This is a genomic window from Streptomyces lunalinharesii (genome assembly GCF_039532155.1).
Classification (GTDB): domain Bacteria; phylum Actinomycetota; class Actinomycetes; order Streptomycetales; family Streptomycetaceae; genus Streptomyces; species Streptomyces lunalinharesii.
In genome coordinates, this window is the sequence record NZ_BAAARK010000003.1 from 171,826 (window position 1) to 229,496 (window position 57,671).

At 72.7% G+C, this 57,671-nt stretch carries 47 protein-coding genes and 1 pseudogene (2 of these 48 only partly in view); 37 read left to right on the forward strand and 11 right to left on the reverse strand.

Translation table 11 applies throughout. From position 1 onward, the window contains the following. The 5 genes from ABD385_RS06715 to ABD385_RS06735 form a co-directional block, all read left to right on the forward strand. Window positions 1-944 carry the 3' portion of an ABC transporter substrate-binding protein gene (locus ABD385_RS06715; protein ID WP_344574065.1) on the forward strand. It extends 805 nt beyond the left edge of the window, so 944 of the gene's 1,749 nt are visible here — the last part of the coding sequence; the start codon falls outside the window, past its left edge; it ends in the stop codon at window positions 942-944. A 78-nt stretch (window positions 945-1,022) separates the two neighbouring features. Beyond that, entirely contained in the window at window positions 1,023-2,033 is a 1,011-nt protein-coding gene (locus tag ABD385_RS06720; RefSeq protein ID WP_344574067.1) for an ABC transporter permease, read from the forward strand. Window positions 2,034-2,356: 323 nt separating this feature from the next. Next, window positions 2,357-3,376: an ABC transporter ATP-binding protein gene (locus ABD385_RS06725; protein ID WP_344574293.1), complete on the forward strand. Its 1,020-nt coding sequence runs from the start codon at window positions 2,357-2,359 to the stop codon at window positions 3,374-3,376. Further along, window positions 3,373-4,548, forward strand: a complete 1,176-nt coding sequence (locus ABD385_RS06730) for an ABC transporter ATP-binding protein (RefSeq protein WP_344574068.1) — start codon at window positions 3,373-3,375, stop codon at window positions 4,546-4,548. Before ABD385_RS06725 ends, ABD385_RS06730 begins: the two co-directional genes overlap by 4 nt. 99 nt (window positions 4,549-4,647) lie before the next feature. Beyond that, window positions 4,648-6,057 carry a M1 family metallopeptidase gene (locus ABD385_RS06735; RefSeq protein WP_344574070.1) on the forward strand — a complete coding sequence of 470 codons (1,410 nt, stop codon included), beginning with the start codon at window positions 4,648-4,650 and terminating at the stop codon, window positions 6,055-6,057. Window positions 6,058-6,061: 4 nt separating this feature from the next. On the opposite strand, the gene ABD385_RS06740 is transcribed toward ABD385_RS06735, so the two are convergent. Next, window positions 6,062-6,694 carry a trimeric intracellular cation channel family protein gene (locus tag ABD385_RS06740; protein WP_344574071.1) on the reverse strand — a complete coding sequence of 211 codons (633 nt, stop codon included), beginning with the start codon at window positions 6,692-6,694 and terminating at the stop codon, window positions 6,062-6,064. A 117-nt stretch (window positions 6,695-6,811) separates the two neighbouring features. Between ABD385_RS06740 and ABD385_RS06745 the strand changes: the two genes are divergently transcribed. Further along, window positions 6,812-7,660 carry a thioesterase family protein gene (locus ABD385_RS06745; protein ID WP_344574072.1) on the forward strand — a complete coding sequence of 283 codons (849 nt, stop codon included), beginning with the start codon at window positions 6,812-6,814 and terminating at the stop codon, window positions 7,658-7,660. Window positions 7,661-7,681: 21 nt separating this feature from the next. Here ABD385_RS06745 and ABD385_RS06750 read toward each other — a convergent pair. Further along, window positions 7,682-8,008, reverse strand: a pseudogene (locus ABD385_RS06750) (alpha/beta fold hydrolase); the annotation flags it as partial. Window positions 8,009-8,246: 238 nt separating this feature from the next. On the opposite strand from ABD385_RS06750, the gene ABD385_RS06755 reads away from it, so the two are divergent. After that, window positions 8,247-9,416 (forward strand): cysteine desulfurase family protein, encoded by a 1,170-nt coding sequence (locus tag ABD385_RS06755; RefSeq protein ID WP_344574073.1) that lies wholly within the window; start codon window positions 8,247-8,249, stop codon window positions 9,414-9,416. Between the two features lie 21 nt (window positions 9,417-9,437). Here the strand turns inward: ABD385_RS06755 and ABD385_RS06760 are convergent, their stop codons facing one another. Next, complete coding sequence (locus ABD385_RS06760) at window positions 9,438-10,193, reverse strand: N-acetylmuramoyl-L-alanine amidase (protein WP_425585358.1); 756 nt, start codon at window positions 10,191-10,193, stop codon at window positions 9,438-9,440. Between the two features lie 138 nt (window positions 10,194-10,331). Between ABD385_RS06760 and mnmA the strand changes: the two genes are divergently transcribed. The 15 genes from mnmA (at window position 10,332) to ABD385_RS06835 (ending at window position 28,427) form a co-directional block, all read left to right on the forward strand. Next, window positions 10,332-11,480, forward strand: coding sequence for a tRNA 2-thiouridine(34) synthase MnmA (gene mnmA / locus ABD385_RS06765; protein WP_344574074.1), 1,149 nt, complete (start codon window positions 10,332-10,334; stop codon window positions 11,478-11,480). 184 nt (window positions 11,481-11,664) lie between these two features. After that, complete coding sequence (locus tag ABD385_RS06770; RefSeq protein ID WP_344574075.1) at window positions 11,665-12,396, forward strand: VC0807 family protein; 732 nt, start codon at window positions 11,665-11,667, stop codon at window positions 12,394-12,396. 189 nt (window positions 12,397-12,585) lie between these two features. Then, window positions 12,586-13,962: an NADP-specific glutamate dehydrogenase gene (gdhA, locus tag ABD385_RS06775; RefSeq protein WP_344574076.1), complete on the forward strand. Its 1,377-nt coding sequence runs from the start codon at window positions 12,586-12,588 to the stop codon at window positions 13,960-13,962. Window positions 13,963-14,063: 101 nt separating this feature from the next. After that, window positions 14,064-14,606 (forward strand): LOG family protein, encoded by a 543-nt coding sequence (locus ABD385_RS06780; RefSeq protein ID WP_344574077.1) that lies wholly within the window; start codon window positions 14,064-14,066, stop codon window positions 14,604-14,606. Window positions 14,607-14,642: 36 nt separating this feature from the next. After that, window positions 14,643-15,332, forward strand: coding sequence for an SDR family oxidoreductase (locus ABD385_RS06785; protein ID WP_344574078.1), 690 nt, complete (start codon window positions 14,643-14,645; stop codon window positions 15,330-15,332). Between the two features lie 90 nt (window positions 15,333-15,422). Further along, window positions 15,423-15,881 (forward strand): MarR family winged helix-turn-helix transcriptional regulator, encoded by a 459-nt coding sequence (locus ABD385_RS06790; protein WP_344574079.1) that lies wholly within the window; start codon window positions 15,423-15,425, stop codon window positions 15,879-15,881. A 124-nt stretch (window positions 15,882-16,005) separates the two neighbouring features. Then, window positions 16,006-17,406 carry an MFS transporter gene (locus ABD385_RS06795; protein ID WP_344574080.1) on the forward strand — a complete coding sequence of 467 codons (1,401 nt, stop codon included), beginning with the start codon at window positions 16,006-16,008 and terminating at the stop codon, window positions 17,404-17,406. A gap of 93 nt (window positions 17,407-17,499) precedes the next feature. Beyond that, window positions 17,500-18,513 (forward strand): methionine synthase, encoded by a 1,014-nt coding sequence (locus ABD385_RS06800; protein WP_344574082.1) that lies wholly within the window; start codon window positions 17,500-17,502, stop codon window positions 18,511-18,513. Window positions 18,514-18,543: 30 nt separating this feature from the next. Further along, window positions 18,544-20,760: an NAD-dependent DNA ligase LigA gene (gene ligA, locus ABD385_RS06805; protein ID WP_344574084.1), complete on the forward strand. Its 2,217-nt coding sequence runs from the start codon at window positions 18,544-18,546 to the stop codon at window positions 20,758-20,760. Between the two features lie 156 nt (window positions 20,761-20,916). Then, window positions 20,917-23,025, forward strand: coding sequence for a putative bifunctional diguanylate cyclase/phosphodiesterase (locus tag ABD385_RS06810; RefSeq protein WP_344574086.1), 2,109 nt, complete (start codon window positions 20,917-20,919; stop codon window positions 23,023-23,025). A 702-nt stretch (window positions 23,026-23,727) separates the two neighbouring features. After that, the gene (gene gatC / locus ABD385_RS06815; protein WP_016573597.1) at window positions 23,728-24,024 is read left to right on the forward strand and encodes an Asp-tRNA(Asn)/Glu-tRNA(Gln) amidotransferase subunit GatC; all 297 of its coding nucleotides are present in this window, start codon (window positions 23,728-23,730) and stop codon (window positions 24,022-24,024) included. Window positions 24,025-24,029: 5 nt separating this feature from the next. Beyond that, on the forward strand, window positions 24,030-25,523 hold the full coding sequence (gene gatA, locus ABD385_RS06820) for an Asp-tRNA(Asn)/Glu-tRNA(Gln) amidotransferase subunit GatA (protein WP_425585359.1): 1,494 nt from the start codon (window positions 24,030-24,032) through the stop codon (window positions 25,521-25,523). A gap of 34 nt (window positions 25,524-25,557) precedes the next feature. Next, window positions 25,558-25,800, forward strand: coding sequence for a hypothetical protein (locus ABD385_RS06825; protein WP_344574089.1), 243 nt, complete (start codon window positions 25,558-25,560; stop codon window positions 25,798-25,800). Window positions 25,801-25,831: 31 nt separating this feature from the next. Continuing rightward, window positions 25,832-27,340 (forward strand): Asp-tRNA(Asn)/Glu-tRNA(Gln) amidotransferase subunit GatB, encoded by a 1,509-nt coding sequence (gene gatB / locus ABD385_RS06830; RefSeq protein WP_344574090.1) that lies wholly within the window; start codon window positions 25,832-25,834, stop codon window positions 27,338-27,340. Between the two features lie 181 nt (window positions 27,341-27,521). Continuing rightward, on the forward strand, window positions 27,522-28,427 hold the full coding sequence (locus ABD385_RS06835; RefSeq protein ID WP_344574091.1) for a TIGR03620 family F420-dependent LLM class oxidoreductase: 906 nt from the start codon (window positions 27,522-27,524) through the stop codon (window positions 28,425-28,427). Between the two features lie 52 nt (window positions 28,428-28,479). On the opposite strand, the gene ABD385_RS06840 is transcribed toward ABD385_RS06835, so the two are convergent. The 3 genes from ABD385_RS06840 to ABD385_RS06850 are packed head-to-tail and all read right to left on the reverse strand — an operon-like array spanning window position 28,480 to window position 30,100. Beyond that, window positions 28,480-29,484 carry an aldo/keto reductase gene (locus ABD385_RS06840; protein ID WP_344574093.1) on the reverse strand — a complete coding sequence of 335 codons (1,005 nt, stop codon included), beginning with the start codon at window positions 29,482-29,484 and terminating at the stop codon, window positions 28,480-28,482. Further along, on the reverse strand, window positions 29,481-29,663 hold the full coding sequence (locus ABD385_RS06845; protein WP_344574094.1) for a DUF397 domain-containing protein: 183 nt from the start codon (window positions 29,661-29,663) through the stop codon (window positions 29,481-29,483). Before ABD385_RS06845 ends, ABD385_RS06840 begins: the two co-directional genes overlap by 4 nt. Then, window positions 29,660-30,100: a Scr1 family TA system antitoxin-like transcriptional regulator gene (locus ABD385_RS06850; protein ID WP_344574095.1), complete on the reverse strand. Its 441-nt coding sequence runs from the start codon at window positions 30,098-30,100 to the stop codon at window positions 29,660-29,662. The genes ABD385_RS06845 and ABD385_RS06850 overlap by 4 nt, the downstream gene beginning before the upstream one ends. 47 nt (window positions 30,101-30,147) lie before the next feature. On the opposite strand from ABD385_RS06850, the gene ABD385_RS06855 reads away from it, so the two are divergent. From ABD385_RS06855 to ABD385_RS06885, 7 genes are all read left to right on the forward strand, one after another. Further along, window positions 30,148-30,429: a hypothetical protein gene (locus ABD385_RS06855; RefSeq protein WP_344574097.1), complete on the forward strand. Its 282-nt coding sequence runs from the start codon at window positions 30,148-30,150 to the stop codon at window positions 30,427-30,429. Between the two features lie 230 nt (window positions 30,430-30,659). Next, a complete protein-coding gene (locus ABD385_RS06860) occupies window positions 30,660-30,941 on the forward strand; it encodes a peptidylprolyl isomerase (protein ID WP_344574099.1) in 282 nt (93 codons plus the stop codon). Between the two features lie 539 nt (window positions 30,942-31,480). Next, a complete protein-coding gene (locus ABD385_RS06865; RefSeq protein ID WP_344574100.1) occupies window positions 31,481-33,598 on the forward strand; it encodes a phosphocholine-specific phospholipase C in 2,118 nt (705 codons plus the stop codon). A 349-nt stretch (window positions 33,599-33,947) separates the two neighbouring features. After that, on the forward strand, window positions 33,948-36,143 hold the full coding sequence (locus ABD385_RS06870; RefSeq protein ID WP_344574101.1) for an MMPL family transporter: 2,196 nt from the start codon (window positions 33,948-33,950) through the stop codon (window positions 36,141-36,143). Window positions 36,144-36,233: 90 nt separating this feature from the next. Next, window positions 36,234-36,926, forward strand: a complete 693-nt coding sequence (locus ABD385_RS06875) for a hypothetical protein (protein WP_344574102.1) — start codon at window positions 36,234-36,236, stop codon at window positions 36,924-36,926. Between the two features lie 254 nt (window positions 36,927-37,180). After that, window positions 37,181-37,369, forward strand: a complete 189-nt coding sequence (locus ABD385_RS06880) for a hypothetical protein (protein ID WP_344574104.1) — start codon at window positions 37,181-37,183, stop codon at window positions 37,367-37,369. 101 nt (window positions 37,370-37,470) lie between these two features. Next, on the forward strand, window positions 37,471-40,572 hold the full coding sequence (locus tag ABD385_RS06885; RefSeq protein WP_344574295.1) for a helix-turn-helix transcriptional regulator: 3,102 nt from the start codon (window positions 37,471-37,473) through the stop codon (window positions 40,570-40,572). A 14-nt stretch (window positions 40,573-40,586) separates the two neighbouring features. Here the strand turns inward: ABD385_RS06885 and ABD385_RS06890 are convergent, their stop codons facing one another. From ABD385_RS06890 to ABD385_RS06900, 3 genes are all read right to left on the reverse strand, one after another. Next, window positions 40,587-40,781 carry a DUF6191 domain-containing protein gene (locus tag ABD385_RS06890; RefSeq protein ID WP_344574105.1) on the reverse strand — a complete coding sequence of 65 codons (195 nt, stop codon included), beginning with the start codon at window positions 40,779-40,781 and terminating at the stop codon, window positions 40,587-40,589. A gap of 76 nt (window positions 40,782-40,857) precedes the next feature. Next, a complete protein-coding gene (locus ABD385_RS06895) occupies window positions 40,858-42,033 on the reverse strand; it encodes a PQQ-dependent sugar dehydrogenase (RefSeq protein ID WP_344574107.1) in 1,176 nt (391 codons plus the stop codon). A gap of 353 nt (window positions 42,034-42,386) precedes the next feature. After that, on the reverse strand, window positions 42,387-43,427 hold the full coding sequence (locus ABD385_RS06900) for an aldo/keto reductase (RefSeq protein WP_344574108.1): 1,041 nt from the start codon (window positions 43,425-43,427) through the stop codon (window positions 42,387-42,389). 89 nt (window positions 43,428-43,516) lie between these two features. On the opposite strand from ABD385_RS06900, the gene ABD385_RS06905 reads away from it, so the two are divergent. From ABD385_RS06905 to ABD385_RS06935, 7 genes are all read left to right on the forward strand, one after another. Further along, complete coding sequence (locus ABD385_RS06905) at window positions 43,517-44,509, forward strand: 2-hydroxyacid dehydrogenase (protein ID WP_344574109.1); 993 nt, start codon at window positions 43,517-43,519, stop codon at window positions 44,507-44,509. A gap of 274 nt (window positions 44,510-44,783) precedes the next feature. Beyond that, a complete protein-coding gene (locus ABD385_RS06910) occupies window positions 44,784-47,678 on the forward strand; it encodes a putative bifunctional diguanylate cyclase/phosphodiesterase (protein ID WP_425585360.1) in 2,895 nt (964 codons plus the stop codon). Between the two features lie 233 nt (window positions 47,679-47,911). Further along, window positions 47,912-49,768 (forward strand): acetolactate synthase large subunit, encoded by a 1,857-nt coding sequence (locus ABD385_RS06915; RefSeq protein ID WP_344574110.1) that lies wholly within the window; start codon window positions 47,912-47,914, stop codon window positions 49,766-49,768. A gap of 41 nt (window positions 49,769-49,809) precedes the next feature. After that, on the forward strand, window positions 49,810-50,334 hold the full coding sequence (gene ilvN / locus ABD385_RS06920) for an acetolactate synthase small subunit (protein ID WP_344574111.1): 525 nt from the start codon (window positions 49,810-49,812) through the stop codon (window positions 50,332-50,334). Window positions 50,335-50,436: 102 nt separating this feature from the next. Next, the gene (gene ilvC / locus ABD385_RS06925; protein ID WP_344574112.1) at window positions 50,437-51,435 is read left to right on the forward strand and encodes a ketol-acid reductoisomerase; all 999 of its coding nucleotides are present in this window, start codon (window positions 50,437-50,439) and stop codon (window positions 51,433-51,435) included. A 296-nt stretch (window positions 51,436-51,731) separates the two neighbouring features. Next, entirely contained in the window at window positions 51,732-53,354 is a 1,623-nt protein-coding gene (serA, locus tag ABD385_RS06930) for a phosphoglycerate dehydrogenase (RefSeq protein ID WP_344574113.1), read from the forward strand. A gap of 301 nt (window positions 53,355-53,655) precedes the next feature. Next, the gene (locus ABD385_RS06935; protein WP_344574114.1) at window positions 53,656-54,384 is read left to right on the forward strand and encodes a PRC-barrel domain-containing protein; all 729 of its coding nucleotides are present in this window, start codon (window positions 53,656-53,658) and stop codon (window positions 54,382-54,384) included. A gap of 43 nt (window positions 54,385-54,427) precedes the next feature. Here ABD385_RS06935 and ABD385_RS06940 read toward each other — a convergent pair whose 3' ends face one another. Then, entirely contained in the window at window positions 54,428-56,161 is a 1,734-nt protein-coding gene (locus tag ABD385_RS06940; RefSeq protein WP_344574115.1) for a TIGR03767 family metallophosphoesterase, read from the reverse strand. A 357-nt stretch (window positions 56,162-56,518) separates the two neighbouring features. Here ABD385_RS06940 and ABD385_RS06945 point away from each other — a divergent pair, with 357 nt between their 5' ends. Then, entirely contained in the window at window positions 56,519-56,680 is a 162-nt protein-coding gene (locus ABD385_RS06945) for a hypothetical protein (RefSeq protein ID WP_344574116.1), read from the forward strand. A gap of 18 nt (window positions 56,681-56,698) precedes the next feature. On the opposite strand, the gene ABD385_RS06950 is transcribed toward ABD385_RS06945, so the two are convergent. Then, on the reverse strand, window positions 56,699-57,671 hold the 3' portion of the coding sequence (locus ABD385_RS06950) for a helix-turn-helix domain-containing protein (RefSeq protein ID WP_344574117.1). The gene runs 329 nt beyond the window's last position; only the last 973 of its 1,302 coding nucleotides appear in the window; its start codon lies beyond the right edge, outside the window; its stop codon occupies window positions 56,699-56,701.

A 57,671-nucleotide genomic window follows, 5' to 3' on the forward strand; every position in this document is an offset into this window, starting at 1 on the left:
AGATCGTCCTCAACCTGAAGGTCGCCCAGTCGACCATCGACAAGGACCTGCAGTCCGGCAACACCATGGTGGACATGGCCGGCCGCGGCGTCGACGGTCAGACCCAGGCCCAGCTGCTGACCGACCCCACGCAGAAGTCCCACACCGACAACGCGCTCGGCCAGCGCCTGGTCTACACGGCGATCAACACCAAGGTGGCGCCGTTCAACAACGTCGAGTGCCGCAAGGCCGTCGAGTACGCCATCGACAAGAAGTCCGTGCAGACCGCGCTCGGCGGCCCGATCCGCGGTGACATCGCCTCCACGGTCCTGCCGACGGACATCGCCGGCTACCAGAAGTTCGACCTGTACCCGCAGAAGTACGACGGCGACAACCTGGACCTGACCGAGGCCAAGGCGCACTGGAAGAAGTGCGGCGCCGGCAACGTCAACACCACGATCCTGGCCCGCAACGACCGTCAGGACGAGATCGACGCGGCCACCTCGGTGATCGGCTCGCTGAAGAAGATCGGCATCAACGCCAAGATCCAGTCCTACCCGACCAGCAAGTACTTCTCGGACTACGCCGGTGTGCCGGAGTTCGACAAGTCCAACAACGTCGGTCTGATGATGATGCAGTGGGGCGCCGACTTCCCGACCGGCTACGGCTACCTCCAGCAGATCCTGAACGGCAAGGCGATCAGCCAGTCCGGCAACTCCAACCTGTCCCAGCTGGACGACCCGGAGATCAACAAGCTGCTCGACGGCGCCATCGCCAACACCGACCAGGCCGCCCGCGAGAAGGCGTACGGGGACATCGACCGGAAGGCGATGGAGCAGGCGGCGATCGTCCCGCTGACCTACTTCAAGGTCCTGATGTACCGCTCGCCCAAGGCCACCAACCTGGTGTCCACCTCGGCCTTCAGCGGTGAGTACGACTACCTCAACATCGGCGTCAAGAAGTAGCAGCCCTGGAAGGCAGGTGAAGGCATTGGTGTCCGCGGGCCGGTCGCTCCCGGCCCGCGGCACCGGCGCCGCATCCCCGTGTTCTCGTACATCATCCGCAGGTTGATCAGCGCAGTGATCCTGCTGCTGATCGTCAGCGCGGTCACTTTCGGCATCTTCTTCCTGCTGCCGAAACTGGCCGGGCAGAGCACCGACCAGCTTGCCCAGCAGTACATCGGTAAGGCCCCCACGCCCGCGGACATCGCCGCGGTCAAGCAGAACCTCGGCCTGGACAAGCCCGTGTACGAGCAGTACTGGGACTTCCTCAAGGGCATCTTCGTCGGCGTCGACTACAAGTTCGGGCCCGAGGCGGCCCGGTGCCACGTGCCGTGCTTCGGGTACTCCTTCAAGACCCACCTGGAGGTCTGGCCGGAGATCCAGTCCCGGCTCCCGGTGACCCTGTCGCTGGCCGCCGGCGCCGCGGTGCTGTGGGTCGTCTCCGGCGTCGCCACCGGCGTGCTCTCCGCGCTCCGCCCCGGTTCGATCTTCGACCGGATGGCGATGGGCGTGGCCCTGGCCGGCGTCTCCCTCCCGATGTTCTTCACCGGTGCGCTGGCCCTGGCCCTGTTCACCTACCAGTGGCCGATCTTCGAACGCAGCGATTACGTCCCGCTGTTGGACGATCCGTTCGGCTGGGCCCGGACCCTGGTCCTGCCCTGGGTGACCCTGGCCTTCCTCTACTCCGCGCTCTACGCCCGGCTCACCCGGGCCGGCATGCTGGAGACGCTGAGCGAGGACTACATCCGCACGGCCCGCGCCAAGGGCCTGCGGGAGCGCCGGGTGGTCGTCCGGCACGGCCTGCGGGCCGCGCTCACCCCGATCATCACCGTCTTCGGCATGGACCTGGGCCTGCTGCTCGGTGGCGCGCTCATCACCGAACAGGTCTTCTCGCTGAAGGGCGTCGGCGCCTTCGCGGTGGACTCCATCAACGCCAACGACCTGCCGAACATCCTCGGCGTCACCCTGCTCGCCGCGTTCTTCATCGTCATGTGCAACCTGGTGGTGGACGTTCTGTACGCCGCCGTCGACCCGCGGGTGAGGCTCTCGTGACCGACTCTTCCGAGGACAAGACCACGGCGACCGGGCAGCCCGCCGCCGACGGGACCGCGCCGGCCGGGCCGGCCGCCGCCAAGTCCGAAGCGCCCGAGGTCGATACGGCCGAGGCCGAGGCGCCCGAGGCGCCCAAGGCCGATGCTGCTGCAACCGAAGCCTCCGAGGCCGAGGCCGAAGCCGCCACGGCAGATGCGACCCCGGTCGAGGCCGCGCCCGAGACCGAAGCCGAGCCCGAGGCCCAGCCGAAGGCCGAGGCCGGGCCCAAGGCCACCGCCGAGCCCGTCGCCGAGTCCGCGGCCACCCCGTCCGCCTTCCTCGAAGTGCGGGACCTGAAGGTGCACTTCGCCACCGACGACGGGCTGGTGAAGTCCGTCGACGGGCTGACCTTCCGTCTGGAGAAGGGCAAGACGCTCGGCATCGTCGGCGAGTCCGGCTCCGGCAAGTCGGTGACCTCACTGGCGATCATGGGCCTGCACCGGGCCTCCCGCCAGCAGCGCAACAAGGTCCGGATGTCCGGCGAGATCTGGCTCGACGGCAAGGAACTCGTCTCGGCCGAGCCCGACGAGGTGCGCCGGCTGCGCGGCCGTCAGATGGCCATGATCTTCCAGGACCCGCTCTCCGCGCTGCACCCCTTCTACACGGTCGGCAGCCAGATCGTGGAGGCGTACCGGGTCCACCACCAGGTCAACAAGAAGACCGCGCGCAAGCGGGCCGTGGAGATGCTCGACCGGGTCGGCATCCCGCAGCCCGACAAGCGGGTGGACGACCACCCGCACCAGTTCTCCGGCGGCATGCGCCAGCGCGCCATGATCGCGATGGCGCTGGTCAACAACCCCGAGCTGCTGATCGCGGACGAGCCGACCACCGCACTGGACGTCACCGTCCAGGCGCAGATCCTGGACCTGATCCGCGATCTGCAGAAGGAGTTCGGCTCGGCGGTCATCATCATCACCCACGACCTCGGGGTGGTCGCCGAACTCGCCGACGACCTGCTGGTGATGTACGGCGGGCGGTGCGTGGAACGGGGCCCCTCGGACAAGGTGTTCGCCACCCCGCAGCACCCCTACACCTGGGGCCTGCTCGGCTCCATGCCGCGGATCGACCGTGACCAGACCGACCGGCTGATCCCGGTCAAGGGCTCGCCGCCCAGCCTGATCAACGTGCCGTCCGGCTGTGCCTTCAACCCCCGTTGCCCGTACGCGGACGTCCCCAAGGACAACGTCACCCGCACGGTGCGCCCCGAACTGCAGCAGGTCGACGGCCGGCACCACTCGGCCTGCCACCTGCCGCAGGAGGAGCGGCAGCGTATCTGGACCGAAGAGATTGCGCCGAAGCTGTGACCGAGACCCCCGAGACGACCGAGACCCCCGAGACCACCGGGACAACCGAGACCACCGGGACAACCGAGACCACCGGGACGCACGAGAAGGGCGAACCGGCCGCGCAGCCCGGCCGGGCCGCCCAGGACCGGCCGCTGCTCACGGTCCGCGGCCTGGTCCGCCACTTCCCGATCACCAAGGGCCTGCTCAAGCGCAAGGTCGGCGCCGTCCAGGCGGTCGACGGCATCGACTTCGACGTCTTCCCCGGTGAGACGCTGGGCGTCGTCGGCGAGTCCGGCTGCGGCAAGTCCACGATGGGGCGGTTGATCACCCGGCTCGACGAACCGACCGGCGGTGCCGTCGAGTTCGAGGGCCGGGACATCACCCACCTGTCCCCGGGCAAGCTGCGCCCGCTGCGCCGCGACATCCAGATGATCTTCCAGGACCCGTACGGTTCGCTGAACCCGCGGCACACCATCGGCGGGATCGTCTCCACCCCCTTCCGGCTCCAGGGCGTCGAGCCCGAGGGCGGGGTCAAGAAGGAGGTGCAGCGGCTGCTGGAGCTGGTGGGCCTGAGCCCGGAGCACTACAACCGCTATCCGCACGAGTTCTCCGGCGGGCAGCGCCAGCGCATCGGGATCGCCCGGGCGCTGGCCCTCAAGCCCAAGCTGGTGGTCGCCGACGAGCCGGTCTCCGCCCTCGACGTCTCCATCCAGGCCCAGGTCGTCAACCTCATGGACGACCTCCAGGAGGAGCTGGGCCTGACCTACGTGATCATCGCGCACGACCTCTCGGTCATCCGGCACGTCTCGGACCGGATCGCGGTGATGTACCTCGGCAAGATCGTCGAACTGGCCGAGCGGGACGCGCTCTACGCCTCGCCCCGGCACCCGTACACCAAGGCGCTGCTCTCCGCGGTGCCGGTGCCGGACCCCAGGCGGCGCACCCAGCGCGACCGGATCCTGCTCAAGGGCGACGTGCCCTCGCCGATCAACCCGCCGTCCGGCTGCCGGTTCCGCACCCGCTGCTGGAAGGCGACCGAGGAGTGCGCCACCACCGAGCCGCCGCTGATCCAGTTGGCGACCGGGCACCAGGTGGCCTGCCACCACCCCGAGGAGGCGGACGGCGGTCCCGACGCCAACGCGGTTGCGGCGACCGAAAGTTCGGGCGGTAAGGCACCAACCGGGCAGTAACTCCTGACGACTTGGCAAAGTCGCTGGTGGAGCCGGGCGGGAGAGTGCAGAGTCGGCGCGGTTGTTCTTCTCGCATCCGCGTAACCGAAGGGACGGCTCATGGCACTCTCCCGTTCTGCGCGTCGCTCCTCCCGCTGGCTCGCCCTGGCCACCGCGGTGGCCTCGGCCGCCACCATCGCCGCGGCCCCCGCCGCCACCCCGGGCGCCCCCGGGATCGGCGACCCCTACTTCCCCGGCCTGGGCAACGGCGGCTACACCCCGCTCCACTACGACCTGGGCGTCAGCTACCACCCCGACTCGGGCCGGCTCGACGGCCGGGCCACCGTCTCCGCCCGTGCCACCCAGGACCTCTCCTCGTTCGACCTGGACCTCCAGAAGCTGACCGTGGACCAGGTCCGGGTCGACGGCCGGCCCGCCCGCTTCTCCAGAACCGGCGACGAACTCGTCGTCCGGCCCGGCCGCGTGCTCTCCCGCGGCGAGCGCTTCGCGGTCACCGTCGTCTACCACGGCGTCCCGCAACCGCTCAGCGGCCCGATCGTCTTCGGCTCCCAGTACGGCTGGATGAAGACCAAGGACGGGGTGTTCGTGGCCTGCGAGCCGAACGCCGCCTCGACGTGGTTCCCCTCCAGCGACCACCCGGACGAGAAGGCCACCTACGACGTCCGGATCGACGCCCCCAAGGGGCTGACCGGGGTCTCCAACGGGCGGCTGGTCGGCTCCGGCGAGCGCGGCGGCCGGTCCTGGTTCCACTGGCGCGAGAGCCGCCCGATGGCGCCGTACCTGGCCACCGCCACCATCGGGAAGTTCGACGTGCGCACCGGCACCACCCCGGGCGGCACCCCGATCTACGTCGCCACCGACCCGACCCTGCCGACCGGCAAGGTCGACGTCTACGGCGTCACCGCCGAGGCCACCGACTACTGGTCGAAGCTCTTCGGGCCGTACCCGTTCGAGGAGACCGGCGCGATCGTGGACGACATGCCGCAGGCCGGCTTCTCCCTGGAGGTGCAGTCCAAGCCGGCCTACTCCGCGGTACGCAGCGAGAGCACCATCGTCCACGAGCTGGCCCACCAGTGGTTCGGCGATTCGGTCTCGGTCCGGCAGTGGAAGGACATCTGGCTCAACGAGGGCTTCGCCACCTACGCCCAGTGGCTGTGGTCCGAGCACCGCGGCACCACCACCGCCCACGACGCGTTCCGCAAGGCGTACGCGGCCGCCCCGGCCGACGACGCCTTCTGGAAGATCAAGGTCTCCGACCCGCAGCGGGACACCATGTTCTCCGACGCGGTCTACGAGCGTGGGGCGATGACCCTCCAGGCGCTGCGCGAACGCATCGGCGACCGGGCCTTCTTCCGGCTGCTGCCGGCCTGGACCGCCCGGCACCGCTACGGCAACGCGGACACCGCCGACTTCGTCGCGCTGGCCGAGAAGGTCTCCGGGCAGCGCCTGGGTGACCTCTTCCACACCTGGCTGGACACTCGAAGCCGCCCGGCGCTGCCGGGGGAGTGACCGGCTAGTCGGCCTGCTTGCCGCCCCGGTCGCGCAGTTGTTGCGGCCGGGGCAGGTGCAGGCCCAGATAGAGCGCGCCCATCCGGAGTGCGAACACCAACCCCGCCGAGACCACCGCGGCGGGGTTGGCCCCGGCCCCGAGGCGGTCCAACAGCAGGTAGCAGCAGGCGCCGGCCAGCGCCGCTATGGCGTAGACGTCCTCCCGCAGCAGCAGCGGTGGGAACTCCCCGCACAGCACGTCGCGGAGGACCTCGCCGGCCACGCCGGTCAGCACCGCCAGGATGATCACCGCGAGCGGGGTGGCCCCCGCCGTGATCGCCGCCCGGGCCCCGATCACGGTGACCACGGAGAGCCCGATCGCGTCGACGACCAGCAGCGACTTGCGCGGCAGGGACCAGAAGCGCAGGTAGACGATGGTGCCCACGCCGACGCAGATGATCACCGTCAGCAGCACCCAGTCGTGCGTCCAGTACAGCGGCCGCCGATCCAGGATCAGATCGCGCAGCGTGCCGCCGGAGATGGACGCGGCGAACGCGAGGACCAGACCGCCGAACGGGTCCATGTTGGCGCGGTAGGCCGCCAGGACGCCGCTCGCGGCGAAGGCCGAGACGCCGACCAGGTAGAGCACATGAAGCATGCGGTCATGATGGCAGCCGCGGAGTCGATCACTCCGGGCGCGTTCCCCACCGGACTCCCCGCCCGTTCCTTGAAATTGACACTACCGGTCGGTAACGGATCCGTGTAGCGTGCCGCCATGGCATCGGTGACCGCAGGAAACAGCGAGTTCGACCGCGACACGGCGGTCACCCGGCGCGCCCCGGGCGTCTACGACGCCCACCTCTCCGCGGGCTGGACGATCATCAACGCGGTGAACGGCGGCTACCTCCTCGCCCTGCTGGGCCGCGCCCTGGGCGACGCGCTCCCGCACCCCGACCCGCTCACCCTCACCGCGCACTACCTGACGGCCTCCGCCCCCGGCCCCGCCGTCGTCCGCACGGAGGTGGTCCGCACCGGCCGCACGCTGTCCACCGGCACCGCCACCCTGGTCCAGTTCGCCGACGACGGCACCGAGGTCGAACGGATCCGGGTGCTCGCCACCTACGGCGACCTGGCGGCCCTCCCCGACGACGTCCGCACCACCGCCAAGCCGCCGGCCATCCCGCCCTACGAACACTGCCTGGGCACGGACAGCGCCCCCGGCGACCGGCCGGCCATTCCCGGCAGCACCGCGATCACCGAGCGCCTGGACGTCCGACTGGACCCGGCGACCGTGGGCTGGGCGGTGGGTGCGCCCTCCGGCAAGGGGGAGATGCGCGGCTGGTTCGGCCTGGCCGACGGCCGCGAGCCCGACCCGCTCGCCCTCCTCCTGGCCGTCGACGGCCTGCCGCCCACCGCCTTCGACCTGGGCCTGAGCGGCTGGGTCCCCACCGTCGAGCTGACCTGTCACGTCCGGCACCGCCCGGCCCCCGGTCCGCTGCGGGTGTCCATCACCACCCGCAACCTGGCCGGCGGCTTCCTGGAGGAGGACGCCGAGGTCTGGGACTCCGCCGACCGCCTGGTCGCCCAGTCCCGCCAACTGGCCCGCACGATCCTGGCGCGGTAGCCGCCCGCCGGCCGATCCGGGCTATCCCGCGAACTCCCGTAGCGCCGCCGCCAGTTCGCCCGGTGCGTCCTCCTGCACGAGGTGGCCCGCGCCCTCGATCAGCCGCAGCCGCGCCCCGGGGATGCGGGCCGCCAGCTCGTGCCCCTTGGCGACCGGAATCCAACTGTCCTCGGCGCCTCAGCAGATCAGCACCGGCATCGCGCTCTCCCCGTACCGCCCGGCCACCTCGTCGGTGAACCGCTGGTCGTTCTGCGCGATCTGCCGGTAGAACGCCGGCTGCCCCCGCTCCGTGCACCAGGGGGCGACCAGGCGGTCCAGCACGTCGGGCCGCAGCCCCGGGTGGCCCGAGGGCGCTCCACCGCACCTCGCCCGACGCGCTGGGGAACTCCACCGGATGTCGAGGGGCGGGTCAGCCCGCCCGGCCCACATGGATGACGACGATCGTCACCGTGGAGTCGCTGATCTCGTACCGGGCGCGAAAATCACGGAGGTCACGTGCCCTCCAGGCCGCGGCGGGCCCGCGCCCCGTCGGATGCGCCCCCGCGCGGGGCACGCGCCCCCGGGGGGCTCGTAGAATCGGCGCACCATGGTTTACCTCGACCACGCCGCCACCACTCCGATGCTCCCGGAGGCGGTGCAGGCGATGACCGCCCAGCTGACCGTCACCGGCAACGCCTCCTCCCTGCACGCCGCCGGCCGGCGAGCCCGGCGCACCGTCGAGGAGGCGCGGGAATCACTCGCGTCCTCCCTGGGTGCCCGCCCCAGCGAAGTCGTCTTCACGGCGGGCGGCACCGAGGCCGACAACCTCGCGGTGAAGGGCCTGTACTGGTCCCGCCGGGCGACCGATCCGGCGCGCACCCGGATCCTGGCCAGCCCGGTCGAGCACCACGCCGTCCTGGACGCCGTCGAATGGCTCGCCGAGCACGAGGGCGCCACCGTCGACTGGCTGCCGGTCGACGCCCTCGGCCGGGTGCACGCCGAGGCGCTGCGCGAGGCGCTCGCCCGCAACCCCGCCGACGTCGCGCTGGCCACCGTGATGTGGGCCAACAACGAGATCGGCACGATCCAACCGATCCGCGAACTGGCCGAGGTGGCCCGGGAGTTCGAGGTCCCGCTGCACGCCGACGCGGTCCAGGCGGTCGGCCAGCTGGACGTCGACTTCGCCGCCTCCGGGCTGGCCGCGATGACCGTCTCCGGCCACAAGATCGGCGGGCCGTACGGCATCGGCGCGCTGCTGCTGGGCCGCGAACACGCCCCCGTCCCGGTGCTGCACGGCGGCGGCCAGGAGCGCCACGTCCGCTCCGGCACCCTCGACACCCCGGCCATCGCCGCGTTCGCCGCGGCCGGCCGGTACGCCGTCGCGCACCGGGCGGAGTTCGCCCGCGACATCGGCGCGCTCCGTGACGACCTGATCAAGGCCGTGCGGGCCGCCGCGCCCGACGCCCTCCTGGGCGGCGACCCGGATCCGGCCGGCCGGCTGCCGGCCAACGCCCACTTCACCTTCCCCGGCTGCGAGGGCGACTCCCTGCTGCTGCTGTTGGACGCCCAGGGCATCGCCTGCTCCACCGGCTCCGCCTGCACCGCCGGCGTCGCCCAGCCCAGTCACGTCCTGCTGGCCACCGGGATGTCGCAGGACCTCGCGCGCGGCACGCTGCGCTTCTCGCTGGGCCACACCTCCACCGCCGAGGACGTCGCGGCGCTGGCGGAGGTCATCGGTCCGGTGGTGGAGCGGGCCCGCGGCGCCGGGCTCAGCTAGCGGGCCCGGGCCGGCCGGGGGTCACGCCCGGCCCGCCGGCCGGCGCAGCTGGGCCCGGACCAGCGCCAGGTAGCGGTCCCAGTCCCAGTGCGGCCCGGGGTCGGTGTGGTCGGTGCCGGGCACCTCGACGTGCCCGACGACGTGCTCGCGGTCGGCCGGGAAGGCGTACCGGCGGCAGATCCCGGCCGTCAGCCGGGCCGACGCGGCGTACATCTCCGCGGTGAAGGACTCCGGTCGGTCCACGAACCCCGCGTGCTCGATGCCCACGCTGCGCTCGTTGTAGCCGCGGTTCCCGGCGTGGAAGGCCACGTCCAGCTCGCGGACGGTCTGCGCGACGTGCCCGTCACCGCGGACGACGTAGTGCGCCGACGCCTCGTGGAAGGGGTCCCGGAAGACCTTGAGCGCGGTGGCGAAGCTGCCCTGCACGACGTGGACCACCACCCGGTCGACGGTGTAGTCGTCCGGCCGGCTGGCCCGCCGGTAGTTGGCCGGGGACGCGGCCGACCACTGCGCACCGGTGAAGTCGACCTCGCCCTCCTTACGGGGCCGGCCGTTCCCCGGCAGCCGCCACCACCAGGACGCCAACTCCTCGCGGGCGGCGACCGCCGCCGCCCCGGCGGCCACCGCGGCACCGCCGCCGAGCAGCAGCGCCCGCCGCCGGGTGAGCCGCCGCCCGGCCGATCGCCCGCCGTCGTCCGGCCCCTCCTCCGACCCGTCCTCCGGCCCGGTCTCCGCCTCGGCCGCGCCAGGTCGCCCGCCGTCCCGTTCCCCGTCCACGGGGCCCCGTTCCCCGGCCGCAGGGCCCCGTTCCCCGGCCGCAGGCCGTCGTACCTCGTCCCGCGCCTCATCCGTCGCCGCCATGTTCTCCACAACGCTTTCCGGCCGCGTTCCGGTTCCGTCTACTCTTGGGGGGCTATGACTGATGCCGCCGCTCCCCGCCGCCTCCGCGTCCTCGCCGCCATGTCCGGTGGTGTGGACTCCGCCGTCGCCGCGGCCCGTGCCGCCGAGGCCGGCCACGACGTCACCGGGGTCCACCTCGCGCTGTCCGAGAACCCCAAGTCGTTCCGCACCGGCGCCCGCGGCTGTTGCACCATCGAGGACTCCCACGACGCCCGCCGCGCCGCCGACGTGATCGGCATCCCGTTCTACGTCTGGGACCTCGCCGAGCGCTTCCGCGAGGACGTGGTCGAGGACTTCGTCGCGGAGTACGAGGCCGGCCGCACGCCCAACCCCTGCCTGCGCTGCAACGAGAAGATCAAGTTCGCCGCCCTCCTGGACAAGGCGCTCGCCCTGGGCTTCGACGCGGTGTGCACCGGCCACTACGCCCAGGTGATCCTGCGCGCCGACGGTTCCCGCGAGCTGCACCGCGCCACCGACATGGCCAAGGACCAGTCCTACGTCCTCGGCGTGCTCGACGATCGGCAGCTGGCGCACGCCCTGTTCCCGCTCGGCGACACCCCCACCACCAAGTCCGAGATCCGCGAAGAGGCCGCCCGCCGCGGCCTGTTCGTCGCCAAGAAGCCCGACAGCCACGACATCTGCTTCATCGCCGACGGCGACACCCAGGGCTTCCTCGCCAAGCGGCTGGGCGCCGCCGAGGGCCCCATCGTCGACGAGTCCGGCGAGGTCCTGGGCACCCACGACGGCGCCTACGGCTACACCATCGGGCAGCGCAAGGGCCTGCGGCTGGGCCGCCCGGCCCCGGACGGCAAGCCCCGCTACGTCCTCGACATCTCCCCGGTGGACAACACCGTCACGGTCGGCCCGGCCGCCTCCCTCGACGTGACGGCGCTCACCGCGATCCGCCCCCGCTGGTGCGGCCGCCCGCCGGCGTCCGGCCCGGCCGGCTACACCGCCCAGCTCCGCGCCCACGGCGGCGAGACCGAGGTCAGCGCGGAGGTCGTCGACGACACCCTGCACGTCACCTTCACCGAGCCGGTCCGCGGCGTCGCCCCCGGCCAGGCCATCGTCCTCTACGACGGCACCCGGGTGGTCGGTTCGGCGACGATCGCCGGCACCACGCGCCGCCCGGCCCCCGCGGCGGCGCAGCACCAGGCCGGCTGACCCCACCGGCACCACGGGCCGCACCGGGCCGCCCCGCACCGCGGGCCCCGGCGCGGCACTGACAAATGTCACGGCGAAGACGGGACGGCTGGGACTGCCGGCCGGGTGCCCCGCTGACGGAAGCTGGGGACGTCCGGCACGGCGCACTCGGCGCCGTGCGGAGCCCAACTCGGGGGAGTCCGTCGTGAGTCAGCAGCAGTCCGCCGGTAAACAGCTCGTACAGGCCCTCATGCCGCTGGTGGTCGACGCCGGCATTCCGACGGCCGCCTACTACGTCCTCAGCAGCGGCTTCGGGCTGTCCGACGTGGCCGCGCTGGCCTGGAGCAGCGTGGTCCCGGCGGCGCGCACCGTCTGGGGCCTGGTCCGGGACCGCAGCGTCAACGGCCTCGCGCTGCTGATCCTCGTCGTCAACGCGGTGGGGCTGGTGACGAGCACCCTGACCGGCGACGCCCGACTGATGATGGCCAAGGACAGCGGCGTCAGCAGCGTCGTCGGGATCGCGGTGCTTCTCTCGGTGGCCGCCGGCCGGCCCCTGATGAGCGCCGGGCTCAAGCCGTGGGTGACGAAGGGCGGCCCGGCGGCGGAGGCGGCCTGGGTCCGGCTGCGGGACTCCAGCCCGCGCTTCCGCCAGCTGGAGCGCCGGTTCTCGACGATCTGGGGGAGCATGCTGCTGGCCGAGTGCGTCCTCAAGATCGTCGGTGTCTACCTCCTGCCGGTCCACACCATGGTCTGGCTGGGCACGGTGCTCACGGTGGTCGTGCTCCTGCTGGCCATGGTGATAGCCGGCGGCGCCGCCGCCGCGCCGATGGAGCAGCTGGTCACGGCCGAGGCCGGGGCGGCGAACGGCTCCGGGACCGGCTCCGGCGCGCCCGGGCAGGCGCCGTCGGCCCCGGTCGCCGCGCCCGCCGCCGTCTGAAACGGAGCGGCGCGGGAGATGGGGAAATCGCGTACAGGTTGGCGCGCCGGGCACCCCCGCCCTCGATTGCCCGGGGCCCGGCGCATAAAGTCGGCGAAGCGCGACGGGACATCCAAGGCCCCGCGTCGACGGTTCAACGGCGATCCGGACGGCACGCGGCTTTCGTCGGCCACGAAGGGAACGGAAGTCATGTCGACTGTTCAATCTGAGGTCAAGCACGGTGGTCTCACCGCCGGGCTGGCTTCCCTGCACGCCGAGTTGATCCGTCGGAACCCCGGCGAGGCGGAGTTCCACCAGGCGGCACTGGAGGTCCTGGAAACCCTGGCGCCGGTGCTCGACGCCCGGCCCGAGTTCGCGGACGCCAAGGTCCTGGAGCGGCTGGTCGAGCCGGAGCGGCAGATCATGTTCCGGGTGCCCTGGCAGGACGACGCCGGGCAGATCCGCGTCAACCGCGGCTTCCGGGTGGAGTTCAACAGCGCGCTCGGCCCGTACAAGGGCGGCCTGCGGTTCCACTCCTCGGTCAACCTCGGCATCGTGAAGTTCCTCGGCTTCGAGCAGATCTTCAAGAACGCCCTGACCGGGCTGAACATCGGCGGCGGCAAGGGCGGCAGCGACTTCGACCCGCACGGCAAGTCGGACGCCGAAGTGATGCGCTTCTGCCAGTCCTTCATGACCGAGCTGCAGCGCCACCTCGGCGAGCACACCGACGTGCCGGCCGGCGACATCGGCGTCGGCGGCCGGGAGATCGGCTACCTCTTCGGCCAGTACCGGCGGATCACCAACCGCTGGGAGGCCGGCGTCCTGACCGGAAAGGGCCTGGAATGGGGCGGTTCCAAGGCCCGCACCGAGGCCACCGGCTACGGCAACGTGCTCTTCACCGAGGAGATGCTCAAGCAGCGCGGTGAGGAACTGGACGGCCAGCAGGTGGTGGTCTCCGGTTCCGGCAACGTCGCCATCTACACCATCGAGAAGGCCCAGGCGCTCGGCGCCAACGTGCTGACCGTCTCCGACTCGGGTGGCTACGTCGTCGACGAGAAGGGCATCGACCTCGCACTGCTGAAGCAGATCAAGGAGGTCGAGCGCGGCCGGGTCAGCGACTACGCCCAGCGGCGCGGCGTCTCGGCGAAGTACGTCGCCGGCGGCAGCGTCTGGGACGTCGCCTGCGACGTGGCCCTGCCCTCCGCCACGCAGAACGAACTCGACGCGGACGCCGCCCGGATCCTGGTCCGCAACGGCGTCAAGGCGGTCTCCGAGGGCGCCAACATGCCCACCACCCCGGAGGCGGTGGCGCTCCTGAAGGAGGCCGGCGTCGCCTTTGGCCCGGGCAAGGCCGCCAACGCCGGTGGCGTGGCGACCAGCGCGCTGGAGATGCAGCAGAACTCCGCCCGCGAGGCGTGGACGTTCGAGCGCGCCGAGGGCGAACTCGCCGCCATCATGCGCGGGATCCACGACACCTGCTTCCAGACCGCCGAGCGCTTCGGGCTGCCCGGCGACTACGTGGCGGGCGCCAACATCGCCGGCTTCGAGCGGGTCGCGGACGCGATGCTGGACCAGGGCCTGATCTAAGGGTCCGGTGCCGGGCCCGGCCGCGGGAACCCCCGCGGCCGGGCCCGGCACCGTTCACGCCCCCGCGGGGTGCCGGTGCCGCGCCCCGTAGGCTGAACGGCATGAACATCTGCGTCTTCTGCTCCGCCGCCGACCTCGACGACCGCTACGTCCAGCCCGCCCGGAAGTTCGCCGAGGCGATCGGCGAGCGCGGGCACGCCCTGGTGTGGGGCGGTTCGGACACCGGCCTGATGAAGGTCATGGCGGACGGCGTCCAGGAGTCCGGCGGCGCGCTCCTCGGCGTCTCCGTGGAGTTCCTCGCGCACAAGGCGCGGGCCGGCGCCGACGAGATGGTCGTCACCAAGGACCTCGCCGAGCGCAAGGCGCAGCTGCTGGCCCGTGCCGACGCCATCGTGGTGATGGTGGGCGGCACCGGCACCCTGGACGAGGCGACCGAGATCCTGGAGCTGCGCAAGCACGGGATGCACACCAAGCCGGTGGTGCTGCTGAACACCGCAGGTTTCTACGACGGGCTGAAGGCCCAGTTCGAGCGGATGGAGGCGGAGGGCTTCCTGCCGATCCCCCTCTCCGACCTGGTGTTCTTCGCCGAGGACGGTGCGGCGGCGCTGGCCCACCTGGAGGAGCAGGTGCGCGTCCGGAAGTGATCCACCGCCCCTCGGGCACGCCGTAGGATCGCTCCCATGGGTACGCACTTGATCACGGGCGCCGGATCCGGCATCGGCGCGGCAGTCGCACGGCGGCTCGCCGAGCGCGGCGAGGAAATCTGGCTGTTGGCCCGGGACCTCCGCCGGGCCAAGGACCTGACCGAACAGTTCCCCGGGGCGCAGGTCCTCGTCGGCGACCTCGCCACCCCCGAGAAGCTCGACTGGGCACTCGGCCACCAGAAGCTGCCGACCCGCCTCGACTCCATCCAGCACGTCGCGGGCGTCATCGAGCTGGGCGCGGTCGGCGACCTCCCGGCCAAGGCGTGGCAGCGGCAGCTCGCCGTCAACCTCGTCGCGCCGGCCGAGATCACCCGCCTGCTGCTGCCGCTGGTGCGGCTGGCGCAGGGGCACCTGGTCTTCGTCAACTCCGGGGCCGGGCTGGAGGCGCACGCCAACTGGGGCGGGTACGCGGCAAGCAAGCACGGCCTGAAGGCGCTCGCCGATTCGCTCCGCGCCGAGGAGCACGGCAACGGCGTCCGGGTCACCTCGGTCTACCCGGGGCGCACCGCCACCCCCATGCAGGAGAGCGCCCACCGCCAGGAGGGCAAGGACTACGACCCGGCCCGGTGGATCGACCCGGAGTCGGTGGCCACGGCCATCCTCACCGCGATCGACCTGCCGCGGGACGCGGAGCTCAAGGACGTGGTGGTCCGACCGGGCCGCTGACCGCCTCAGGCCCCGGCTCGACGGGGCCCCACCGGCGGTCCGGCCGCCCTCGCCCCCGTGCCTCGCACGGGGGCGACGTACGCTTTCGGGGTGACCACGTCTAGGGCGACCACCGAAGCGAAGACCTCCGCGGCGGCGGGGTGCGGGTTCCGGGAGATCCGGGGGCTCGTCACCGAGTTGGGCCGCCGCCTCGACGCCCACCAGCGCAGCCGGATCGCGGAGCTGGACCTGACGCCGACCCAGGCCAAGGCGCTGGAGGAGCTGGGCGAGCCGAAAACCGCCCGGGAGCTGGCCGCGGTGCTGTGCTGCGAGCCGCCGAACGTCACCTACGTCATCTCCAAGCTGGAGAAGCAGGGCATGGTGGTGCGCCGCCCGCACCCCGCCGACGGCCGGGCCAAGCAGCTGGTGCTGACCGAGGCCGGCCGCGAGCTGCGGCTGGACCTGCTGCGGCGGATGGGCACCGCGTCGCCGCTGGACCACCTCTCCCACGACGAGCGCAGCGCGCTCCGCGACGAACTGCTCAGGGCGCTGGGCCGGATCGACGACTAGCGCCGGTCCGCCGCCCTTCGCCAAAGGCCCTCGGGGCGCACCCCGGGGGCCTTTGGTATGGCTTCAGTAAAGTTATAGCTGTAACCATTACGCCCCGCGGATAGATACAGCTATAACTACTTTCATGATCACTGAGACAGCGGCGCCGCGCGGCACGGCGAGCACCCCGACCCGTCCCGCGCCCGTCAGCGGCGGCGTCCAACTCGTCGTCCTGGCCCTCGGGTTCGTGATGGCCAGCCTGGACACCGGCATCATGAACGTCGCCGCGCACGACCTCCAGGCCCGTCTCGGACTGACCATGTCCGGCCTCACCTGGGTCGTCGACGGCTACGTCCTCTCCTTCGCCGCGCTGTTGCTGCTCGCCGGCTCGCTGGCCAAGCGGTTCGGCGCCCGGCGGATCTACCTCGTCGGGCTCGCCGTCTTCACCGTCGCCTCCCTGCTGGGCGCCGCCGCGCCGGGCGGCGGCGCCCTGGTGGCGGCCCGCCTCGCCCAGGGCGCGGGCGCCGCGCTCTTCATGCCCAGCTCGCTGTCGCTGTTGATGAACGCCTTCCCCGAGCCGGCCCGCCGGGCGAAGGTGCTCGGCATCTGGTCCGCGATCGTCTCCACCTCCGTCGGACTGGCGCCGACCCTCGGCGGCCTGCTCGTCGGCACCCTCGGCTGGCGCAGCATCTTCCTGGTCAACCTCCCCATCGGCATCCTGGGACTGCTGCTCACCCGCCGGGTGATCACGGCGGTCCCGGGCACCGGCGCACCGCTCGGCGGCAGCGGCCACGTCCTGGGCCTGCTCGCCCTCGGCGCGCTCAGCTACGCACTCATCGAAGGCCCCGCCGCCGGCTGGACCGCGCCCGCCGTCCTCGCCGCCTTCGCGGTCACCGTCCTCGCCGCTGTTGCCTTCGTGCTCCGGGAACGGAGCGCCCGCACCCCCGTCCTGCCCGTCGTGCTCTTCGCCGACAGCCGCTTCAGCGCCGCCAACGCCGTCGGCTTCCTCTTCAACTTCGCCTTCTACGGCGCCCTGTTCGTCCTCGGCCTCTTCCTCCAGACCGGGCGCGGCGCCAGCGCGGTGACGGCCGGCCTGCAGATGCTCCCGGCCGTCCTCGTCATCCCGCTCGGCAACGTCCTCTACACCCGGATCGCCCCGCGCACCGGCAACCGGACCGCGCTCACCGCCTCCCTGGCGTTCTCCGCCGCCGGCTACCTGCTGCTCTTCCTCGTCCTGTCGCCGTCCCTGCCGTACGGGGTGGTCGCCGCGGTGCTGGCCGTCACCAACCTCGCCAGCGGCATCGCCTCCCCGGCGATGACCGGCGTCCTGATGGAGGCCGCCGGCCGCGAGCACGCCGACATCGGCAGTGCGACCCTCAACGCCAACCGGCAGGTCGGCTCCCTGGTCGGCATCGCCGGCATGGGCGCGGTGCTGACCGGCGCGGGCGACGCCTACCAGGGGACGGCACACGCCTTCGCCCTGACCGCGCTGGCCCTGGCGGCCGCGGCGGTGATCGGCTGGCTGGGCATCCGCCGGCGGGGCTGACCCTCCGACGGACGGCCGGCGCAACCGCCGGCGGACCGGACGCGGGCCGGGCTGGGGCAACCCGCCCGGCCCGCCGCCGCATACCCTTCCTGGGTGAGCGAGAACACCAGGCACAAGTGGGCCGCGGGCGCGGCGACCGGCATCGGATCGATGCCGGGCGGCGACGCGCGCGAAGCGGCGAAGACCGTCACCGGATCGCTGGAGGACTTCCCCCATCTGCCCGAACTCCCGGCCCGGGGGCCCGGAGCCGACATGATCGGGCGGACCCTGGGCCTGCTCGTCGAGCTCTACGCCCACGTGGAGCCCAGCGGCTGGCGGATCAGCGACCGGCCCGGTCGCGACACCCGTCGCTCGCGCTCCTGGCTCGGCGAGGACCTCGACGCCCTGGAGGAGTTCACCCAGGGGTACACCGGACCGCTGAAGGTCTCCGCGGTCGGCCCGTGGACGCTGGCCGCCGCCGTCGAACTGCGCAACGGCCAGGTGGCGCTCGGCGACCCCGGGGCCTGCCGCGACCTCACGGAGTCCCTCGCCGAGGGGCTGCGCGGCCACCTCGCGGAGGTCCGGCGCCGGGTGCCGGGCGCCGAGGTCGTCCTCCAACTCGACGAGCCGTCGCTGACCGCGGTGCTCCAGGGGCGGGTGAGGACCGCGAGCGGCTACCGCACCCACCGGGCCGTGGACCGCGCGGTCGTCGAGGGCGCGCTGCGCGACCTCGTCGGGGCCGCGGACGGCGCACCGGTCGTGGTCCACTCATGCGCCCCCGAGGTGCCGTTCGCGCTGCTGCGGCGGGCCGGCGTCACCGGCGTCTCGTTCGACGCCGCACTGCTCACCGAGCGTGAGGACGAGGCGCTCGGCGAGGCGGTCGAGGGCGGTACCGCGCTGTTCGCGGGCGTGGTGCCGGGCGTGGACGGTCGATTGTCAGACCCTGCCGGTAGCGTCATGGGTGTCCGGACGCTGTGGCGCAGGTTGGGGCTGGCACCGGGGCTCCTCGCGGAGTCCGTGGTGGTCACTCCCTCGTGCGGTCTGGCGGGCGCCTCGCCCGCCTACGCCCGAGAGGTCCTCACCCACTGCGTCCGGGCGGCGAGGTCGCTCGCGGACAACCCTGAGTGACCGCCCTCAAGGACACGGGAGGACAAGACGGTGGCTGGCGAACAGCACGCAGCGGCATCCAAGGTGCCCGCCGCGGCACGGGAGGAGCACGCGCAGCTCGCTGAGCAGATCGAGGAGCACCGCTTCCGGTACTACGTGAAGGACGCCCCGGTCGTCAGCGACGCGGAGTTCGACACGCTGCTGCGCTCGCTTCAGGCGCTGGAGGAGGCCCATCCCGAGCTGCGCACGCCGGACTCCCCGACCCAGAAGGTCGCCGGCTCCTACGCCACGGAGTTCACCGAGGTCGCGCACCGCGAGCGGATGCTCTCGCTGGACAACGCCTTCGACGACGAGGAGCTGTCGGCCTGGGCCGAGCGGGTCGCCGGCGAACTGGGCGGCGACCCGAAGGGCGCCGGCTACCACTTCCTGTGCGAGCTGAAGGTCGACGGCCTCGCGGTCAACCTCACCTACGAGCACGGCCGGCTCACCCGCGCCGCCACCCGCGGCGACGGCCGCACCGGTGAGGACATCACGCCCAACGTCCGCACCATCGCCGAGATCCCGCACCGCCTCACCGGCGACCGGGTCCCCGCACTCGTCGAGGTCCGCGGGGAGGTCTACTTCCCGATGGAGAAGTTCCTGGAGCTCAACGAGCGCCTGGTGGCGGACGGCAAGCCCCCGTTCGCCAACCCCCGCAACGCCGCGGCCGGTTCGCTGCGCCAGAAGGACCCCAAGGTCACCGCCACCCGCCCGCTGCACATGGTCGTGCACGGCCTCGGCGCCCGCGACGGCCTGGAGATCGACCGCCTCTCCCAGGCGTACGACCTGCTCCAGGAGTGGGGCCTGCCCACCGCCTCGCACAACCGCGTCGTCGACTCGCTCGCCGCGGTGCGGGAGTTCATCGCCCACTACGGCGACCCCGAGACCCGTCGCACCGCCGTCGAGCACGAGATCGACGGCGTCGTGGTCAAGCTCGACGAGATCCGGCTCCAGGGCCGGCTCGGCGCCACCTCGCGGGCGCCGCGTTGGGCCATCGCCTGGAAGTACCCGCCGGAGGAGGTCAACACCAAGCTGGTGGACGTCCGCGTCGGCGTCGGCCGCACCGGACGGGTCACGCCGTACGCGGTCGTCGAGCCGATCACCGTCGCCGGGTCCGAGGTGGAGTTCGCCACCCTGCACAACCAGGACGTGGTCAAGGCCAAGGGCGTCCTCATCGGGGACACCGTCGTCATCCGCAAGGCCGGCGACGTCATCCCGGAGATCCTGGGCCCGGTGGTGGATCTGCGGGACGGCACCGAGCGGGAGTTCGTGATGCCCGCCGAGTGCCCCGAGTGCGGCTCGGCGCTCCAGCCCGCCAAGGAGGGCGACATCGACCTGCGGTGCCCCAACGCCCGGTCCTGTCCCGCCCAGATCCGCGAGCGGCTGTTCTACCTCGCCGGCCGCAAGTGCCTCGACATCGAGAACTTCGGCTACGTCGCCGCCACCGCGCTCAGCCAGCCGCTGGAGCCCGCCGAGCCGCCGTTGACGGACGAGGGCGGCCTCTTCGACCTCTCCATCGAGCAGTTGCTGCCCATCAAGTCCCACGTCCTGGACCCGGACACCGGTCTGCCCAAGCGCGATCCGAAGACCGGCGAGGAGAAGGTCGTCACCTTCTTCGCCAACCAGAAGGGCGAGCCGAAGAAGAACGCCCTCGCCATGTTGGAGAACATCCAGGCCGCCAAGGAGCGCCCGCTGGCCCGCATCCTCACCGGCCTGTCGATCCGTCACGTGGGCCCGGTCGCGGCGCAGGCGCTGGCGCGCGAGTTCCGTTCCGTCGACCGGATCCGGGACGCCAGCGAGGAGGAACTGGCCGCCGTGGACGGCGTCGGCGCCACCATCGCCGCGTCGCTCAAGCAGTGGTTCGCCGTGGACTGGCACCAGGAGATCATCGAGCGCTGGCGGGCCGCGGGCGTCCGGATGGAGGAGGAGCAGACGGGTGACGCGGGCCCGCGTCCATTGGAAGGCGTCACCGTCGTGGTAACGGGCACACTTCAGTCACACACGAGAGATGGCGCGAAAGAAGCGCTGCAGGCTCTCGGAGCGAAGGTGACCGGATCCGTTTCCAAGAAGACCGGATTCGTAGTGGTGGGCGACAACCCCGGTTCGAAGTACGACAAAGCCATGCAGTTGAAGGTCCCCGTGTTGGACGATGATGGCTTCGCTGTGCTGCTGGAGCAGGGTCCCGAGGCAGCACGAGCGGTAGCTGTCACTCCGCCTGAGGAGGAGTGAGGTGTCACCCCATCGGCGCATACCAGATTGATCCGGGAGGCCGGGTCGCATTCGGGCAACCGCTGCGGATCGCTGCCCGTAACAGCCTTCCGCGGCCTACTGTTGACGTGTGCGCCTGCCGTGGCGCGGGCACAGCCGGCTGTGAGAGGGATCGGAATGAAACCGACCGACAGCGCCGCTCCGGCGTCGCGGCTCCGCCGGCTCGTGGTGCCTGCGTTGCCCGCGGCCCTCGTCATGGCGGCGGGCGTGACGCTCGCCGCGGGAGTGCTGTACACCCTCGGCGGCGGCGAGCCGCTGTTCCCCTCCGGGCCCGTCGGTTGGGCGCTGGCCGTCCTGACCGGCGTCCTCGTCGGCCACCTGGTCGCCCTCGGCCGGGACCGGTGGTGGGGCGGCACCGGCTCCGGAGCCGCCCTGGCCCTCGCCGTCCTGCTCCTCTACGGCTGGGTGCCGGCCGTCCTGGTGAGCCTGTCCGTCGTGGTCCTGGTCGGCGCCGCCCGACGCCAGCGCTGGCGACAGGCCCTGGTCCACGGGGCCGTTGACGTCCTCGGCATCGGTGCGGCGGCGCTCGGCCTGGCCGTCTGCGGGGTCCACCCCGGCGTCCGCCACCCCTGGACGCCCGAGAGGTGGGACCTCACGGTGCTGCCCGAGGTCGTCGTGACGGCGGGCGGCTACCTCCTCGTCAGCCGGGGACTGCTCTGGTGCAGTCGGCTGCCGCTCGACGGCGGCCTGCCCACCCTCGCCCGCCCGGCGGTGGTGCGCCAGGCCCTGGTCGGCGTCGCCCTGCTCGGTATCTCGCCGCTGATCGCGGTCTGTGCGGTGGGCGCCCCGCTGCTGCTCCCGCTGTTCGCGGTGCCGCTGATCGCGTTGGACTCCACGCTCTGGATAGCCCGGGCCAGGGCCGAGGAGCAACTGCGCGATCCGCTCACCGGCCTGCCCAACCGCCAGTGGCTGCTGGAGCGCACCTGGACGGCCCTGGACGAGGCCGAACGGGCCGGCACCCGGGCCGCCCTCGTCCTCATCGACCTCGACCGCTTCCGTTCGGTCAACGACACCCTCGGGCACCTCGCCGGCGACCGCCTGCTCCTGCAGATCGCCGACCGGCTGCGGCACGCGCTCCCGCGCGGCGCCGAGGCCGCCCGGCTCGGCGGCGACGAGTTCGCCGTCCTGCTGCCCGCCACCGACTCCCTGACCAGTTCCCAGCGGGTGGCCCGCAACCTCGTCGCGGCCCTCAGTTCCCCACTGGACCTGGACGGCCTGACCCTCGTGCTGGAAGCCAGCGCGGGGGTCGCGGTCTACCCCGAGCACGCGCTGGACGCCGAAGGGCTGCTGCGCCGCGCGGACGTGGCGATGTACCAGGCCAAGCGGGACCGCAGCGGCGTCGAGCTCTACGAGGCCAAGCGGGACGGCAACACCCCTGACCGACTGGGCCTGTTGGGCGATCTGCGGCGCGCCCTGGACGCCGGCGACGTGGAGCTGCACTACCAACCCAAGGTCCGCTTCGACGGCCACGTCTCCGGACTGGAGGCGCTGGTGCGGTGGGTCCATCCGGACCGCGGCCGGGTCCCGCCGGACGAGTTCATCGCCATCGCCGAGTCCTCCGGCCTGATGCCCCGACTGACCGAGTACGTCCTGGAGACCGCGCTCGCCCAGGTGGCGCGCTGGCGGGCGATGGGCCTGGAGGTGCCGGTCGCGGTGAACGTCTCACCGCGTGACGTGCACTCGCCGGGCTTCGCCGGTGCGGTCGCCGCCCGACTCGCCCGACATCGGGTCCCACCGGGCGCCCTCCAACTGGAGATAACCGAGCACGTCCTGTTGGAGGACCCGCAGCGGGCCGCCGACACGCTGGCCGGGCTCACCGCCCACGGCGTGAAGATGTCCCTGGACGACTTCGGCACCGGCTACAGCTCGCTGGTCCACCTGCGGCGCCTCCCGGTCAGCGAGCTGAAGATCGACCGTTCCTTCGTGGCCCGGTTGGCCGTCGACAACGAGGACGCCGAGATCGTCCGCTGCACCCTCGACCTCGCCCACTCGCTGGGTCTCCTGGTCGTCGCGGAGGGCGTCGAGGACGACGAGACCTGGGAGCGGTTGCGGGACCTCGGCTGCGACGCCGTCCAGGGCTGGTTGGTGGCGGCCGCGATGCCACCGGACGAGACCACGGCCTGGCTACGGGCCCGCGGTGAGCACGGGTGGCGCCGTGCGTCGGAGACGACCGCCCTCGCGGCGGAGAAGGCAGCCGAGCGCCCTTCGGGACAGGTCGTCAACTGACCCGGCCTCCGGCCGTCCCAACTCCCCGCTCCGACACCGCCGCTCAGCCCCCCGCACCGGACCAGCCGGTCCCGGACCCGCCCGCACCCGACCGACCCGCCCCCGACGACGACCAACCCGACCACGGCGAATCCGACCAAGTCGCACCCGACCCACGCGAACCCGACCAAGCCGTACCCGGCGGAGCCACGACCAGCGCAGCGCCACCCGAGGAAGCGGCACCGAGCGAGCCGCCGGCCGGCGTGCCGGCGGTGCCCGGGGCGGCGGACACCGTGCCGGACGGTGCGGACCCGGACCGTTCCGGGTCGGACGCGCCGGGCGGTCCGGCGCGAGCGCCGGCCCGTCCGCGGGAACCCGGTGCGGACAGGGCGAGGACAAACGATCCGCCACCCGGCGTCCCGGCGGCCGACACCGCCGTCCCGCCCGGTGCCCAGCCCGGTCCCGGCGGCCCGGACGAGGGCCCTCGCGACGGGTGAGGAGGCGCCGCGCGGGGCGGCGGGCGGCCCCGGTCGCCCGGCCCCGCGGGGCGCCGCCGTCCGGCCGTCCGCGCCTCCGCGGGGCGGTCGGACGAAAGCGTTTCGCGGCAGCGTTCCCGTACGCCATAGGATTGGGCCGGAATACTCCGCCGGAGAATTCGCCCAGAAATCTCCTTCCGGAACACTCCGCCCAGAATTTTCGCCGAAAACACCAGAGGATCGCTGCATGCCTGGCATCACGCGCGAGGAGGTCGCCCACCTCGCCCGGCTGGCACGTCTGGAGCTGAAGGACGAAGAGCTCGACCACTTCGCCGGACAGCTCGACGACATCATCGGCGCGGTCGCCCGCGTTTCCGAAGTCGCCGGCCAAGACGTCCCTCCGACGTCGCACCCGCTGCCCCTGACCAACGTGATGCGGCCGGACGAGGTCCGTCCGTCGCTCACGCCCGAGCAGGCGCTCTCCGGCGCCCCGGCCCAGGAGCAGCAGCGTTTCAAGGTGCCGCAGATCCTGGGGGAGGAGTGACCGACATGGCTGACCTGATCAAGCTCACCGCCGCCGAGATCGCGGCGAAGATCGCCGCCGGCGAGGTCACCGCCGTCGAGGTGACCGAGGCCCACCTGGCGCGCATCGAAGCCGTCGACGAGAAGGTGCACGCCTTCTTGCACGTGGACCGCGAGGGCGCACTGGCCCAGGCCCGCGCCATCGACGACAAGCGCGCCCGCGGCGAGAAGCTCGGCCCGCTGGCCGGCGTCCCGCTCGCACTGAAGGACATCTTCACCACCCAGGACATGCCGACCACCGTCGGCTCGAAGATCCTCGAAGGGTGGATGGCGCCGTACGACGCCACGCTGACCAAGAAGCTCAAGGACGCCGACGTCGTCATCCTCGGCAAGACCAACATGGACGAGTTCGCCATGGGGTCGTCGACGGAGAACAGCGCCTACGGGCCGACCGGCAACCCCTGGGACCTCACCAAGATCCCCGGCGGCTCCGGCGGCGGCTCCTCCGCCGCCCTGGCCTCCTTCCAGGCCCCGCTCGCCATCGGCACGGACACCGGCGGCTCGATCCGCCAGCCCGCCGCCGTCACCGGCACCGTCGGCGTCAAGCCCACCTACGGCGGGGTCTCCCGCTACGGCATGGTGGCCTTCTCCAGCTCCCTGGACCAGGGCGGCCCGTGCGCCCGCACGGTGCTGGACGCGGCGCTGCTGCACGAGGCCATCGCCGGCCACGACCCGCTGGACTCCACCTCCATCGACGCCCCGGTCCCGGCGGTCGTCGAGGCGGCCCGCAACGGCAGCGTGGACGGCATGCGGGTCGGCGTCGTCAAGCAGTTCCGCGGCGAGGGCTACCAGGCCGGCGTCCTGCAGCGGTTCGACGAGTCGGTCGCGCTGCTCACGGAGCTGGGCGCCGAGATCGTCGAGCTGGACTGCCCGTCCTTCGACCTGGCGCTGGCCGCGTACTACCTGATCGCGCCCTCCGAGTGCTCCTCCAACCTCGCCCGCTTCGACGCCATGCGCTACGGCCTGCGGGTCGGCGACGACGGCACGAAGTCCGCCGAGGACGTCACCGCACTGACCCGCGAGGCCGGCTTCGGCCCCGAGGTCAAGCGCCGCATCATGCTCGGCACGTACGCGCTCAGCTCCGGCTACTACGACGCGTACTACGGCAGCGCCCAGAAGGTCCGCACGCTGATCACCCGCGACTTCGAGCGGGCCTTCGAGCAGGTCGACGTGATCATCTCGCCGACCACGCCGACCACCGCGTTCCCGATCGGCGAGCGCACCGACGACCCGATGGCGATGTACCTCGCCGACGTGTGCACCATCCCCGCCAACCTGGCGGGCAACGCCGCCATGTCGCTGCCCTGCGGACTGGCTCCCGAGGACGGGCTGCCGGTGGGGCTGCAGATCATCGCCCCGGCCCTGGCCGACGACCGGCTCTACAAGGTCGGTGCCGCGGTCGAGTCCGCGCTCACCGAGAAGTGGGGCCACCCGCTCATCGAGGAGGCACCGGCGCTGTGAGCGGAGCTGTCAACGACCTGCTGGAGGAGACGCTGTGAGTGGAAAGCTGGCCAAGGCCAAGAACTTCAAGAAGTCCAAGCCCGGCACCTACCTGTCCATCGGCACCACGCTGTTCGGCGCGGTGAGCGTCGTCAAGCAGGCGAAGAAGGCCAAGGGGGAGCACGACACGCTCCAACTGATCGACGCCGTCGTCTCCGCCGCCGCCATCGCCACCGGTGTCGCCCTGCTCGTCCGCGAACTGCGCCGTCTCAACGACGACGACGTCCTCGCGGGCTGACCGGCGCCGGACCTGAGAGGTTAGTTTCACCGTGACTGTCACCGACCTGGTGCCGTACGAGGACGCGCTGGCCACCTACGACCCCGTGATGGGGCTGGAGGTGCACGTCGAACTCGGCACCCACACCAAGATGTTCTGCGGGTGCGCAACCACCCTGGGCGCCGAGCCCAACTCGCAGACCTGCCCCACCTGCCTGGGCCTGCCCGGCTCCCTCCCGGTCGTCAACGCGACCGGCGTGGAGTCCGCCATCAAGATCGGCCTGGCTCTGAACTGCTCCATCGCCGAGTGGTGCCGCTTCGCCCGGAAGAACTACTTCTATCCGGACATGCCGAAGAACTTCCAGACCTCCCAGTACGACGAGCCGATCGCCTTCGACGGCTACCTCGACGTACAGCTGGAGGACGGCGAGGTCTTCCGCGTCCAGATCGAGCGCGCTCACATGGAGGAGGACACCGGCAAGTCCACCCACATCGGTGGGGCGACCGGCCGGATCCACGGCGCGCAGCACTCGCTGCTGGACTACAACCGCGCCGGCATCCCGCTCATCGAGATCGTCACCAAGCCGATCGAGGGCGCCGGCGAGCGCGCGCCCGAGGTCGCCAAGGCGTACGTGGCCGAACTCCGCGAGCTGATCAAGGCGCTGGGCGTCTCCGAGGCCCGCATGGAGATGGGCCAGATGCGCTGCGACGTGAACCTCTCGCTGCGCCCCCTGGGCACCGAGAAGTTCGGCACCCGCTCGGAGACCAAGAACGTCAACTCGCTGCGCTCGGTGGAGCGGGCCGCCCGGTACGAGATCCAGCGGCACGCCGCGGTGCTCTCCGCCGGCGGCACGATCATCCAGGAGACCCGGCACTTCCACGAGGAAGACGGTTCCACCACCTCCGGCCGGATCAAGGAGGAGGCGGAAGACTACCGCTACTTCCCCGAGCCGGACCTGGTGCCGGTGGCCCCGTCCCGCGCGTGGGTCGAGGAGCTGCGCGCCACTCTGCCCGAGCTGCCGCGGCTCCGCCGCAACCGGCTCCGCGAGGAGTGGGGCGTCTCCGAGCTCGACATGCAGTCGATCCTCAACGCCGGGGCGGTCGACCTGATCGTCGCCACCATCGACGCCGGGGCGGACGCCGCCGCGGCCCGCAAGTGGTGGATGGGCGAGCTGGCCCGCCGCGCCAACGAGGACGGCGTGGAGCTCGGCGCGCTGCCGATCACCGCGGAGCAGGTCGCCCGGGTCGCCGCACTGGTCGCCGAGGGCTCGCTCAACGACAAGCTGGCCCGGCAGGCCATCGAGGGCGTGCTGGCCGGCGAGGGCGACCCGGACGCGGTCGTCGAGAAGCGCGGCCTGAAGGTCGTCTCCGACGAGGGCGCGCTCGGCACCGCCGTGGACGAGGCGATCGCCGCCAACTCCGCGATCGCCGACAAGATCCGCGGCGGCAAGGTCGCCGCCGCCGGTGCCCTGGTCGGTGCGGTCATGAAGGCCACCCGCGGCCAGGCGGACGCCGCCCGGGTGCGGGAGCTGATCCTGGAGAAGCTCGGCGTCGAGGGCTGATCCCGTCAGCCGTTGCGCGTTGAAGCGGCCGTCCCTCTTCGGAGGGGCGGCCGCTTCGCGTACGGGCCGGCGTGCGCCGTCCGGACGCAGGAAACGCGCCGGCGCGGGAATGCCGCGCCCGCGCCGGACGCTGTGCAGGGTACGCAGGACGATCTTCGTCCCCGGGGACAGTGGAGGAACGGTGGACCAGCACGCTCTCGCTTCGCGGATCGGTCGGGTCGGGGTCTGGCACGGCGGACTGAGCCGGGTGCCGGCGGCGACCGCCCGCCGGGCGGCCGCCGAGATCGAACGGCTCGGGTACGGCGCCCTGTGGTTCGGCGAAGGGCCCGCTTCCAAGGAGGCGTTCAGCCACGCCGGGCTGCTGCTCGCCGCCACCGAGCGGATCACCGTCGCCACCGGCATCGCCAACATCTGGGGCCGCGACGCCGCCGCGGCCAACTCCGCCGCGCGCAACCTCGCCGAGGCGTACGACGGACGCTTCCTGCTGGGGCTGGGCGCCAGCCACGCCCCGCTCGTCGACCTCCGCGGCCACACCTACGCCAAGCCGCTGGCCGCGATGCGCGCCTACCTCGACGCGATGGACGGCGCCCCGTACGAGGGGCCGGCGGCCGACCCGGCGCCGGCCCGGGTGCTGGCGGCCCTCGGCCCGAAGATGCTGGAGCTGGCCCGGGACCGGGCCGCCGGCGCCCACTCGTACTTCGTCCCGCTGGAGCACACCGCCCGCGCCCGCGAGGTCCTCGGCGCCGGTCCGCTCCTCGCGCCCGAGCTGGCCGTCCTGCTGGAGACCGATCCCGCGACGGCCCGCGCCCTGGCCCGTGAGCAGCACGTGCGCCGCTACCTGGAACTGCCCAACTACGTGGGAAACCTGCGCCGGTTCGGCTTCGAGGACGACGACTTCACGGGCGGCGGCAGCGACCGACTGGTCGACGCGCTCGTGGCCTGGGGCGATGTGGACGCGATCCGGCAGCGGGTCCGCGCGCACCTGGACGCGGGGGCCGACCACGTCGCCGTCCAGCCGCTGGCGGCCGACCGTGGCCTGGGCCTGGACCAACTCCGCGAGTTGGCACCGGCGTTGCTGGCCGACTGACCCGGACGAGCCGGCCGGGGTGCTTTGGGGGCCCGGCCGGCCGGCCGTCGCGTCAGAGGCCGAGGCGGGCCAGGGCCGCGGCGGGGTAGCGTTCGCCGGCCACCGCGCCGTCGGGCACGGCGGCCCGCAGTCGGTCCGCCTGCTCGGGGCGGAGCACGAGGTCGGCCGCGGCCGCGTTCTCCTCCAGGTACGTCCGGCGCTTGGTGCCGGGGATCGGCACGACGTCCTCGCCCTCGGCGAGGAGCCAGGCGAGGACGGCCTGTGCCGGGGTACAGCCCAGGGAGTCGGCGGCGGCGCGGACCGCCCGTACCAGTGCCAGATTGCGCTCGATGTTCTCGTCCGCGAACCGCGGCCACCGGCGCCGGGCGTCGTCGGCGGTGAGGTCGTCGCGGGAGGCCAGTGCGCCCGTCAGCATGCCGCGCCCGAGCGGTGAGTAGGCGACGACGCCGATGCCCAACTCCCGGCAGGTCGCCCGCATGTCGCCCGCCAGCACGTCGCGGGTGAAGAGGGAGTGCTCCAACTGGACGGCGCTGATCGGATGGACGGCGTGGGCCCGGCGCAGCGTCTCGGGACTCACCTCGCTGAGCCCGAGATGGCGCACGGAGCCTTCCGCGACCAACTCCGCCATGGCTCCGACGGTCTCCTCGATGGGGACGGCCGGGTCGCGCCGGTGCAGGTAGTAGAGGTCGATCCGGTCCGTCGCCAGGCGGCGCAGGGACGCGTGGCACGCCGTGCGCACCCAGGCGGCGGAGGCGTCGACCGCGTTCACCCGCCCCGTGGCCGCGTCGTGCCGCAACCCGAACTTGGTCGCGACGACCAGTTTGTCCCGCACGGACCCCGGCCGGCTGCCCCACCACCGCCCGAGGAACTCCTCGTTGGCGCCCCGCGCATAGGCGTCCGCGGTGTCGAGCAGGGTGACGCCGAGTTCGACCGCGCGGTCGAGGGTGCGCACGGACTCGGCGTCGTCCGGCACCCCGTACGAGGTGGACATCCCCATGCAGCCGAGGCCGAGCGCGGAGACGACCGGCCCGTGCGCCCCGAGCCGCCGTTGCCTCACGGTCGCGCGACGAGGTCGGTGAGGAACGCCCCCCAGGCGCCGGCCGGCAGCGCGAGCACCGGCCCGTCGGGATTCTTGGAGTCGCGGACGTGGACGGCGGTGGGGGAGGCGGACATTTCGAGGCAGTTGCCGCCCTCGTCACCGCTGTAGCTGGACTTGAACCAGGCCAGATCGCTCATGCTGCTCCCGCCAGTCGATCGAGCAGGCCGATGCCGTCTTCTGGTGTGAGTGCCTGCGATCGCAGCATCGCATATCTCCGTTGGAGCAGGCTGACCTCATCGGGGCCCTCAACGAGGAAGCTCACTCGTTGACCTTCGACGTATGGCAGTTGACCGTGATCAGGGGTTTTCCACAGCACTAGCGGCCCGTTGAGTCCCACGTGCTTCCTGCGGTTCGTCGGGCGGGACGATGAAGCCCCGCGCAGGACCGGACCGCCGCTTCCCGGCCGGGGCGTGCGGGAGCAGTCGGCCGCCGTCACGGAGCGCGGGCAGGCCGCAACACGCAAGCGATACCGCCGATGGTCTCCTCGCCGCCTTACCAGCCGCTGTTCCCGTTGCCGGGCAGCTCGCCCCCGGTGACAGGCGACCTGTCGACACTGGCCGCCGTGCTGGGCCACACGAGCGAACGCGCGGCACGGCCCGGTCCGCTCGTCGTTGGCCGTTCATGATTTCTCGACGAACCCTGGCGACGCTCGGCGTCACCACCGTTGCACTCGGAGCCGGGCTGGCGACCGCCGCTCCAGCGACAGCCGGCGGAATCGGAGTCTTCGCCAGCCCCGCCTTCGACAACACCTGCATCACCCTGCACCGCACAACACGGGCGGTAGGGCGGATGGTCAACCAGCCAGCCATCGGCTCGAACCTCTTGCAGGCGCCGGTGCAGGTGCCTTACCAGCACTGCGGGGGAGCCGAAGTTGAATACGTCGCTGACGCGGGTGGGTTCTGACGCTTCGCACGCGGCTGTGCTGGAGAGTCCCGACGACCCCGCCGCCGAACCGGCCTGGGCACCGTAGGCGTCGTGGTGGTCCAGGTCGCGGCAGAGCCACGCAGCGTTGGGTGGGCGTTGGTTTGACCGTTTGTGAGATGGTGCATGCCTGGTTTGCGAAAGCTGCTTACGGCGGCCGGTAAGTGCCTGTCCCGTCGCAGCATGGATGCGTATTCGAAAGGGTGCAATCAATGGCTAAGGCGACCGCACGTCACATCCTGGTCCCCAGTGAAGACAAAGCGAACGAATTGAAGGCGCAGATCGAGGCAGGGGCGGATTTCGCTGAGGTAGCCAAGGCCAACTCCACCTGCCCCTCCAGCCGCCAGGGTGGTGACCTCGGATCTTTCGGTCCCGGGCAGATGGTGAAGGAGTTTGACGCGGTCGTCTTTTCCGCGCCGACCGGAACCGTCCAGGGCCCCGTGCAGACGCAGTTCGGCTACCACCTCATTGAGGTCACCAGCCGTCAGGACTGACCTGGCATTCCGGGCTGCGTCCTTGTGGCGCAGCCCGGTTTTCTGAGGGCAACTGCTAGGCAACACCCGTAGGTTTCCCTCTCTGTAGGTATCGGTCCCTTCCCGTACGAGGGTCGGAACGCGACGTCCTCGCGAGCGACCCCGGCCGGAATCGCACCGGCGGCCCCCGATCTACGGTCGGGGGCTCTGCCGTTTTCGGCGGTTCCACTTCCTCGCGGACTCGCGGACGGAGGTGGCGCCCAGTCCTGCGCGTCGTGCGTGATCACGTCTGTCGCCGGGGGCGCGGCTGGTTGGGGGTGGTGGGCTGGAGCGCTGCCGTGTGGGCGGGGCGGGGTGGGGCTCGGCGGTGGGGCGTTGCCGTCTTTGGAGCGGCTGAGGTTGGTCCCACGTCGACCATGGCCTCCCACCCCTGTTTCCAAAGATGTCATCCCGATACCTATCGAACGTCACTGCCGTCCACTACCGTCCCCGTCGCACCATCTCAATGGGCTGACCGAAGACCTTTGGAAGGCCGTTGACTGTCGACTGGGAGGTCGGGCGTGGCACCGGAGGTATCTCGTAGACGGGTACTGGGAGTTGGCGCGGCGGCGGCCGGCGCGGCGGTGGCCGGGTCGCTGCTGCCGCCGTCGCTCCAGCAGGCGCTGGCGCAGGACGCGGCCCGTCCCGCGTGGCACCGCGGGGGCGGGCTCCGCGACATCAAGCACGTCGTCGTCCTGATGCAGGAGAACCGTTCCTTCGACCACTACTTCGGGATGCTGCGCGGCGTCCGCGGCTTCGGCGACCGCAACGCCGTGGAACTGCGCGACGGCCGCGGGGTCTTCGAGCAGCCGGGGCCGTTGGGCGTCCGGCACGTCCTGCCCTTCCCGGTGCGCGAGGCGGCCGCTGCCCAGAAGAAGGACCTCCAGTACATCGGGAACCTGGACCACAGCTGGGAGGGCGGCCACCGGGCCTGGAACAACGGCTGGATGGACAACTGGGTCGCCGCCAAGTCCTCCGCCACCATGGCGCACTACGACCGCCAGGACGTCCCGCTGCACTACGAACTCGCCGACACCTTCACGGTCTGCGACGCGTACCACTCCTCGATCCACTCCTCCACCAGCCCCAACCGCAACCACCTGGTCAGCGGCTGGACCGGCTTCGAGCCGGGCAGCGGCAAGCGGGCGGTGGGCAACGACGCGTACGACGAGGACAAGCACACCGGCTACACCTGGACGACCTACCCCGAGCGCCTGGAGAAGGCCGGCCGCACCTGGCGGGTCTACCAGGAGTGGGACAACTTCACCGACAACAACCTGGAGTTCTACGCCTCCTTCAAGGCGGTCGCGCACAAGGCCCTGGCCAAGGTGGACGGGGTGCACAACATGACCGCCTACTACGGCAAGCTGGCCGGCGCGGGCGACGCCGAGCGCACCCGGCTGGCCGGCCTCCTGGAGGAGGGCGTCACGAGCCTGAGCCGGGCCGAGCGGAGCCTGTTCGAGCGGGCGCTGCGGCGCGGGGACCCGCACTCCACGGCCGCCGCGTTCGCCGCGGACGTGGCCGGCGGCAAGCTTCCCGAGGTGTCCTACATCGTCCCGTCCGCGGCCGACTCCGAGCACCCCGGCTCGTCCTCGCCCATCGAGAGCGCCACCCTCGTCTACAAGGTCCTGGACGCCCTGGGCAGCAACCCGGAGGTCTGGCGGCACACCGCGCTCTTCCTGACGTACGACGAGAACGACGGCTTCTTCGACCACGTGCCGCCGCCGGTGCCGCCGGCGGGGACCGCGGGCGAGTTCTGGGACGGGCAGCCGGTCGGGCTCGGGATGCGGGTCCCGATGCTCGTCGTCTCGCCCTGGACGGTGGGCGGCTACGCCTGCTCGCAGGTGTTCGACCACACCTCGATCACCCGGTTCCTGGAGCGGTGGACGGGCATCGAGGAGCCCAACATCAGTGCCTGGCGACGGGCCGTCTGCGGCGACCTGACCGCCGCCTTCGACTTCTCGCGGGGCCGTCGGCAGCCGGCCGTCCACCAGCCCGGCCCGATCCCGGCGTTCAGCGGCCGGTGGCGGCCGCTGCCGCCGCTCCACCAGGCGCTGCCCCAACAGGAGCACGGCAGCCGTCCGGCCCGCGCGCTGCCCTACCAGCCGGACGCCGACGGCGGCTTCGAGCCGGATGCCGGCACCTTCCGGCTGGCGGTGCGCAACGCCGGCAGCGCCTCGGCGCACCTGGCGCTCTACCCGTACGCCGGGGAGTTCGACGTGCCGCAGCACCGGGACGTGCGCACGTCGGCGGAGTGGGCGGTTCCGGTCAAGGACGGCGCCTACCGCTTCACGGTGACCGGGCCCAACGGGTTCCGGCGGGAGTTCGCCGGCACTGCCCTGGGCGCCGCCGCGGGCGTCCGGATCAGCACCCGGATCGACGCCGCCCGCCGGGAGCTGCACCTGACCCTGGTCAACCCGGGCACCACCGACCTCACCATCACGCTGGCCCCGTTGGCCTACGCGGACGCCTCGCCCCGCACGCTGACCGTGCGGGCCGGCGCCACCCGCACCGTCGCGCACGCCGCCGGCGACGCGCACGGCTGGTACGACCTTCAGCTGACGGCCGCCGAGGACGGGTCCTTCCGCCGCCGGCTGATGGGCCACGTGGAGAACGGCAAGGAGTCGGTCACCGGGTGAGATCGGGTCGGGTGGGGCGGCGGGGCCGTCCCACCCAGGTGGTCGGGGGCATCGTCCGCGCCCCGGGAACGTGGAACACCCCTGCCCGATAAAGGGCATTTAGTGGGGTATTTGACGGGAGTAACCGGCCCGTAAGCAGGCGGGGTTGCCTCCGGTGCCGTCTCTGTGGGGAAGTCCACAAAGAGGACAAAGGATCTCTGCCGGCTGACACTCTGCACTCGGAAAGCGGGGCCCGGGCGCCGGCAACGGCCGGCGCGGTCCCGCGCCGTCCCCCTCCCCCGACCCCGTCCGTCCGCGTTCGGCACCACCCGCTCCCGGGAGATATCGGCGCACGACCCGGAAGCAGCCCGTGACCGCTCTGGCTCGCTGGTGCCTCAGGCGCCGCCTCCTGGTGATCCTCCTCTGGCTCGCCGCCCTCACCGGGACGACCCTCGCCGCGGGCGTCGCCACCAGCGCGTACTCCACCGACTACGCGGTCCCCGGCACCGAGTCCGGCCAGGCCGGCGCCCTGCTCGCGAAGGCGTTCCCGGACCGCGCCGGCGACGCCGACACCCTTGTCTGGCACACCCCGGACGGCACCGTCCGTGCCACCGCGGTCCGCACGACCATGACGCGGACGCTCGGCGAAGTCGCCCGGCTGCCGGGCGTCGCCGACGTCCAGGGGCCCTACGGCCCGGGCGGCGCCGGGCAGATCAGCCACGACGGGCGCACCGCCTACGCCACGGTGACCTTCCGCAGTTCGCCCGACGACCTGCCCGCGGCGCAGGCCCGCGCGGTCGTCGACACCGCCCGGGCGGCGGCCGGCCCCGGCCTCCAGGTGGAGTCGGGCGGCAGCGGCGCCGCCCTCACCCAGACCCCGCACGAACGGCTGCCGGAGCTGATCGGCGTGGCCGTGGCGGCCGTGGTGCTCTTCCTCGCCTTCGGGTCGCTCGCCGCGACCCTGCTGCCGCTCGTCACCGCGCTGGCCGCCGTCGGCACCGCCGCCGCCGGCATCAGCCTGCTCGGCCACGTGATGACGGTGGCGGACTTCGCCCCGATGCTGGGCATGCTCGTCGGCCTCGGCGTGGGCATCGACTACGCGCTGTTCATCGTCACCCGCCACCGCAAGGGGCTGCGCGCCGGACTCGGCGTCCAGGAGTCCGCCGAGCGCGCCCTGGCGGTGTCCGGGCGGGCGGTGGTCTTCGCCGGAGCCACCGTCTGCATCGCGCTGCTCGGCATGCTCACCCTGCGGCTGGGCTTCCTCAACGGCGTCGCCCTGGCCGCCTCGCTCACCGTCGTCCTCACCGTCGCCGCCGCCGTCACCCTGCTGCCCGCGCTGCTCGGCGTGATCGGCACCCGGGCCCTGGGCCGCCGCGAGCGCCGCCGGCTGGCCGCCGAGGGCCCCCGGCCCGACGCGGGCACCGGTCCGGCCGTCCGCTGGGCCGGCTTCGTCGCGCGCCACCCCCGCCTGCTCGGCGCCGTCGCGGCAGCCGTCATGCTCACCCTCGCGCTGCCCACCCTCGGCCTCCGCCTGGGCACCTCGGACCAGGGCAACGATCCGGCCACCGCCACCACCCGCAAGGCGTACGACCTGCTGGCGGACGGTTTCGGGCCCGGCTTCAACGGGCCGCTGACGCTGGTCGGTTCGCTCGACGGCGCCACCGACCGGCTCGCCTTCGACGAACTCCCGCACACCCTGCGCGAGACCCCCGGCGTCGCCCGGGTCAGCGGCCCGGAGTTCGGCGCCGGCCACGCCATCGGCGTGATCACCGTCGTGCCGGACAGCGCACCGCAGTCCCAGAAGACCTCCGACCTGGTCGACCGGCTGCGCACCGCAGTGCTGCCGGCCGCGGCGGACGGCACCACGCTGAAGGTGCGCGTCGGCGGGGTCACCGCCGGCTACGACGACTTCGCCGCCGTCATCGTCGGCAAACTGCCGCTCTTCATGGGCGCCGTCATCGGCCTCGGCTCGGTCCTGCTGCTGCTCGCCTTCCGCAGCATCGGCATCCCCCTCAAGGCCGCGCTGATGAACCTCGCCGCGGTCGCCGCGTCGTTCGGGATCGTCGTCGCGGTCTTCCAATGGGGATGGGGGACCGAGGCGCTGGGACTGGGCAGCGCCGGCCCCATCGAGCCGTTCCTCCCGGTCATCATGGTCTCGGTGCTCTTCGGGCTCTCCATGGACTACCAGGTCTTCCTGGTCAGCCGGATGTACGAGGAGTGGCGGCGCACCGGCGACAACCGGCGGTCGGTACGGGTCGGCCTCGCCGAGACCAGCCGGGTCATCAACTCCGCCGCGGTGATCATGATTGCGGTGTTCGGGGCCTTCGTCCTCAGCGGCGACCGGATCATCGCCATGTTCGGCATCGGCCTCGCCGCGGCCGTCGCCCTGGACGCCTTCGTCCTGCGCACGCTGCTGGTCCCGGCCCTGATGCACCTCCTGGGCGGCGCCAACTGGTGGCTGCCGGCCTGGCTGGACCGCCGGCTCCCGCGACTGAGCATCGAACCGCCGGACGAGCCGACGCCGCCCGCGCCCCGCGTGGACGACCGCCCGCGGGTGGAGGTCTGACCCCGACGCCGGACCCCGGGCCGAGCCCCGGACCAGGGCAGCGGGCCGGTTCTCATCGGACTCTCAGACGCGGCACCTACGGTCGCGCCCATGGGATCGACGACCGACAAGCGAACCGACGACGCGACGACCGACGACGCGGCGACCACCGTCGTGAAGACCGCTGCCGTGGAGGGCGACGGGGCGCCCGAGGCCACCACGGACGGCACCGAGGAAACGGGGAAGGGCAAGGGAACGGCCGGCAAGGCACCCGCGGGCGGGAAGGGGGCCGACAGCGCGCCCGCGAGCACCACTGACGCCGACGCGGACCCGGAATCCGACGTCGACCCGGGCGCCGACGCCGACGCCGATGACGACGCCGCCGAAGACGACGCCGCGCCGGAGGAGCCCGCCGCGTCCGGTGCGGCCGCCGGCGCCGGTGCCGTGGTCGCCGCCGGGCTCGGCCTGGCCTCCGTCACCGGCACCTGGCTGAGCACCCTGCTCGCCGAACGGCAGACCCTGCTGGGCCAGATCAAGCTCCAGTCCGGCAAGGCCACCGACCAGATCGCCACCGTCTACGGCGCCCCCTGGCACACCACCGCCCTGGTCAACGGGGTGTTCGCGGTGCTCGCCATGCTCGTCGCCGCGGTGGTGCTGACCGGACGGCGCCCCACCTGGGTGCGGGCCGTCGCCTGGGGCGGACTGGTGCTCGGCCTGCTCGGGCTGATCATCTCGGCGGGCATGTACCTCGACCTGTTCGGCAGCATGCCCAGCCTCCCTAAGGGGGTCGGCGGCGGCGCCTGAGCCCTCCTGAGGACCGCGGTGGGCGCCGCCTAAGGCCCCCCGCGCGTTCCGGAGCGCTTCTAAGGCCCTGGGGAGCCGGGACGTGCGTTCCTAAGCTCCAGGCCGCCCGCCGCCCCCGATTCAGGGCCCCGAACCGGCCCGAAGATCGGGAACCCGCCCGATGTGGCGGACCCCCCTGGGCCACGAGAGTGGAGGCCATCGGCACCCGGCGAACGGACCGGGCGCCACCACCACCTCACCCAGGGGGAACCACCATGTACGCCTCCGAACTCGAGATCCGGATCCGCTACGAGGAACTGCGCCGCGAGGCCGACCGCCGCCGCCTGGTGCGCGAGGCCACCGAAGGCGCCCGCCGCGCCGCCGACTTGGCGAGCGACGCCCCCGAAGGGCGGGTGAGTCCCAGCCGGGCCCGGCGCTGGCGCGTACGCCGCGCCGCCGCCTGACCGGCCCGGGCCGCCCGGACCCGCCCACCATGACCGTGCCGACCAGCGGGAACGTCCCCGGTGTGCCGGAAACCACTGCCGCAGTGTCAGACCCCTGTGCGATGCTCGGCACCGTGGAGAGCAGACCCATCAGCCCCGTCTTCGTCGGCCGCGCGCCCGAACTCACCGAGTTGGGCGACGCACTGGCGCGGGCCGGCGCGTCCCGCGAACCCCAGGCCCTGCTGATCGGGGGCGAGGCCGGGGTCGGTAAGACCCGCCTCATCGAGGAGTTCTGCGAGACGGCCCGCGGCAGCGGCGCGCAGGTCGCGCTCGGCGGCTGCATCGAAATCGGCTCCGAGGGCCTGCCGTTCGCCCCCTTCTCCTCGATCCTGCACACCCTCAACGCCCACCTGCGGGACGAACTCGCCGCGGCCGTCGCGGGCCAGGAGGGCGAACTGGCCCGCATCCTCCCCGAACTCGGCGAGACCGCCGGGGAGATCAGGGACGAGGAGATCGGCCGGGCCCGGCTCTTCGAACTCACCGCCCGCCTGTTGGAGCGGCTCGCCGCCCACCGCACCCTCGTCATCGTCGTCGAGGACCTGCACTGGGCCGACCGCTCCACCCGCGAGCTGCTCGCCTACCTCCTGCGCGCCCTGCACGACGCCGGCATCGTCCTGCTCGCCACCTACCGCTCCGACGACATCCACCGCCGCCACCCGCTGCGCCCCTTCCTCGCCGAGATCGACCGGATGCGCACCGTCCGCCGCATCGAACTGGGCCGCTTCAACCGCGAGGAGGTCCGCTCCCAGATCGCCGGGATCCGCGGCAGCGAGCCCGCGGAGGAGACCGTCGACCGGGTCTTCAAGCGCTCCGAGGGCAACGCCTTCTTCGTCGAGGAACTGGCCCGCGGCCTCGCCGACGGCTGCCTCTACGGCCTCAGCGACCCACTGCGCGACCTCCTGCTGGTGCGCGTCGAGGCACTCCCCGAGGACGCCCAACGGGTGGTGCGGATCGCCGCCGAGGCCGGCTCCACCGTCGAGCACGAACTCCTCGCCGCGGTCTGCCAGATGCCCGAGGACGACCTCATCGAGGCGCTCCGGGCCGCCGTCGGCAGCAACACCCTCGTCCCCACCCAGGACGGCACCGGCTACCGCTTCCGGCACGCCCTGGTCCGCGAGGCCGTCGTCGACGACCTGCTGCCCGGCGAGCGCACCCGCCTCAACCGCCGCTACGCCCAGGCCCTGGAGGCCGACCCCGGCCTGGTCCGCGCCGAGGTCGGCGCCACCCGCCTGGCCAGTTACTGGTACAAGGCCCACGACGCCGCCAAGGCGCTGCCCGCCGTCCTCGCCGCGTCCGTGCAGGCCCGCCGCCGCCACGCCTACGCCGAGCAACTGCGCCTGCTGGACCGGGCCCTGGAGCTGTGGGACGACGCCCCGCCGGAGGTCCGCCGCGGCGTGCGCCCGCTCGACTACGCCGAGGGCTACCCGGCCTGCGGCTGCGACGACGACGCCCTGCGCTTCCTGGACCTGCTCGCCGAGATCGCGGTGGCCGCCCGGCTGTCCGGCGACAGCGAGCGCGCCTTCATGATCACCAAGCGGGCACTGCGCCGCCTCCGCACCGAGAACGACCCCCTGCGCACCGCCTGGTTCCTGATGCAGCGCTCCCGGCTCTGCCAGGGCACCGGCCGCGGCGACGGCTGGGAGGACCTGGGCCGCGCCCAGGAGCTGATGCGCGGACTGCCACCGTCCTCCGTGCACGCCACCGTGACGGCCGCCGTCGCCAGCTGGCAGATGCTCCACGAACCGGGCCCCGGCACCTTCACCACCGCCGAACGAGCCGTGGAACTCGCCCGGTTGGTGGGCGACGAGGAGGCCGAACTCAACTCCCGGGTGACGCTGGCCGGCCTGTCGGTGGACGCCGGGGACGTCGAGGCGGGCCTCGCGGAGTTCCGCACCGCCCTCGACCTGGCCGTCGAGCGCGGCTACTTCGCCGTCATCGGCCGCGGCCACGTCAACCTCCCCGGCACCCTGGAGGGCGTCGGCCGCTCCCGCGAAGCCGTCCAGGTCACCGACCAGGGCACCGAGCTCACCACCCGCTACGGCCTGAAGAACTCCACCAGCTGGGTGCTGAGCAACCGCTCCGAATCACTCCAGTCCCTCGGCCGCTGGCCGGAGGCCGGGCAGGCGGCCACCGAAGCCCGCCGCCTCGCCCAGAACTCCCTCGCCCTCGCCCTGGCCGCCAGCCGCCTCACCGCGCTCGCCCTGGACACCGGCGACCTCACCGCCGCCGAGCGCGAACTGGCCTTCGCCCAGGAGCACTACGGCACCCACGACCCCCAGCCGCAGCACGCCCTGCCGATGGTCCGGCACGCCCTGCGGCTGGCCGCCCGCCAGGGCCGGATCCTCGACGCCCGCACCCTCCTCGTGCGGGCCGTCCCGGACGCCGGGTTCGCCCCCGGACTGCACCGCTACGCCTGGCCGCTGCTGTGGTCGGCCCTCACCGCGGAGGCGGACGCCCGCGGGCTGCCCGCCGCCGACCCCGGCCGGCCCGGGACCCTCGCCCGCATCCGGGCCACCGCCAAGCGGCTGGCCCGGCTCTCGCCGGTGTGGGACGCCTACGGCACGGCGGTCGAGGCCGAACTCCGTCGCGCCGAGGGCCGGGACTCCCCGGACGCCTGGGCCGAGGCGGTCGCCGCGTTCACCGCGGTGGAGCGGCCGCACGAGCTGGCGTGGTGCTGCCGCCGCTGGGCCGAGTCGCTGCTGCACGGCACCGAGCGGGCCACCGCCGGCCTGGACGGCCGCACCCCCCGCGAGGTCGCGGTGCTGCTGCTCGGCCAGGCGCACACCGCCGCCGTCGACCTCGGCGCCCGCCCCCTCGTCGGCGAACTCGAACTCCTCGCCCAGCGCGCCCGCATACCCCTCGCCGGCCGACCGGCACCGAGGACGGCCCGCGCCGCTGCCGGTGCGCCGCCGCCCGCCGCCCCCGCCGAGTCCCTGGGGCTGACGCCCCGCGAGCGGGACGTGCTCCGCCTCGTCGCCGACGGCCGCAGCAACCGTCAGATCGCCGACACGCTCTTCATCTCGCCGAAGACCGCCAGCGTCCACGTCTCCAACATCCTCGCCAAACTGGGCGTTTCCGGGCGCGGCGAGGCGGGCGCGGTCGCCCATCGACTGCGGCTGTTCGCCGAGCCGGCGCCGGAGAAGGACCCGGCGCCGACCGCGTAGTCCCGGCCGGGCGGTCAGCCGCCCGTGCCGCCGTCCGACGCGGGCGGCTGCGGCCGCGGCCGGACGACCACGACCCCGGACGCCAGGTCTATCGGCCCCGTCCCGGGGTCCCCGTCGCCGACGTCGTCGAGCACCAGCGCCATCCGCTGGCGCTCCTCGTCGGTGTGCTTGCGGCCGGGCGCGAACAGTTCTTCCACGACGTTGAACACGGTGCCCCCTTCGGCGCGATCACTGCGGATGCACCCGTCCCCGGCACCGAGTCTACGCAGACCGCCCCCAAGCGGGTCAGCTCACCACCAGGCGGAGGATCCGGTCGTCCCCCTTGCGGGGCCGACCCCGGCCGTCGGTGTTGCTGGTGACCAGCCACAACGCCCCGTCCTCGGCCGCCACCACGGTCCGCAGCCGCCCGTAGGCGCCGGTGAGGAACGCCTGCGGTGCGGCCACCGGCTTCGTCCCGTCGAGCGCGATCCGCCACAGCCGTTCGCCGCGCAGCGACGCCATCCACAACGAGCCCTTGGCATACGCCAGCCCGCTGGGCGAGGCGTCCGCGGGCTTCCACACCAGCACCGGATCGGCGTACCCCGGCGGCACCGCACCGCCCTTGCGCTTGCCCTCGACCTGCGGCCAGCCGTAGTTCCGCCCCGGCTCGATCAGATTGAGCTCGTCCCAGGCGTCCTGCCCGAACTCCGAGGCCCACAGCCGCCGGTCGGCGTCCCAGGCGAGCCCCTCGACGTTGCGGTGCCCGTAGTCGTACACCACCGAGTCCGGCTCCGGGTTGCCGTGCGCCGGCTCGCCGTCCGGGGTCATCCGCAGGATCTTCCCGGCCAGCGACCCCTTGTCCTGGGCCAGCGCCTTGTCGCCGGTCTCGCCGGTGCTCGCGTACAGCATCCGGTCCGGGCCGAAGGCCAGCCGCCCGCCGTTGTGGAAGCGGCCCTTGGGGATGCCCTTGAGGATCGTGTTGGGCGCGCCCAACCGGTTGCCCGGCTCCCGCCGCCCGTCGTAGATCATGCGCGCGATGCGGTTGTCGGACGCGGTGGTGAAGTACGCGTACACCTGGTGGTCGGTGCCGAACGACGGGGCCACCGCGAGCCCCAGCAGGCCGCCCTCACCCCCGGGCGCCACCCCCGGGACTGAGCCCACCTCGGTGACCTTCCCGCCGTGCGCGGCGACCCGCACGATCCGCCCGGTGTCCCGCTCGCCGACCAGCAGGTCCCCGCCGGGCAGCGCCGCCACCCCCCACGGCGACTTCAGGCCGGTGGCCAGCGTCCCGGTGACCCGCACCGTCCCCTTGGCGGGCGGCACCACGGCGGACGCCGACGGACTCGGTGCGGGCGACCCGGGCCGGTGGGCCGGCCCGACGGACCCCGCACCCCCCGCCGCCGGCCCCCCACCGGACGAACATCCCGCCACCAGCAGCAGGCAGGCGACGGCCAACACGGCCTTCCGGGAACGGCGTTGCACGGCAGGATTCCTCTCGTCGGCGGCGGGCGGGACAAGGACACCACATCACCCACCACCCACCGCCCCCTCACGCGCCGCACCCCCGCCCAACCATCCGCCCGGCCCCCTCACCTCACCCCAACCCACCGAATCTCTCTCCCTCCCCACTCACGGGAGGTGTCGGGCCGGTGGGGCCGGGTCTCCGGACGTAAAGCGAAGCAGTCCGGAGACCCGGCCCCACCGGCCCGACACCGCACCCGAAATCGCCCCGCGCAGCGGCCCCGCGCCGCAGGTGCCGAACGCCCGCGCCGCAGGCGCCGATCCCCCACGGCGGGACAGCCGACAACGTGGGCGGCCCACCCAACCCGCAGCGCCTAGTACCACGACTCCCGAGCCCGCGGCAGCGCGGCGATCTCCCGCAGGTCCTCCGGGGCGAGCACCAGCTCTGCGGCGTTGGCGTTCTGCGCCACCCAGCGCTCCTTCTTCGTGCCCGGCACGGGGACCACGTGGCTCCCCTGAGCCAGCACCCAGGCCAGCGCCACCTGCCCGGGAGTCGCCCCGTAACGGGCGCCGACCCGGCGCAGCCCGGCCACCACCGGCTGGTTGGCGGCCATCATCTCGGCGGTGAACCGCGGGTGCCGGGCCCGTATGTCCTCCGGTTCGAAGCCCTGCCCGGGGGTGAGGGTGCCGGTCAGGAAGCCGTTGCCCAACGGCATCGCCGCCAGCAGCCCCACCCCGCGCGACTCGCACCACGGCAGCAGCTCCACCAGCGCCTCCGGCGACCACACCGACAGCTCCGCCTGCACGCTGCTCACCGGGAACACCTGCTGGACGCGCTCCAGTTGGCGCAGCGTCCCGGCGTGCAGCCCGGAACCGGGCAGCCCCCGGCCCCCGGGCACCAGCCGCCCGTCCCGGAGGGCCCGCGGCGTCCGCGCGGCGCGCGCCCCCACCGCGCACAACCCCAGCGCCCGCACCTTCCCCGCCGCGACCAGCTCCGCCATCGCCCCCCAGGTCTCCTCGACGGGCACCTCGGGGTCCGCGCGGTGCAGTTGGTAGAGGTCGATGCGGTCGGTCTGCAGCCGCCGCAACGACGCGTCGCAGGCACGCTTGATGTAGCCGGGGCGCCCGTTGGCGACGATGTGCTGGTCGCCGGCGAGCAGCCCGCACTTGGTCGACACGAAGGCGTCCAGCCGCCGTTCCTTGAGCACCCGCCCCACCAACAGCTCGTTGGTGAACGGGCCGTACATGTCCGCGGTGTCCAACAGACTGCACCCCCGGTCGAGGGCGGCGTGCAGCGCCCGCACCGACCCCTCCCCGCTGCGCTGCGACTCGCTGTACCCCCAGCTCATCGGCATGCAGCCGAGTCCGATCGCGCCCACCTCCAGGGCCGCCGCGCCGATTGTCCTGCGCTCCACCTGGTCGTGCCTCCGTCCCCTCGCCCCCCGATCAAGGGCCAGACCAAACTAACGTCTGAACCAAACGTCTCTTCGCATAGCCTCGGGCCATGGCAACAGCAGACCCGCACGCAGCCCCCGGCGACGTATGGCTCCCGATCCCGCCGGACGAGATCGACGGCCTCCCCGACGGCCTCAACTACGTCCACTGGGACGCCGGCCCCGCCTACCCGGCCGACCCCGCCCGGTGCGTCTTCTACGCCGTCCCGTACATGAAGCCCGTCGACGTCTGCCTGCGCCCGCTGCTGCGGATGGACCGGGTACGGGTGGTGCAGACCCTCACGGCCGGCGTCGAGCACATGCTCCCCGCACTCGACGGCCTGCCGTCCGGCGCCCAGTTGTGCAACGCCCGCGGACTGCACGACGCCAGCACCGCCGAACTCGCGCTCACCCTGACGCTGGCGGCCCTGCGCGGCGTCCCGGGCTTCGTCAGGGCGCAGGACGCGGGGGAGTGGCGGCCGGAGTTCCGACCGGCGCTCGCCGACAAGTCGGTCCTCATTGTGGGCTATGGTTCGATCGGCAGTGCCATCGAGGACCGGCTCATGCCCTTCGAATGCGCGCGGGTCATGCGCATCGCGCGCACCGCCCGTGACACCGTGCGCGGTCCGGTGCATCCACTGTCCGAGCTGACCGCCCTCCTGCCCGCAGCGGACGTCGTCATCCTCGCCACGCCCCTCACCGAGCAGACGCGTGGCCTGGTCGGACGCGATTTCCTGGCCCGGATGAAGGACGGCGCACTCCTCGTGAACGTCGCCCGCGGCGCGGTCGTCGACACCGCGGCGCTCCTCGCCGAACTGGAGTCGGGACGACTCCGGGCCGCCCTCGACGTCACCGATCCGGAACCTCTGCCCGCCGGCCATCCGCTGTGGCACGCTCCCGGCGTGCTCGTCACTCCACACGTCGGCGGCCCCAGCTCTGCCTTCCTGCCCCGTGCGAAGCGGCTTCTGCGCGGTCAGTTGGCGCTTTTCGCGGCCGGCGAGCCCGTCCGGCACGTCGTCGCCACCGCACCGGAATCCCAAGTGGATCGCTCTACGAGGCCGTAGGACTGCGCTCTGTATCTGGAAATCCCCTGGTTGTCACGCTCCGTAGAGGCGCTATGTCCCTGAGTGACGGATCTGGTGTATCGTCCCGAGCGGGGATGCGCCGGGATCGTCACGGCGCGATACGAAAGATCCGGAACCGAGGGGGGCGACGGGCGATGTACTGCCGATGGATGATCCGCGAGCCACGCGATCCACGACCGCCCGCAGCAATGCCACCGGGGCCACGGACGCGCCGTTCCCGACGCGGCCCGGCCCGGAAGAACGGGAGAGCACGGTGAGCGCCCCGGGGGCCATGCTCTCGCGCTCGCCCGCGCAGACCTCAGGTGCCCCGAGCCCGGTGCCGCAGGTCGCGCTGGCCGTCGTCTGCGGGGGTTACGCCGTGGGCTCCACGATGGGCTGGGGCTCGCCCCGGGCCGCCGCGATCATGGGGGACTTCGGACTCAGCTTCGCGGCCCTCGTCGCGGCCGTCTCCTGCGGCCTGTACGCCCGCAAGTACGCCACCCCCTTCCGCCCGGCCTGGGTCCTGTTCGCCATCTCCTCCGGGATGGCCGGCCTCGGCAACGGCGTCTGGGGCTGGTACGAAGTCGTCCAGGCCGCCGAGGTCCCCAGCCCGTCCATGGCCGACTTCTGCTTCCTGCTGTTCGCGCCGCCGGCCATCGTCGGCCTGCTGGTGCTCGCCAAACGACCGGTGACCAGGGCCGGTTGGGTCTGCCTCGGGCTCGACGCCTGGCTGATCGCCGGGTCGCTGCTGACCCTGTCCTGGAGCCTCGCGCTCGCGCACACCGCGCACTTCCAGGGCCGCACGGTCGCCCAGAGCGCCCTCTCGCTGGCCTACCCGCTGCTGGACATCGTGCTGGTGAGCATGGTCCTGGCGCTGCACTTCCGGCGCTCCTCCGTGCACCGCTCCGCGATCAACACCGCGATCGCCGCGCTCGCGACGACGGTGCTGTGCGACGCGCTGTTCAGCTCCCCGCTGCTGCACGACCACTACCGCTCCGGCCAGATCCTGGACGCCGGCTGGTTCGCCGGCTCGATGCTCTTCGCCTACGCCCCCTGGGTGGGCCGCCGGACCGGCGCGGAGGCCGCCGCCGAAGAGGCCCGGCTCGCGGCGCGCCGGCCGCAGCCGTCCGGCAGCCGCCCCATCGCGGGCTCGCTGGCCGCCCTGACCCCGTACCTCGCCGCCGCCGTCTGCACCCTGGGCATCCTCACCAACGTCCTGGACGGGCGGCGCATCGACCGCGTGGTGCTCTTCACCGGGTGCACGGTGGTCCTGGCCCTCGTCGTCCGACAGGGCATCATGCTGCTCGACAACATCACCCTCACCCAGGAGTTGGCGCAGAAGGAGAACCACTTCCGCTCCCTGGTGCAGGGCTCCAGCGACGTCATCATGATCGCCGCGCCGACCGGGGTGCTGCGCTACGTCAGCCCCGCCGCCGCCGGGGTCTACGGCCGCGACGCCGAGGAACTGGTCGGCTCCGAGCTGGCCTCGCTGATCCACCCGGAGGACCTGGGCCGGGTCGTCCACGAGGTCCGGCGCTTCCTCGCCGCCGCACCGGAGATCGAGCCGACCACCCGGATCGAGTGCCGCTTCCGGGCCGGCGGACAGCGCGCCGGCGGCAACGGCTGGCTGAACGTCGAATCCACGGTCAACCGCCACCACGGCGGCCTGATCTTCAACTCCCGCGACGTCACCGAGCGCGTCCGGCTCCAGGCCCAGCTCCAGCACAACGCCTCCCACGACACGCTCACCGACCTGCCCAACCGCGCGCTGTTCACCGAGCGCGTCACCAAGGCCGTCACCGGCCGCCGAGCCACCGACCACGACACCGCCGTGCTCTACATCGACCTCGACGGCTTCAAGCAGGTCAACGACACCATCGGACACCAGGCGGGCGACGAACTACTGATCCAGGCGGCCCGTCGGCTGGCGGAGTCGGTGCGCGCCGGCGACATAGCGGCCCGGCTCGGCGGCGACGAGTTCGCCGCGCTCATCACCGGTGACGGCACCCGGGACCACGCCGCCCGGGAGTTCCGCATCCTGGAGATCGCCGACCGGCTGCGGCTGCGGCTCTCCGAGCCGTATCGCATCGACGGCCGGGACGTCCGGGTCGCGGCCAGCATCGGCGTCGCCTTCGCCGAACCGGGCATCAGCCCGGCGGGCCTGCTGCGCAACGCCGACCTCGCGATGTACCGCGCCAAGCAGGCCGGCAAGGGCCGGGTCGAGCTCTACGCGCCGCAGATGCAGGACGAGGTCGCGCACCGCGCCGAACTCGCCAGCAAGCTGCGCACCGCCCTCCAGGACGGCGAGTTCACCCTGTTGCACCAGCCGGTGGTCGACCTGGCCAGCGGCCGGATCACCGCGGTGGCCGCGCACGCCCGCTGGCGGTCCGCCGAGGGCATCCTGTTCACCCCGGCCGAGTTCCTCCGGGTCGGCGACCGTGGGCGGCTCACCGACGAGGGCGGCGAGCGCGCCGCCGAACTCGGCCGGTGGCAGCTGGAGGAGGCCGTGGAACAGGCCGCCGTGCGGCACCGCGCCGGCCACCAGGTCCCGGTGGCGGTCCGGCTCTCCGCCCGTCGCCTGTTGGACCGCGCGCTGACGCCGAAGGCCATCGAGGCGCTGCTCGCCCGGCACGGCCTCCCCTCGGACGCGCTCGTCCTGGAACTGTCCGAAAGCGACCCGCGGATCCCGCTGGACGATCTGGAGCGCCGACTGGTCGCGCTGCGCCGTCTGGGGGTCCGCATCGCGCTGGACGGCTTCGGCAGCGGGGACGCCGCGATGAGCGCCCTGCGCCGGCTCCCCATCGACGTCCTGCGGCTGGACCGCGGGCTGATCGACGGGGTGGTGGAGTCCGCCCGGCTCCACAAGATCACCGCGGGGTTGCTGCGGATCACCTCCGACCTCGGCATGCACGCGGTGGCCGAGGGCGTCGACCTGCCCGAACAGGTGCTGGCCCTGCGCTCCATGGGGTGCACGCACGGCATGGGCCTGGCCTTCTCCGGGCCGCTGGACGAGTCCCGGCTCCGCCGGGCGCTGACCCGCGGCAGTTACCCGGTGCCGGACCTGACCGGTCAGGGGCGGGCCGTGGTGCTCAGTGGCAGCCGTCCGGCCCGGCGGAGTGCCGGGGCCGGGGCCGGCGAGACAGGAGCGTCCCCCGTTGCGCCCAAATAGTGAGACCTCCGTCCCACCCACTTGACACTCGGTGCGCCAGAGGGGGAGGGTCAGTGCCATGCGCACCCGAATTCTCGTACTTGGAAAGCGCGTCGGCTGAAGCTGGGCCCCTGACGAACCCAGCTGACCGCACCGGCGCGCTCCCCTCGCTTGCCTCACGGCACGAGGGGTTTTTTGTTGCATCGCAACCTCACAAATCCCGTCAAAACCCTCAGCTTCGAGAAGAGACGCAGATGACCGAGCAGGCCACCGGGGCCCACCATCCGCAGCCGCGGGCCCGTAACTCCGGCGGATCGCACCAGCCCGCGACCGTCGAGCACGTCACGGGTGCGCAGTCCCTCATCCGTTCGCTGGAGGAGGTCGGGGCCGACACCGTGTTCGGCATTCCCGGCGGTGCGATCCTTCCGGCCTACGACCCGATGATGGACTCCTCGAAGGTCCGGCACGTGCTGGTGCGGCACGAGCAGGGCGCGGGACACGCCGCCACCGGATACGCCCAGGCCACCGGCAAGGTCGGGGTCTGCATGGCGACGTCCGGACCGGGCGCCACCAACCTGGTCACCCCGATCGCCGACGCGCACATGGACTCCGTCCCGCTGGTCGCGATCACCGGCCAGGTGGCCTCGAAGTCGATCGGCACGGACGCCTTCCAGGAGGCGGACATCTGCGGCATCACCATGCCGATCACCAAGCACAACTGGCTGGTCACCGACCCGGCCGACATCCCCAAGACGATCGCCGAGGCGTTCCACGTCGCGTCCACCGGTCGCCCGGGCCCGGTCCTGGTCGACATCGCCAAGGACGCCCTCCAGGCGCAGACCACCTTCGTCTGGCCGCCGCACACCGAACTGCCCGGCTACCGGCCCGTCACCAAGCCGCACGCCAAGCAGATCCGCGAGGCGGCCCGGCTGATCGCCGAGTCCAAGCGCCCGGTGCTCTACGTCGGCGGCGGCGTCCTGAAGGCCGGTGCCACCGCGGAGCTGAAGGTGCTCGCCGAGCTGACCGGTGCACCCGTCACCACCACGCTGATGGCCCTGGGCGCCTTCCCCGACAGCCACCCGCAGCACCTGGGCATGCCCGGCATGCACGGCGCGGTCACCGCCGTCGCCGCGCTGCAGAAGGCGGACCTGCTGATCACCCTCGGCGCCCGCTTCGACGACCGGGTCACCGGCAAGCTGGACTCGTTCGCCCCGTACGCCAAGGTCGTGCACGCCGACATCGACCCGGCGGAGATCGGCAAGAACCGCGTCGCGGACGTGCCGATCGTCGGTGACGCGCGCGAGGTCATCGCCGACCTGATCGTCGCGGTCCAGGCCGAGCACGAGGCCGGCCACAAGGGCGACTACAGCGCCTGGTGGAAGGACCTCAACCGCTGGCGCGAGACCTATCCGCTGGGCTACGACCTGCCGGACGACGGCAGCCTCTCCCCGCAGCAGGTCATCGAGCGGATCGGCAAGCTCGCCCCGGCCGACACGATCTTCGCCGCGGGCGTCGGCCAGCACCAGATGTGGGCCGCCCACTTCATCGACTACGAGCAGCCCGCCACCTGGCTGAACTCCGGCGGCGCCGGCACCATGGGCTACGCCGTGCCCGCCGCGATGGGCGCCAAGGCCGGCCAGCCGGACCGCACGGTCTGGGCGATCGACGGCGACGGCTGCTTCCAGATGACCAATCAGGAACTGGTCACCTGCGCGCTCAACAACATCCCGATCAAGGTCGCCATCATCAACAACGGCGCGCTGGGCATGGTCCGCCAGTGGCAGACCCTCTTCTACAACCAGCGGTACTCCAACACCGTGCTGCACAGCGGTCCCGAGGACATCGACCCGGCGGCCCGGGGCACCCGCGTCCCGGACTTCGTGAAGCTGTCCGAGGCCATGGGCTGCGTCGCGATGCGCTGCGAGGACCCGGCCGAGCTGGACGCGGTCATCGCCAAGGCCAACGCGATCAACGACCGCCCGGTCGTCGTCGACTTCATCGTCCACGAGGACGCCCAGGTGTGGCCGATGGTCGCCGCCGGCACCTCCAACGACGAGGTCATGGCCGCCCGGGGCGTCCGTCCCGACTTCGGCGACGGCGAAGACGACTGAGCCAGGACGAACCGGACGCACGGAAGAAGAGAGAAGACGACATGTCCAAGCACACGCTCTCCGTCCTGGTGGAGAACACCCCCGGCATCCTCGCCCGGATCGCCGCGCTGTTCTCCCGCCGCGGCTTCAACATCGACTCGCTCGCGGTCGGGGTGACCGAGCACCCCGACATCTCCCGCATCACCATCGTGGTGAGCGTGGAGTCGCTGCCGCTGGAGCAGGTCACCAAGCAGCTCAACAAGCTCGTCAACGTCCTGAAGATCGTCGAGTTGGAGCCCGGCTCGGCCATCCAGCGCGAACTGGTCCTGGTGAAGGTCCGCGCCGACAACGAGACCCGCTCGCAGGTCGTCGAGATCGTCCAGCTCTTCCGCGCCAAGACCGTCGACGTCTCGCCGGACGCGGTCACGATCGAGGCCACCGGGTCCAGCGACAAGCTGGAGGCCATGCTGCGGATGCTGGAGCCGTTCGGCATCAAGGAACTGGTGCAGTCCGGCACCATCGCCATAGGCCGTGGCGCCCGCTCCATCACCGACCGCTCGCTGCGCGCGCTGGACCGTACGGCCTGATTCCCGCGGTCCGTTCGGACCGTATGGCGAGACCCCCCGACTTTCCCCACCCTGCCCGACATAGTGTGTGGGCACCCCGCTAGATCCAAGGAGATACCCGAAGTGGCCGAGCTGTTCTACGACGACGATGCCGACCTGTCCATCATCCAGAACCGCAAGGTGGCGGTCATCGGCTACGGGAGCCAGGGTCACGCCCACGCGCTGTCCCTGCGCGACTCGGGCGTCGACGTGCGCGTCGGTCTGCACGAGGGCTCCAAGTCCAAGGCGAAGGCCGAGGAGCAGGGCCTGCGCGTGGTGACCCCCGCCGAGGCGGCCGCCGAGGCCGACGTCATCATGATCCTGGTGCCGGACCCGATCCAGGCCAAGGTCTACGAGGAGTCCATCAAGGACCAGCTGAAGGACGGCGACGCGCTGTTCTTCGGCCACGGCCTGAACATCCGCTTCGGCTTCATCAAGGCCCCGGCCGGCGTGGACGTCTGCATGGTCGCCCCCAAGGGCCCGGGCCACCTGGTCCGCCGTCAGTACGAAGAGGGCCGCGGCGTGCCGTGCATCGCGGCCGTCGAGCAGGACGCCTCCGGCAAGGCGTTCGAGCTGGCGCTCTCCTACGCCAAGGGCATCGGCGGCACCCGTGCCGGCGTCATCAAGACCACCTTCACCGAGGAGACCGAGACCGACCTGTTCGGTGAGCAGGCGGTGCTCTGCGGCGGCGCCTCGGCGCTGGTCAAGGCCGGCTTCGAGACCCTGGTCGAGGCGGGCTACCAGCCCGAGATCGCCTACTTCGAGTGCCTCCACGAGCTGAAGCTGATCGTGGACCTCATGTACGAGGGCGGCCTGGAGAAGATGCGCTGGTCGGTCTCCGAGACCGCCGAGTGGGGCGACTACGTCACCGGCCCGCGGATCATCACCGACGCCACCAAGGCCGAGATGAAGAAGGTGCTCGCCGAGATCCAGGACGGCACCTTCGCCAACAACTGGATGGCGGAGTACAACGCCGGCCTGCCGAAGTACAACGAGTACAAGAAGGCCGACGAGGACCACCTGCTGGAGACCACGGGCAAGAAGCTGCGCAAGCTGATGAGCTGGGTGGACGACGAGGCGTAAGCCTCGGGACAGGGGGTCGCGGCACCGCTCGCGGCCCCCTGTCCGCATGCGGCGGCGCCGCGTTCACGCGCGCCGCCGCACCACCTTGTCCACCGCGTAGAACCACGCATGGGTGATCCTTACGCTTCGGCACAGACCGCGCCGGGCCCCGCCACTACACTGCTCGACACAAGCGCGTCAGGCTCACAGCGTCGTGCGTCTTCCACGCGGCTTTCCCCTACACCGCCTTCGGCCGTCGGGACGGCCGTCCTCCCCCACTGCCTTCAAGGGCGTGGGAGGCACCCGCAGCGGACTAGATGAGGACTGAAGACCACGTGAGCACTGCCAACTCGGGTAAACCCGTTGTACTGATCGCCGAGGAACTGTCGCCGGCCACCGTCGACGCCCTCGGCCCGGACTTCGAGATCCGGCACTGCAACGGCGCCGACCGCGCCGAGCTGCTGCCCGCCATCGCCGACGTCGACGCCGTCCTCGTGCGCAGCGCGACGAAGATCGACGCCGAGGCGATCGCCGCCGCCAAGAAGCTGAAGGTCGTCGCCCGGGCCGGGGTGGGCCTGGACAACGTCGACGTCTCCGCCGCCACCAAGGCCGGCGTGATGGTCGTCAACGCCCCGACCTCCAACATCGTCACCGCCGCCGAGCTGGCCTGCGGTCTGCTGGTCGCCACCGCGCGCAACATCCCGCAGGCCAACACCGCGCTGAAGAACGGCGAGTGGAAGCGCAGCAAGTACACCGGCGTCGAGCTCAGCGAGAAGACCCTCGGCGTGGTCGGACTGGGGCGGATCGGCGTCCTGGTCGCGCAGCGGATGTCCGCCTTCGGCATGAAGGTGGTGGCCTACGACCCGTACGTGCAGCCGGCCCGCGCCGCCCAGATGGGCGTCAAGCTGCTGACGCTGGACGAGCTGCTGGAGGTGGCGGACTTCATCACCGTCCACCTCCCCAAGACCCCCGAGACCCTCGGCCTGATCGGCGACGAGGCGCTGCACAAGGTCAAGCCGAGCGTGCGGATCGTCAACGCCGCGCGCGGCGGGATCGTCGACGAGGAGGCCCTGGCCAGCGCGCTCAAGGACGGCCGGGTGGCCGGCGCCGGCCTCGACGTGTACGCCGTCGAGCCCTGCACCGACTCGCCGCTCTTCGCCTACGACCAGGTCGTGTGCACCCCGCACCTGGGCGCCTCGACGGGTGAGGCGCAGGAGAAGGCCGGCATCGCGGTCGCCAAGTCGGTGCGGCTGGCGCTCGCCGGCGAGCTGGTGCCGGACGCGGTCAACGTCCAGGGCGGTGTGATCGCCGAGGACGTCAAGCCCGGGCTGCCGCTGGCCGAGCGGCTGGGCCGGATCTTCACCGCGCTGGCCGGCGAGGTCGCCATGCGCCTCGACGTCGAGGTGTACGGCGAGATCACCCAGCACGACGTCAAGGTGCTCGAACTCTCCGCGCTCAAGGGCGTCTTCGAGGACGTCGTGGCGGAGACGGTGTCCTACGTCAACGCCCCGCTGTTCGCGCAGGAGCGCGGCGTCGAGGTGCGGCTGACCACCAGCAGCGAGTCGCCCGAGCACCGCAACGTGGTCACCGTGCGCGGCACCCTCGCGGGCGGCGAGGAGGTGTCGATCTCCGGCACCCTCGCCGGGCACAAGAACGTCCAGAAGGTCGTGGCGGTCGGTGACCACTCCATCGACCTGGCGCTCGCCGACCACATGGCGTTCCTGCGCTACACCGACCGCCCCGGCGTCGTCGGCACCGTCGGCCGGATCCTGGGCGAGGCGGGCATCAACATCGGCGGCATGCAGGTCGCCCGCGCCGACGTCGGCGGTGAGGCGCTGGTCGTGCTCACGGTCGACGACACCATCCCGGCGAACGTGCTGGCCGAGATCTCCGAGGAGATCGGCGCGACCTCGGTGCGCGCGGTGAACCTCACCCACTGAGTCACCGGTTCTCGCAGGTCAACGGGCCCGGTCCCCGCTTCGGCGGGGGCCGGGCCCGTGGCCGTCGGGGCCGGTGGGGACGTCCCGGCTCTGGGTGCGTGCGACGGCTGGTCCCTCAACGGTTCAACGATTCACTCGAACGGGCTAATGGGGTCGGTGGTGGGCGGCCCGCCAGTTCCGTCGCGTGGCTGCCGGGGCCCGGTGTCGTCGGTGCCGCCGGGTCGCTGGGGCGACGTTCGCGGCGCGCAATGGGAAGTGCGCGTGCCGCGGAGCGGGTGCGCGCGGAAGGAGGCAGGACGTCATGAACGCACCCCTGGGTGGCACGCCGCAGAGCCTGACCGGGCTGCACGTGGTGGACGCGGAGGGCGCGAAGGTGGGCCTCGTCCAGCAGGTGTACCGGGACGACGCCACCAACGAGCCCGAGTGGATCACCGTGCGGACCGGGTTGTTCGGGATGAAGGAGACCTTCGTGCCGCTGGCCGGCGCCCGGCGCACCGGTGAGGAACTGCACGTCCCGCACACCAAGTCGACGATCAAGCAGGCACCGCGGATCGACGCCGAAGGCCATCTCGATCCGTCCGAGGAGGAGCGGCTCTACCGCCACTACGGGCTGATCCGGCCGGGGGCGACGGAACCGACCGGCACCGAACCCATGGGAACGAGCGGAACGCGGGGGATGGGGGACACCGCCGGGGCGCCCGGCGCGGCCGGCACGCGGGGGCCGGTGGGGGAGGGGGCGGGGCAGCCGGGCCGGGCGCCCGCGGAGCCCACCGGGCAGCACCGCACCCGGGCCGACGGCGAGCGCAACAAGCTCACCGACGCCCGGACCCGCAACGACGCCCGTCCGATGGCGGTGTCCCGGGGTGCCGAGGACCCCCATGACACCGCGCGGTCCGGGGAACAGCTGGAGTTCGACACCGAGGCCGACGAGACCGGCGGCCGCCCCGGGCGGAAGGGGACGGCCGACGACGAGCGGCCGTGGCGCCGCCGGGACGAGCGCGGCGGACCGGGGACGGACCGGCCGCGCTGAGCCGGAGCGGGGCGGACCCGGGCCGGTGCCCGGGTCCCTCGCCTCACTTCCCGGGACGGGTGAGCAGCAGCTCGGTGTTGTGGTCGGCGGGGGCGCCGAGCTTGGCGTCCGGGGTGGCGTACGGGTCGTTGTAGGACAGCTCGCGGTAGAGGGCGGCCAGTCCGGCGTCGGAGGTGTCCGTGACGTCGGTGGTGTACGGGGCCGCGGACTCGATGAGCGTGGTGAACAGGGACAGCGTGCCGTCGCCGTTGTCGGCCAGCTCGATGATCCGGGCGTGCTGCGGATAGTCGACGTGCGAGGCGGTGTTGATCTCCCAGAAGGCGCGCTCCGGCACCGTGTGGCCGTGCGGGGTGATGCGGTTCTCGTGGGTGTGGCCGTTCACCCAGGCGACCACGTTCGGGTAGCGCTGGAGCAGGTCGACCAGGGCCTTGCCGTCGTGCCGCGCCTCGAAGGGGTGGTAGGGGTCCGGGAGCAGATTGCCCATGCTGGTGCTGGTGTGGTGGCTGAAGAGGACGACCAGCGTGTCGCCGCCGCCGCCGCTGCCGCGCACCGTACGGCCGTCGGCGTCGTACCAGCGGCTGCTGTGCTCCTGGAGGACCGACTCCAGCCAGCGCAGCTGGGCGGTGCCCATCGAACCGTCCGCCCAGCCCGCCCGGTTGGTGGTGTCCAGGCTGATGCCCAGGACGCCCTCGGCGAGCGGGAAGGAGTAGTAGAGGCGACCGCTGGCCGCCGCGTCGGAGGTGAAGCCGTGGCCCACCGGGCCCGCGCCGGTGTACGCCGGGTCCAGATGGGCCTTGGCGAACTCGGCCGGGGTGAACGGGCGGCGCCGCTCGTCCGGCGTGACCTTGCGGATCGCGCCGCCCCCGGCCAGCAACGCACCGAGCAGCGTCGCGGCGTGCGCCGGGTCGTGCTTGAGCGCGTCCGCGAGCCGGGCCGCCGCGGCGTCGTCGCAGCCCTCCAGCTTCCGGTCGCCGGTGTACAGCTCGCCCAGCAGCCCGAGGTCGGGCAGGGTGCCCTCGATGCTGTCGTCGTGGTTGCCGACCGTGGTGTACCAGGGCACGGACAGGCCGGGTGCGGTGAACGGGCGGGTCGCGCCGGTCAGGAAGCCCGGTATCTGTGGCAGTCCCTTGGCCTTGTAGGCGTCCTGGAGCGTGGACTCCGCATTCCAGTACGCCGCGTTGCCGGAGTTCTGCACGCCTTCGTAGCGCCGGGGGTCGCCGCTGCTGGGGGTGATCCGGCCGCCGCTCATCACCGTCAGGTACCAGTCGAGCTCGATCTGCTCGTGGTTGTCGGTGTTGTCGCCGGTGGCCATCACCGAGCCGAACGGCAGGTCGGTGTACGGGCCCCGGCGCACCGCGTTGACCCGCTCGACCAGTGACGAGGCGCCGCGCACGGTCAGTGCCTCCTGCGGGCGGTACGCGCTGTCGTTGAACCGCGCCAGGTACTCGAACCGCACGGGCGATTCGACGTCCGCCAGGTGCAGGTCGGTGAACTGCACGAACGAGGCGAGCCCGGTGCGCCGGTCGTCCCGGCCCGCGCCCGCACCGGCCAGGTCGCCGCGCACCACCAGCGGCCAACCGGGCCCGGCCGCAAGCCGCTTGTACGCGCCGGTGCCCACCGGGCGGGCGGCCTGCTCCAGCGTGGTGCCTCTGGTGCGCACGGCCCGGGCCGCGGTGACGGCCAGCGCCTGGTCGTAGGAGGTCGCCGTCCACAGGGCGGCGCCCGCCGCCGCGGCGGACATTCTCGACACGAACTGGCGGCGGTTCATCCCGGTCATCAAATCCCCCTGGGGCGGCGGTGCATGGCGGCAGGCAGCAGTGCCCGGCGGGCCGTCCCGGCAGCGGGGGCCCTCGGTCGGCCGACACGCTACTTGCCGGTAGCGACCGGCAACAGGTCCTGTGGACAACGGCTTCATGGACAACAAGTGGCGTCCCGGGGCACTCCGGGGCATCCGGCGGCGCCGCCGCGGACCCTCGCCAACGCTCGACTCCCGCAACGGACTTCGACGCCCTTGCGGTCACCCGGCCGCGCCCCGAGCCGTCGACGACGGGAGAAATCCCCCGATGTCGTCGAGCCGTCCTGCGGGACGACGGCGCTCGGCCGCACCGGACGGACCGACGGCTCCCTGCCCGCGATGTCCGGCACACCGGACGGCCGGCGCCCGTTGGCGTTCGACGTCAACGGCGACTGGTTGCCGGCTCCGGCGCTCCCCGTCGACGTGGCCGAGGCGGGGGTCTGCGGCGCGCCCCCGGCGCCGGCCGGGCGAGACCAGCCCGTGCCGCCGCCGGCCGACTGACCGGAGGGCCGGGCGGGGTCAGAGCCGCGCCGCCTTCAGCGCCATGTGGAGCAGCAGCCGGTCCGCGCCCTCGTCCAGGTCGAGGCCGGTCAGCTTCTCGACCCGGCCCAGGCGGTAGTAGAGCGTCTGGCGGTGGATGCCCAACTGCTGTGCGGTGCGGCCGGCCTGCCCCGCGCAGTCCAAGAACGCCTCGGCGGTCCGGGCGAGTTCGGCGTGCGCGGGGGCCAGCAGGGGGCCGACCGCCGGGTCGGTCGGGGTGGCCGGGAGGGCGGTCAGCATGCGGTAGGCGCCGAGGGTGTGCCAGGCGGCGACGGGGCCGAGCCGGGGTTCGGCGCGGGCCGCGCGGGCCGCGTCCAGGGCCTGCCGCCAGGAGGTCGCCAGGTCGGGCAGCTCCCGGGTGGCGAGCCCGATCCCGGCCGCGGCCCGGGCCGGGCGGGCCCCCGCCCGCCCGGCCGGCGTCGGGGCGCCACTCGCCCGCGGGGAACGCAGCAGGTGCTCGGCGGCCGTGTGGGCGGGCGTCAGCGACCCCGTCTGGCGCAGTCGGACGAGCGCGGCCAGTGCGGGCTCGGTCCGGGCGGGGCCGGCGGCGCCGGAGTCGGCCCCGGCGGGGGCGTCCGGGCGGTCCGCGCCGTCCGGCGGCCCGGCGGCGGCGGTGGGCAGCGGGCAGGCCGCGAGCAGCCCGGGCAGGCTGGGCAGCGGAGCGGTGTCGGTGGCGGCGGCGTCCCAGGGCAGGACCGCCACCAGGGTGAGCGGGGTGCCGGGGGCGAAGCGCAGGGTGTCCCGCAGGGCGTCCCGCAGTGCGGCCGCCGCGGCGGCCCGGCCGGCGGCCCGCGAGGTCAGCAACTCCCGCAACACCTCGGCGAGTTCGGAGCCGGCCCGGGACTCGTCGGCCAGCAGGGCGCCGATCCGCGCGGCGGTCTCCATCGCCTGGGCCATCCGGGGGTCGGGCGGGGCGCTCGGGCCGCCCAGCTCCAGGTCGGTCAGATGGCCG

What these genes read in the sequence shown, in the direction of transcription:
- ABD385_RS06735 (WP_344574070.1), top strand. Translation starts at nt 4,648, where the DNA reads ATGGCACTCTCCCGTTCTGCGCGTCGCTCCTCCCGCTGGCTCGCCCTG.
- ABD385_RS06740 (WP_344574071.1), bottom strand. Translation starts at nt 6,694, where the DNA reads ATGCTTCATGTGCTCTACCTGGTCGGCGTCTCGGCCTTCGCCGCGAGC.
- ABD385_RS06745 (WP_344574072.1), top strand. Translation starts at nt 6,812, where the DNA reads ATGGCATCGGTGACCGCAGGAAACAGCGAGTTCGACCGCGACACGGCG.
- ABD385_RS06755 (WP_344574073.1), top strand. Translation starts at nt 8,247, where the DNA reads ATGGTTTACCTCGACCACGCCGCCACCACTCCGATGCTCCCGGAGGCG.
- mnmA (WP_344574074.1), top strand. Translation starts at nt 10,332, where the DNA reads ATGACTGATGCCGCCGCTCCCCGCCGCCTCCGCGTCCTCGCCGCCATG.
- gdhA (WP_344574076.1), top strand. Translation starts at nt 12,586, where the DNA reads ATGTCGACTGTTCAATCTGAGGTCAAGCACGGTGGTCTCACCGCCGGG.
- ABD385_RS06780 (WP_344574077.1), top strand. Translation starts at nt 14,064, where the DNA reads ATGAACATCTGCGTCTTCTGCTCCGCCGCCGACCTCGACGACCGCTAC.
- ABD385_RS06785 (WP_344574078.1), top strand. Translation starts at nt 14,643, where the DNA reads ATGGGTACGCACTTGATCACGGGCGCCGGATCCGGCATCGGCGCGGCA.
- ABD385_RS06795 (WP_344574080.1), top strand. Translation starts at nt 16,006, where the DNA reads ATGATCACTGAGACAGCGGCGCCGCGCGGCACGGCGAGCACCCCGACC.
- ABD385_RS06810 (WP_344574086.1), top strand. Translation starts at nt 20,917, where the DNA reads ATGAAACCGACCGACAGCGCCGCTCCGGCGTCGCGGCTCCGCCGGCTC.
- gatC (WP_016573597.1), top strand. Translation starts at nt 23,728, where the DNA reads ATGCCTGGCATCACGCGCGAGGAGGTCGCCCACCTCGCCCGGCTGGCA.
- gatA (WP_425585359.1), top strand. Translation starts at nt 24,030, where the DNA reads ATGGCTGACCTGATCAAGCTCACCGCCGCCGAGATCGCGGCGAAGATC.
- ABD385_RS06845 (WP_344574094.1), bottom strand. Translation starts at nt 29,663, where the DNA reads ATGAGCGATCTGGCCTGGTTCAAGTCCAGCTACAGCGGTGACGAGGGC.
- ABD385_RS06855 (WP_344574097.1), top strand. Translation starts at nt 30,148, where the DNA reads ATGATTTCTCGACGAACCCTGGCGACGCTCGGCGTCACCACCGTTGCA.
- ABD385_RS06860 (WP_344574099.1), top strand. Translation starts at nt 30,660, where the DNA reads ATGGCTAAGGCGACCGCACGTCACATCCTGGTCCCCAGTGAAGACAAA.
- ABD385_RS06875 (WP_344574102.1), top strand. Translation starts at nt 36,234, where the DNA reads ATGGGATCGACGACCGACAAGCGAACCGACGACGCGACGACCGACGAC.
- ABD385_RS06880 (WP_344574104.1), top strand. Translation starts at nt 37,181, where the DNA reads ATGTACGCCTCCGAACTCGAGATCCGGATCCGCTACGAGGAACTGCGC.
- ABD385_RS06885 (WP_344574295.1), top strand. Translation starts at nt 37,471, where the DNA reads ATGCTCGGCACCGTGGAGAGCAGACCCATCAGCCCCGTCTTCGTCGGC.
- ABD385_RS06905 (WP_344574109.1), top strand. Translation starts at nt 43,517, where the DNA reads ATGGCAACAGCAGACCCGCACGCAGCCCCCGGCGACGTATGGCTCCCG.
- ABD385_RS06915 (WP_344574110.1), top strand. Translation starts at nt 47,912, where the DNA reads ATGACCGAGCAGGCCACCGGGGCCCACCATCCGCAGCCGCGGGCCCGT.
- ilvN (WP_344574111.1), top strand. Translation starts at nt 49,810, where the DNA reads ATGTCCAAGCACACGCTCTCCGTCCTGGTGGAGAACACCCCCGGCATC.
- serA (WP_344574113.1), top strand. Translation starts at nt 51,732, where the DNA reads ATGAGGACTGAAGACCACGTGAGCACTGCCAACTCGGGTAAACCCGTT.
- ABD385_RS06935 (WP_344574114.1), top strand. Translation starts at nt 53,656, where the DNA reads ATGAACGCACCCCTGGGTGGCACGCCGCAGAGCCTGACCGGGCTGCAC.
- ABD385_RS06940 (WP_344574115.1), bottom strand. Translation starts at nt 56,161, where the DNA reads ATGACCGGGATGAACCGCCGCCAGTTCGTGTCGAGAATGTCCGCCGCG.
- ABD385_RS06945 (WP_344574116.1), top strand. Translation starts at nt 56,519, where the DNA reads ATGTCCGGCACACCGGACGGCCGGCGCCCGTTGGCGTTCGACGTCAAC.